Origin of the sequence: Marivirga salinae (genome assembly GCF_030503855.1) — a bacterium.
Classification (GTDB): Bacteria; Bacteroidota; Bacteroidia; order Cytophagales; family Cyclobacteriaceae; genus Marivirga; species Marivirga salinarum.
In genome coordinates, this window is record NZ_CP129971.1 from 756,499 (window position 1) to 814,169 (window position 57,671).

Genomic DNA, 57,671 nt, shown 5'->3' on the forward strand with positions numbered 1-57,671 from the left:
ATACGATAAACGGTATGAACCGTGATTGTAGAGACGCCATGCATGGCGTCTCTACCCCCATCCACAAACCAACCCACGCCCCCACGCACAATCCCAATAAATTCGGCCCACAATCCAAAAATTTGGGTTCCATTATGCGTGGATTTAAATCTGCGGTGACCGTTGGTGCACGATTGATTAATCCTGATTTTGGATGGCAGGAACGTTTTCATGATCATATTATCCGTGATAAACGATCATTTATTCGTATTTCGGAATACATTAAAAATAACCCCAAAAATTGGCGGGATGATCGGTTTTGGTAATAACCGTTTTTACCCCAACACAACCCCAACCCCAATCATCTCCAACAAATATGGATTATGATCAATGATTATAATATCATTGGTAAAGACGCGATGCATCGCGTCTCCACCATGCATCCCGTCTTTACCAACAATCTTATTCAGAATACCATACAACAAATCAATATCCGCATAATGCAAACCAGTGCTGGGTTCATCTAAAATATATAGGGTGTTTTTCGTTGGCTTTTGGAGCCAGTTCAACAATAACAGCCTTTGCTTTTCACCAGAAGAAAGGGACTGCACCGGCTGGTCTAAACGGAGGTGTGCCAAGCCGATTTTTTCAAGTTGATTAATCAATTGGAGGCTTTTTGAAGATGGCCTTTCCTCTGCTAACCAATCTTTTAATTCCATTAAATTCATTGCTAAAACATCTGCAATAGATGCCGACCGAACGCTATGCTCCAGAATTTGATTTTGATAACGTTGTCCTTTGCAAACTTCACATTTTTCAATCGAATTGGCGGCTACATCCAGACTAGTTTCCACATATCCTTTTCCTTTGCAATTTGGGCACTGACTACTTTTTGATTTATAGGAAAAGTCCTGAGCTTTTAGGCCTGTTTCTTTTGCAAAAACCTTGGTAACATCCTTTAGCAGATCTAAATAATCCACCAATAAAGTGGCAGCATATGTCCTGAGCTTTTTGGACTCAAAATAATGTACCTCTTTATATTTTTTAGGAAATTCAATGCTTTCACAGTTTACCGGTTTCCCTTGCTGAATACTTGGCATCAGGATATCTTTCACCAAAGTGGTTTTCCCTATACCTGATTTTCCTGAAATAGCGGTAATACCCTCAACCGGCACATTCAATTCATCTTTGACAAGCGTATGTTTCGATAATTTTCGGATAGCAATATATTCCTTTCCATCTGAAAGTTTAATTGGAATTGATTTAGTTTTCAAAAAAGGATGGCAATCGGGTTCTTTCAGGAAATCTTGAGGGCTTCCCTGATAGTTAATATATCCACCCAACTTTCCGGCTTTAGGCCCCAGTTGAACCAGCTGATCAGCCGCCAATATAATTTCTTTATTGTGCTCAATCACAATCACCGTATTGCCTTTTTTAATCAGGTGTTTTAGAATTTGGATCAAATCGGGGATATTGTCATTTGACAAACCTGCAGAAGGCTCATCTAGCAAATAAGTGATGCCCTTAAGTGGACTATTTAACTGTTTGATCAATGCTACTCGTTGATTTTCCCCACCAGAAAGTGTGGCCGATTTTCGGTTCAGCTGAAGATGATCAATATGCAATTGTTTTGCTCGCTTGATGGTGTTGATTAAATGCGGTTCTATTTTCTCAATAAGCTTTTGATCTACCTCATCAAGTGTACCATCAGCAGAAAGCCATTTTTCTAAGCTTTTAAAATCCATTGATTTGATTTGGTGAATGGACTTGCTTGCAATTTGAAAAGTTAATCTTTCTGGTTTTAATCCGCTTCCCTCACAATGGCTGCACTCAGCAGGAGCAAAAAGTGCGGTTAAATGTGCTATATTTTTATTCTTCCTGGTCTTATAATATTCGGATTTTAGATAGTGAAAAAGACCTTCCCATTTCATACTTACTGCCTGTGTTCCTTGATTGGTTTTGGTTTTATAATTCCAATTGGCTTTCCAATCTTTATCGCCCGCACCATGGAAGATTATATTTTTTTGTTGATTGCTAAGTTCTTTAAAAGCCGTTTCCAAGCTGAATCCATTTTCCAGCCCTACCTCTTTTAATATTGCCATATATTGACTGCCTGCCTGACCATAATAGGCCAGTGCTTTATTATGCTCAAATAATCCTATGGCAATGCTTTTTTCCTCATCCAAGACGATTTTACCCAAATCAGGAAGCAATTCTTCCCCATAACCATCACAAACGGCACATTTTCCCAGTTCATGATTATTGGAAAAATGACTGGCTGACAACTCTTCTCCTTCATATTGTGCCTTTCTGGAAAAGGCAAAGCGCAAGATTTTATCTATACCCGTTTGCTTGGCAATATCAGAACGCTCGGAATAGCTTCTCTCCTTTCGCGTGATGCAAATGGTTGGAGTCAAGCCTGCAATATGCTCTACTTCAAACTGGAAATTTACACCTACTCTAGATTGTTGATAAGCCGAAAACTGTTTGGTCATTTCCTGCAGTCCATAGCCATGAAGCGTGTCAATCACCAATGAGGATTTACCCGAACCCGAAATTCCGGTGACTACAGATAATTGATTTTTCGGGAAATCGATATCTAAATCTTTTAGATGGTGAGTTCTTGCACCTCTGATGGAAATTTGGTCGGTTTTCTGGTCTGCTAATTCTTTGAAATCCACCGGTTCCGCTTTCTGTGCATTATCCACCAGCGTATCACAATCTGATTGAAAAAGCGGATGATTTTCAAAGCAAATAATTCCTGCCGTTTGCTTTTTCAATTCATGCAATGCCGCAAGTAGTTGTTTGACGTTTTGCTGATGTAATCCAATACTAGGTTCTTCTAGTAAAAGAATTGTATTTTTTGATGGCTTGGCAAAATGCTTGGTCAATTTAATTCGCTGCGCCTCCCCACCGGATAAAGTGTTGGAAGGTTGTCCCAATTTGATATACCCGAGTCCCAATTGCAGCATTAAAGACAGAATGGAAGTGATTTGATTTTCTTCAGAGAAGAATTCATAAGCTTCTTCAATGCTCAAATTATATATATCTGCGATATTTTTTTCGTTCCAATGCACTCGTAATACCTCAGGCTTAAATCGCTTGCCATTACAAACTGGGCAGATCTGGTTGATCGAGCCCATGACATTCATGGAAAGCGTGATAACCCCGGCCCCTTCACAGCTTTCACATCTACCACTTTTGTTATTAAAAGAAAAGGCTCCTTTTGCCAATTTTAATGATTTTGCCTCAGGAGTTTTCGCTAGCAAATCCCGTATTTTATCCGCCAAACCTGTATAAGTAGAAGGATTGCTTCGGGGCGTTTTGCCAATTGGTTGATCGGATACTGTGAGGAGGTTTAATTCTTCCTTTTCACAAAAATTGTTTATGATTTTAAGAAATTGAGGCGTCTTTCTGCTGACTACAGACAGACCCTTTGGCTTGGCTTGAAATTTGTCTTCAGATTCAGTTCTAGGTAACTCGATAAATTTTGTTTTGGCTGCTTTCAGTTCTGATAATGTTGGACTTGAAATATCATTGGAATTTAAAAAGTCCTGAAGTTTTCCATTAAAAACTATTTCTCCACCATGTACACCCGCTTCCGGTCCTAATTCCACAACCCAATCCGCAGACTGGATAAAATTGAGGTCATGTTCCACTACCATCACCGTATTTCCTCGGCTAATCAATCGCTTTAGGATATGACGCAAATAGAGTTGGTATTCTTCTGATAACCCAATGGATGGCTCATCAAAAACATATAAAATACCTTGTAAGCTGCTATTTACTTGCTTGATTAATTTGATTCGTTGTGCATCACCGGAGGAAATATCAGTACTTGGTGTACTTAATTGGTATTCTCCCATTCCCAATCGAATCAAATCATGCAATTGAATACAAATCTTATCAACCAATACTTTTTCTCCTGCTGATAAGTCTTGATTTTTCAATTGAGCATATAGATTATGCAGTGGAATCTCCATCCATCCCTGAAAATTCAATCCTTTCCATTCATACTTCAGATGCTCTGGTTTAATTCGTGCTCCCATGCAATCAGGGCAAGTTTCAGAGCTGACAAATTTGAGGATATTTTTATTTCTATCTCTTTTCAAGATGTCTTTCATAACCGAAAGTATTCCTTGATAAAAGTGTTCTTCACGTGGTTTTGCTTTGAAGCCTTCCCATCTGAGTCGCGATTCTAAATCATGCTTCCCATAAAATACTTTGATGCGATCGCTTCCATTTAAAATCACATCTTTTTGCTCATCCGTGAGCTCTTTCCATGGAATGTCCACACTAAAACCATGCGCTTTACAGACTTTGTTTAATTCCTCCACTGTTACCTGAGAATACACAATGTAACCAGTGGGCAAGGTGGTGACGATGGCACCTTCCCTCAAGGTTTTGTTTTCATCTCCGATCAACTTATCGAGATCAATATATTCTGCCTGACCAATTCCATGACATTTCTCACAGGCTCCTTTAGGATGATTAAAAGAAAAGAGGGATTTGCTCATGGTCTCATTAGCGGAATAGCGCGCAAATAAAATTCTGAAGATAGCTGTCAATTCGGAGAGCGTACCAAAAGTAGCATTGATGGACTGAAAACGCTTCGATTGTTCCACCTTAATAACTGGGGGCAAATACTGAATGTCATCCACCTCCGCAGTGGGTATTAATTGCCCATTCTGTTGCCCATAGGCAGGAAGACTCTCCAAAAAATAGCGATATCCTTCATTGGCAATTACGCCCATCGCCAAAGAGGATTTCCCCGATCCCGACAAACCGGTCACCACAATCAATTGGTTTTCAGGAATTGATAAGTTTATGTTTTTGAGATTATTTTGATGGGCGTTTACTATCTTCATAAATGCGATCCTTTTTTAGAGCTTGCTTTTGTAGGGTAAACTTAAAAAGATTTTGATGTTTTAGCTTAAGCCATTAATTAATCTATTTAGACTTTAAACTAAACCCCCTCATCTAAATAGATTAGTTTTGATTATGTGAGACATATTGGGTAACTTAATTATTTTATAAAAAATAACGTTTAATTATAATTTAAGAACTAAATTGAGCAGTTAGGGATATCTAATTTTTTAATAGTGTCATTATAAATAGGTTGGTTTTTTAGATATATGAATCAAATACAACTGGCAAATATTATTTTACAACAGTCTAGCGAGCCTCATTGGATGGTCGATAGTAATTATCATTTGGTCTATGCCAACAATGCCTTTCAAAGCTTTACAATGAAGGGGGGAGAAAAGCAATTGAATAAAATTGTTTTCTTGGGAAACATCAGCAAGGATCATAAAAGATCATGGAGAACATGTTATGATCGTGCGCTTAATGGAGAAAGAGTTGTAATAGAGGAGCAATTCGAAAATAAAAAAATAAACGAAACTCACTATTACCAAATAACTTTCGAACCAATAACTAATGGAGAAAATAAATATTTTGCAGTAGCATGCCACGCAAAAGAGATTAGCTTAGCTGAGAGTAATTTGGTGGCTAAGGACAGGCATATTATCCCACAAAGAACTAAAGAAAAAGAATTAAATAATTTATTTGAAACGATCCCAGGTATTCTCTGCCTTACGGACTTTAGCGGTAGAATCCTAAAGATAAATAAAGCTGGCTGCAGCCTTTTAGGTTACAAAGAAGAAGATTTTTTACAAGAAAACTTAAGCAAGTTCATATATCCTGATGACTTAGACAATACGACAAAGGAATTAAGTCGTTTGGAGGCAGGGGAAACCATCGTTAAATTTGAAAATCGCTATCTTACTAAAAGAGGCGATATTACTTGGCTCAGCTGGTACTGCAATGCTGATTCGAATGAAGGGGTTATTACCGCCACGGCTAAGGACATTACTGAGGAGAAAAAATTAAAACAGCTCAATAAACAAGCAAGTAATCTTGCCAAGGTTGGGAGCTGGGAATACGACCTGATTAAAGATGACCTGTTTTGGTCAGATGAAGTGCATCGTTTGCACGAAACGGACCCAAGTACTTTCGTACCAAGTGTAGAACGCGCCATTGATTTTTATAAGGAAGAACATAAATCATTTGTTTCAGATGTGATCTTCAAAGCGATCAAAGAAGGGGGTTATTTGGATTATGAAGCTGCTATAATATCTAAGAGTAAGAAAGAAAAATGGATAAGGGTAATAGCAAGTCCGGAGTACGTTGAGGGAAAATGCGTGAAGTTTATCGGTAGTTTTCAGGATATAACTGACCTTAAAGAAGCTAACGTCAGACTACAAAGTTTATCAGACAATATCCCTGGAGTGGTTTTTCAATACCTGCTTTTACCAGATGGAACGGATGAGTTTAGGTATGTGAGTAAGGGTTCTAAAAGAATTTGGTCCTATACCCCTGAGGAAGTTATGAATGACCTTGATTTGGTTTGGGATCAAATCAAAGCAGGAGGTGATTTGGAGGCCGTTAAAAAAAGTATCGAAGAGTCAATTGAAAACATGACCCAATGGTCCATTCAATATAGAATTCTAAGACCAGATGGCGAAAAACGGATAATCCAAGGTTCAGGTATACCTAAATTTGGATCTGATGGAACCATTCTTTTCAATTCTGTAGCGCTAGATGTAACCGAGCAAGCAAAAAACGAAGAGCTATTGAAAGACCTTAATCAACAATTAAAAAAACACACCTTTGAATTAGAACACTCTAATGAAAAGTTAAGGGAAATAGCTTGGACGCAGTCGCATATTGTACGGACTCCCTTATCTAGAATATTAGGAATAATTAATCTGTTAGAAAATAAAGAGGATTTAAGCAAAGACTTATTGGCTTGGTTAGATCATTTGAAAAAGTCGACCCAAGAATTAGATGACATTGTAAAGAAAATAATTAAAGAAGCAAATGACTTTATCAAAGAGGAGCCTAATTAAATGGAAAAAGAATTATTTATAATCGATGACGACTCTATTTATAGAATGATCGTTTCATCAATGTTGGAAGATATACTACCTGAATTGCAAATTACAGAATGTGATAATGGTGAAATTGGTTTAGCTAAGTTAAAAGAAGTAGAGAATTCCAACAAAGAGATTATTGTTTTGCTTGATATAAATATGCCCATTTTAAATGGCTGGGAGTTTTTAGAAGAGATAAAAAATCAAAACTATTACAAACTATCGACTTTGAAAATATACTTGGTTTCATCATCCACCGATGAAAGTGACATATCAAAAAGTAAACAGTTCAATTATCTTTCTGGATTTTATCACAAACCATTAGAAATAGATGATCTTAGAAAGATCTTGGAATTGAATTGAGCAAAAAGGAAATGAAAGGTCGGAGGCCTTTGCAAATCATACCTTTTAGACTTAAAAGTATTCAGGAATCAAACCCCTTATCTTTTCCATTGTTTCCTCTACACCTAGCTCGCTCATTCCTCCTGCTGCATTAGCATGTCCACCTCCATTGAAGTGTTCAGAGGCAAGTATATTTACTGCGTTTTCTTCGCCTTTTGAACGGAAGGATATTTTCATGATTCCATCTCGTTCGGTAAATACAATAGCCGCTTTCATGCCTTGAATCGATAAGGCTTGATTAGCTAAATTATCGGTATCTCCTTTTTGGTACTGATATTCGCTTAGTTCTTCCTTGGATAAGGAAATAATCGCAACATTGTAGTCCTCTAGTATTTCCATTTTTTTGCTCATGGCATATCCTTGTAGCCTCAATTTAGTAGCGGTATTATTATCACTTAATGCTTCGTGAATCAAGTGCTGCTCTACCCCAGAGGCTAGCAGCTTTGCCAATACTTCATGTGTTCGTGGCGTGGTAGAAGGAAAGCGAAAACTCCCGGTATCGGTTAATATGCCCAAGTATAATGGGGTGCCGATGGATTGATCAAGTAAATCACCATGGCCTGATTCTTCTATGAGCTCTACAATCAGCTCTGCAGTGGAAGAGGCCGTTGTTTCCGAAACACTCAAAGTGGCCGGCAATTCCGGAGCCAGGTGATGGTCAATCATGATGGTTTTACAGTCTTTTGCCTCTAAAAGGGCTTGCATCTCTGAACCAATTCTATTAGATGCATTATAATCCAAACAAAAGATCAGATCGGCTGCCTCAAAGGCCTTAGTGACAGCTTCGGGCTGTTCCGTCATCACCAAAAAAGAGGAAGTATCCAGCCAGTGCAAAAACTTTGGCGCAGGATCCGGATGACAAACCGTTGCAGTTTTCCCAAGCTTTTCAATAAAGTGTAAAAGACCAAGAGAACTCCCGACTGAATCTCCATCAGGAGATTTGTGAGAAGTGATGATAATGTTGTTGGCAGCCTTTATTTCAGCTGCGATTTTTAAGTATATATTCATGTAAAAGATTTTTATAATCAGATTCCGACTGAAAAATAGTCTGCAAGTTATGGATTTTAATGGGCACCTCTTAGCTTTTACGAAAAGCCGCTAGACTTACTTGCGGTAAAATACTATTATTAGGCTTAGGCCTTGTAGCTAGTTGATTTCCAGGAATTGATAAATTAATATTTTTAAGATTATTTTGGTGGGTGTTTTTGATGTGCATTTGATTTAATTTGGTAAAGATCATGTGGCAGAGACGCAATGCATTGCGTCTTTACAGGCATTGTGTCTCTACAAATTTTTTACGAAATTACAATTTAAGAGGCCTTTCCACAAAAGAAGATGTTTTAATTAATTTTAAACCGAACTGAAATTTTCTTGCTTGATTCCATGGGAGTATCTCCTCTTTTAGCAGGTTCCCATTTTGGGCCTTCCATGATTAAACGGATTGCTTCTTCATCACAGCCATCTCCTAGTCCTCTTATAACTTCAACTTCCGTAATGCTACCGGTTGCACTGATACTTAATTTTAATCTGACCTTTCCTTCTGTACCTGCCTCTAGTGCTTTGGGAGGATATCTTAAATTATCTTTGAGATAATCACGGTAATCAGAAAAACCCATTCTAGGCCTTGCTCCACTGTAGGTATTGTCTTCTTCTTTCTCTTGGCCGATACTTGTAACGACTACTTCGCTTAATTGAGCTACATCAGTGTTTAGAAATATTTTATTTTCCGCTTCTTTACTCACAACAAATTCTTGCTGTTCCATGCCTATAAAATTCACAATGAGTACATCGTTTAAATTTGCTGCAATCTCAAAGGAACCATCTAGATCAGTGCTAGTGCCTATGGAAGTACCTTTGAGAATTACATTAGCTCCTGGAATAGCCTCTCCCGTTTCAGCATCTAGCACTTCTCCTGAAATCCTTTGGGAGACAGCAACTTTTCTCTTATCTCCTTGATCCGTTTGCTCATTGGTGGGAGCAATAGAAGATGCCAATTCATTGGCCTTTTTACTTCTTGCTACTGAAGATTTGTTTTGATCGGTCTCAATTTCTGCTACCTTTCCCGCCATCGAGTCTTTATTAAACTCTTGAAAGCTGTCTTCATAAGGAACAGCAGTTTCCGATACAATTAAATCCTCCTCAATACTAATCGATTCTTTTTGAGCAATGCGTTCAGCATCTTCGACTGTTTTGATAGGCAATTCTATTTCTTGTTTACTTTCAGAATCATTACTTTTAACCATTGCTTTTGGTAGATTCTCAGATTCCTTTTCTCTTGATTCATCTTGAACAGGGATGGGAGGGTTTGCTGGGTTTTCGTAATCATCAAATTTTATGGCCTCTTCCGATTTAATAGCCAAGGGAGTAAATGATTCATCTTGCTGAAAACACATAATAATGAGTACGCTGGAAATAATTAGCAATAAAAAGACGGCAGCAAAAGGCAATGCTTTTCTCCAAAAAGGTATTGTTCGTTGTTCTTGCTTAGGAGTAGTTCTAGCCTGCAAATTAGCTTTAAGGCTTGGCAAATCATGCAGTGCCTCTGGATTTTCCAAATAACCTTCCATGGCCTCTGCCTCAAAAGGGTGACTCAGCAAATATTTTTCAACTTGATGTTGTTCTTCAGGCCTTAAAGTGCCATTAACATAAGCTTGCATTTTTTCTATGCTAAATTCCCAATTAGGGTCAATATGGTTTTTATCTTTCTTCACTTTGTTCCATGCACTGTTTTAAATTACGTTTTGCATTTTGTATGTAGCTTTTCACTTTCTTTAATTCGTAAGAGGTACTATCCGTAATCTCCTGATAACTCTTTTTGTCTAAGTAAAACAATTCCACACATCGCTTTTGTTCTTTTTTTAATTGCGCGATACATGCAGTCAATCTTTCCAGATTGTCTTCCTTAACAGTGTAGTCTTCTTCATGATGCTTCCATTGCCCATTTTCCATAAGCTCAAGGTCTGAAAAATCAAAATTATCCGTTTTTTGCCGTTTTTGCTTTCTCAATTCCATTAAACAATGGTTTTTGGATAGCACGTAAAGCCAACTTTTAAAGTTTTCTACCCCGTGCTTGGGAATTTTTATCACTAACTCCTCAAAAATAGCCATCACAGCATCTTGGGCTGAATCTTTGTCTTTCAAATATTTTAGACAAACTCCGTAAACCAGATGCATATAAGGTTTATATAGTTTGCCCAACAGATCAAGATCTTGAGATTCTCGGAATTGTTCAAGCAATTGTTTTTCTTCTTGTATGTCGTTTTTATCTGTCACTCAATGATGCTGTGGAAGTTGCTAAGTTAATTTTTTATAACTCAATAAAATACAGAAATCTGGAATTCTCATTTTAAGTCAAAACTAAATTGCAAAATTTTATCCATGTACACGGGTTTGATTTATCGTCTTTTAAATGACTATTTGATTGCACATTGCCTCTAGTTTCTTTTCAAAAAATAAAAAACTGAAAATAATTTTATGGAATTTATGGAGTGGCTGCATCCTGACTACAAATATGTTTCACATAAAATTATCGATTATGAAAAAGTTAATGGATGCAATAAGAGTAAGTAGTCTGATTTTGATCAGTTCTGCTATGTTAGCCGCACAATCAATCACTATCAGCGGGAAAGTCACGGATTTCGATAGTGGCGAGGATTTACCTGGAGTAAATGTATTACTGAAAGGTAGCGCCATAGGGGTAACTACTGATTTAAATGGAGAATATTCCATCAAAGTGCCTTCTCTAAAGGGGGTATTAGTTTTTAGCTACATTGGAATGGAGAAAAAGGAAGTGCCAATTAAAGGGCGAAGTGTTATTGATGTGCAATTGCAAGCTGATGTTGCCCAATTATCTGAAGTGGTAGTCACTAGTAGTCCTGTTCGGAATTTTTTCTCACAAAGAAAAGCGGTAAGCTATGAGGCTGAGCAAGTTTATTTCATGGAAGATGCTGAATCATCCTATCATCAGCCTAACACCGAGGATTACGAAGGTCTTGACGAAAATACTTTTCAGGAAGCTACCCAAAATCCACTGTCCACTTTTTCCATAGATGTAGATGCCGCTTCTTACTCTAATATGAGAAGATTTATTAACAATGGTCAAAATCCACCTAAAGATGCAGTGAGGATAGAGGAAATGATTAACTACTTCAATTATGACTACAAACAACCAAGTGGTCAAGATCCATTTTCTATTAACACCGAAGTAGCGCCAGCCCCTTGGAATGAAAAACATCAACTTGTGCATATTGGATTGCAGGGTAAGGTAATTCCAACAGAAAATCTGCCTGCTTCCAATCTAGTTTTTCTCTTAGATGTGTCAGGTTCTATGTTTGCTCAAAATAAGCTGCCCTTACTGAAGTCAGGTCTTAAAATGTTGGTTGAACAGCTCCGAGAAGAGGATATGGTATCTATTGTGGTGTATGCTGGTGCCGCAGGATGTGTGCTTCCCCCTACTTCAGGCAAAGAAAAAAACAAAATCATTGAAGCGCTACAAAACTTACAGGCTGGTGGTTCTACTGCCGGTGGTGCAGGCATAGAACTGGCCTATAAAATCGCGAAAGAAAATTTCATGAAAGAAGGCAACAACCGAATCATTTTAGCCACTGATGGCGACTTTAATGTGGGGGCGAGTTCAAATGAAGCCATGGAAGATTTGATTGAAAAGAAAAGAAAAGAAGGCGTCTTTCTTACTGTTTTAGGCTTTGGAATGGGTAACTATAAGGATTCAAAAATGGAAATATTGGCTGATAAAGGAAATGGCAATTATGCTTATATCGACAATATTTTAGAAGCGAAAAAAGTGTTAGTAAACGAATTTGGAGGGACACTCTTCACCATTGCCAAAGATGTTAAAATTCAGGTAGAGTTCAATCCTGCAAACGTTACAGCCTATCGATTAATTGGCTACGAGAATAGAAAGCTTAATAATGAAGATTTTAATAATGATAAGAAAGATGCTGGTGAACTAGGCTCTGGTCATACTGTTACCGCTTTATATGAAATTATCCCAAAAGGTGTGGATAGTTATTTTAAACCTATTGATGATTTAAAATACCAACAAAATAAGCCTAAAATAGAAAAAGCCAGTTATGGTGATGAGCTACTTACCGTAAAATTCAGATACAAAGCTCCGAATGAAGAGGTCAGCCAGTTAATTGTTAAAACGGTAGAAAATACCATTAAAGCACTTGATAAAACGTCTGATAATTTTCGTTGGTCGGCTGCTGTAGCTATTTACGGGATGCTTTTGAAGGATTCTGATTATCTTGAAAAAGGTGATTATCAGTTAGTGGCAGATTTAGCAAAAAGTGCAAAAGGAGAAGATGAAAATGGTTATAGAATAGAATTCATCAAGCTGGTAGAATCGAGCAGTATGATGGCTAAAAATTAATTCTTAGTTGTTAATATTTTAAAATTTGTATTGGTTGCTATATATTGGGTGCATTGTAGAGACGCGATGAATTGTGGAGACGCCATGCATGGCGTCTCTGTAAACCCCCAATTTTTGCATTCCCCCTTATTGTTTTACTTTTGTGCACCACAAAACAAATTAGCACAACATCTATTTATATAACGAGTATTATACGGAAACGCCCAAAAACAAAAGAAGATAATGAACGATAGCAAAACCCTGAATTATATAGAAAATGTAGTAAAAAATGTACCCTCTGATTGGTTGAAACTCACCACCCATAGATTGGATATTTATAAGGAAGATTTAGCCAAAACAGAATTTTTGGAGCGTTTTGAAAAGCTATATGCTCAGGAGAATGCAGATTATTCTAAGCTCAGTGAGCTGCCTACTGCTTATGACTATATTCGATTAGGGCATCCTTTATCTTCCGTTTTGGAATGGACAATTGCTAAATTCAATAATCTTAAAGCGGATCAAGTCATCAGTTTTTCATCCCGAACAGTTCCCGTTTTGGCGGTATTACGAAAAAATCTGTTTGATAAAAAGAACACGCTAATTGCTTATACAGGTGAATTACCTGCTTATTTTGATTTGGAAACTGTAAAGTCTGTTTACAACTATAATTTTGAATTAAAGCAAGTTGAAGATATAGAAGACATTTCTGCATTTGACGGCAGTACTATTTTTATTTCACAAAAGGATGAAATAGGAAAAGTAACACTCAACGAAAATATTGACTTCTATCTTAGCATCCATAGCCAATTAGGAAGTATTTTATTGGTGAATGGAGAACAAAGTGAGGCTTACGTTTCTGCAATTCAGCATGTGAGAAGAAGAGAAACAATAAGCATGACACCTCAAAATTGTTATGCTGCTTTGCAATTATTGCAAGGACAAACACCAACCAAACAAGACACAACTAAATTCGAGGCTGATAAATCTTCTGTTTTAGAATCCATTAAAAAAATCACCGCTGCGGACACAAAAGCTTTACTAGGAAATTGTGGGCTTTCAGTTCAATATGCCATTATGATGGGCTTAGTGGAAGAAGCGATAGAAAAACATCCAGGAAAAGAAATTAAGATTATTGTACCGCCTAATTGCTATGGTGGAACAAACGACCAAGCCAGAAGAGTAGCGGCATGTATTCCTAATGTGGAAATCTTAGACCTTCCAGTAGATGGCGATAATGATATGGTGCAAAGTACTGATAAAGTATTAGATCGTGTAGCACAAGAAAGTGCTATCCCTTATATCATTGCAGAAATTCCAACAAACCCAAGAGTAGAGGTTCCGGATATGGAGAAATTAAGAGCGGCACTTAGTAAAGAGCGAAAAACTCCAACTGGCGAGAATGCCATTGATCCGGTTTTCATTTTAGACCAAACTTTTTGTCCAAACATACAATTTCTAAGTGAAGAAGGGATACTTTCTGAAATTCGTGTTATTTCTTATGTGAGTGGATCTAAGTTCCCAAGCGGTGGAAAATGTACGGCAGGTTATGTTTCATCCAATCAAAAAGCAGCCGACTTGATGGGAAATATAGAAAAGCATCTGATCCTTTGCGATAATGAGGCTACCGATTTGCAAACTGAAATATTAGCTGAACAATTGCCTTCCATGAACCAAAGAATTGCTGATGCTTATAAAAATACTAGGGAATTTGTAAATCACATCAAGGAAGTTTTACCAACAGCCAAAATCAATTTCGTTTCAGAAGAATTAGCAGAACAGGATTTTACTCCTTCAGTCTTTTCTTTAGATCTTCCTACCAAAGGGAATACAGATGAAGAAAGAGAAAACTATAAGAGAGCTTTAAATCTAAAATTGATCAATATGATGATTACTGAAATCCCTGAGGAAAGTAAATATTGTGTGAGTTATGGTCAGCTAAAAGGCTGTTACTGGACGATTCCTGCAACTTCCACACAAGGAACTACCAAAGAATCAGATAAGGATTATATTGCTAGGGTTTCAGTATCTCCTGATTTGGATTTGGAGCATCATAAGAAAGTATTCTCGGATTTTGTGGAGAGTATTTAAAATCGAGTGTGAATGCAACACTCCCCACAGACTCAAATTTCTTATGTGAAGTAAATTCGCTTTAAGATTTTTTCGCTTTAGCGAAAAACCTTTTGTTTTCTTTTGAATCTTTTGTGGTTAAAAAAGAATGTTTGTTAATATGTAACAACGTTATCAAATTTCCACCACAAAAGATACAATAGAACACAAAGAAAAATAACCTTGGTTATTTTTTTAGAATATAGCGAACGAAATGCTTCAAAGTTTAACTAAATATCATAGAGTCTTAAGAGGGGGGCGCGGACTTTCTATTGCATTTTAAATTGATGTATTTCAGTTATCAAAATTTTGCAATAGGTATAAAGAAGAACAGTAGTGAAATTTATTATTTGCTGCTTATCTAAATCTGTGCCTTTCCCCGCCAGTTGTTGGGTTAGGGGGCTTCTAAAACTGAAACTGCATTACTCGTTCCCGAACCACTAATATTTACCACTAAGCCTGTTTGGACATTTTTCAATTGTTTTGCCCAGGCTTTTGCATCAGTTGTTTGTAGAAGTAGGCATTCATTCCAACTACTGTTTCTCTGCGGGTTATTAAATCCTAAGAGGAATAGAGACTGGTAGAAAGCCATTTAGCCTAGTAAAAGTATAAATACTGAAATTTTAAAATCTAATACTAATTTAATAATCTATCTAAAAGCTTTCTGGTTTTCTGGAAGGAAGGCCTTGGTGCTTCAGGGTCAACGATCTTACCATCAGGATCTATCAAGATGAAACGCGGAATAGAATTGACTGCATAGGCATCCATAAATTCACTATCGAAGGACTTATCAGCAAAGAGTTGCAGTCCTCCAAGTTCTTTCTCCGCTACCATCTTTTTCCATTTATTTTTCGCACTCTCTTTATCAACAGAGATACTTACAAAAACCACATTCTTATCATGATAAAGTTCTTCCAATTTCTTCAGGTAGGGTATTTGTTTGATGCAAGGTCCGCACCAGGTAGCCCAAACATCGATGTATACGTATTTTCCTTTTAGATCGCTCAAACTAACGGTTTTGCCATCCACGGTTTGGTAATTGAATTCTGGAGAAATATCACCTTTAGTTAAGCCTTTAGCACTCATTACTTCTTGGTATCTTTTTTCTGCCGCATCAATAAAAGGTTGGTGCGTAGTAACTCGTTTGATAAGATCGAGATAATCTTTAGCGCGATCTTCACTGGAAGAGATCTTTGAATAAAACCCGTTTACCAAACTAATAAGTACAGCTTGTGAAGACACTTGGCTCAAAACAGCCAACATCCCATCTACATCAGGGGCAGCCGCAATACGATCGCTCCAAACTGAGTTCACCAAATAACGGTAATATGGCTGTTTCTTGTATTGCTCCTCATCTCCTAAATCTACAGAACTAATGGGCGCATAAAAATCATCTGATGGTGAAATCTCCTCCCCAAGGTAGAATTTGTAGCTGGTCTTATAATTCTGAATATTTAACAAGCGATTATACTCTAAAGCCCTTTTTTCTGCATTTCTAAAGAATTCTTGCACATCATAGGTTGCCAGCGAAGCCTCATGTTTGGTTTTAACATTTTTGAGGTTTTGAAGGTAATCCGTCTCAGACACCTTATAAAAAGCTTCCAGGTCTTTAGTGAGTTCTGCTTGGACTTTCGATTTATTAGCCAAGTAATTATTCCGATTCGCACCCTTTCCTTCAAAAGTGAGGGTGCTTTCAAAGTGATTAGCATCGAAGCTGATGTGTAATTCATCTTTAGGATAGAGATAAACATATGTTGAATTACGACCATAGTCAAGAGAATAATATCCATCATATTCTAACTTGAAAGACGTCCTGAAATGGCCTTTGTCATCTAGTTCTGCTGAGGCAATTTTTTGATTATTAAGGTCTGTGATAGCAATAGTGGTCGCAGATTGGTTTTGCACTGCACCAGTAATCACTACTTTACCAGATTTAGCCATTAGTGAAAAACTGATAATCAGGGCAAAAAATGTACAAATGATCTTTTTCATTGGGACGAAATTAAATAAACTTAAGAAAGATTTAGAAAGTTGGAGATTAAAAATCATGGCCATGTGTTTTATCTTTTGGGTGAAACTAAAAGGATTCCAAAACCGAAACCGCATTACTCGTTCCCGAACCACCAATATTTACCACTAAGCCTGTTTGGGCATCTTTTATTTGATGTCCCCAGGCTTGTTGCATCAATTGTTTGTAGATGTAAGCATGCATCCCAACTCCCGTTGCACCAATAGGGTGGCCCTTGGCTTTTAATCCGCCAGATACGTTTACAGGCAATGCTCCATCTTTATAGACTTTACCATTTTCCAAGGCTTCAAACTCACGTCCTGCAGGAGCAATTCCCATAGCACTGTATAATAAAAGCTCTGTTATGGTAAAGCAATCATGCACTTCTGCCAGACTAATATCTTCAATGGAAAGACCAGCTCCTTTTAAGGCTTTATCCACTGCAAAAGCTGCTCCTTCCAGAAAATAGTCGGATTTATTCTTCCCGAAACTATCCAAATAATCTGCTGCACTGTAGAAACTTTTGATGGCTACAGATTTTCTACTACTTAAACTGGCATCTTCCAGCACCAAAGCCGCAGATCCATCTGAAACCAATGAACAATCATGTAATCGAAGTGGCTGATATATCATCGGGTTTTTTTCATTAGGCAATGAAAGTATATCTTCTGCTGATTTAGCTTTTTGTAATTGAGCCAATGGGTTTTCCGCAGCATTGGTATAAGCTTTAGCAGAAATTTGAGCTAACCAAGGTCGGAGTTGTTCTTCTGAATAATTGTATTTTTTCATCCAGCCTTTAGCCAAATCCGCAAACATGCAGGGAGCTGTTACCGATTTACTTCCTTCTTCCGGCCAGTAAGTGGCAAGGGCTAGAGCTTCTGTGACTCCAGCAATATCCAAATCCGTCATTTTTTCTAAACCGACCACTAAAACACGCTTCATCATGCCTGATTTTATCGCCATAATCGCCATATGAATAGCAGAAGAACCAGATGAACAAGCTGTTTCAGTTCTGTACATCGGCTTGTGACGCAATTCAGGAATAGCATTCACGCCATATGAAGCAATATTTTCTTGCTGGTTGAAAGCTCCTCCACTGTAATTTCCAACAAACACGCCATCAATAGCTTTTGCTTCAATTTCTGCATCTTGCAAAGCACCTTTAGCCGCTTTTTCATAAAGTGTGTATAAAGTCTCGTCTTCTAATCTGCCAAATGAAGAATGATAAGCCCCGATTATATTTACTCCTAAATCCATTTCTTTTTCTTTTGTGTTAAGTTAATAAAAGTGAGGAATAAAAATTGACTGATTGAGTCAATATTAAATGGATTAATTCTGCAATCAGTCCGCTAGTTCTTATAAACTCAATCAGTGGGACATAATCACTTTAAACCAAGCAGTTTCAATTCACGTAAATTAATATTATATTTGTACGTAAAGATTTATATTATGGACAAAAAACTCACCTTAAGTTTGAATGATAAAATTATTGAGACCGCTAAAATTTATGCGAAGTCTAATAATACGAGTCTTTCTAAATTAATTGAAGCTTATTTAAGTACTTTGACAAAAAGTACTGCAAAAGAAAAGGAGATTACGCCTTTGGTTAAAAGCCTAAGTGGGGTTATTTCTTTAGAAGATGATTTTGACGTTAAAGATTCTTATGCTCAATATTTAATAGAGAAGTATAAATGACAAGCCTACTGATTGACACGAATATTATAATTGATTTATTGGCTAAAAGAAAAGAGTTTTACAATGATGCAGCAGAACTATTTTCTTTGTCTGATAGGAAAGAATTGAACCTAGCTATATCATCTTTGACATTCGCCAACACGAATTATATCCTCAGTAAATTAAAATCAGCAAAGGAAGCAAGAGCAATTCTTAGGAAGTTTAAGGTTTTGGTAGAGGTTGTTAGTTTAGATGATAAAATAACCGAGCTTGCTTTAAGTGATGAAAGCTTTCCTGATTTTGAAGATGGATTACAGTATTATTCTGCAATTGAAAATCAAGTAGATATAATTATCAGTAGAAATAAGAAAGATTTTAAAAATTCAAAATTGCCGGTTTTAACAGCAAAGGAATTTTTGGCAAGAGCTAATTTTTAATAATTACTTATATATTCATCATTAAAATCCCCCAATAAAATCCAATCCCCCACTCTTCCGTTAGGATATAGCTGAGGTTGTCACTAAAATTGTGCTTTAGAAATTAATTTGAAGAAAACAGGCAAAATCATATTATATATTCTGGGTGGCATTTTATTGCTATTGGTGACTTTCATCCTTTCGCTTAGGTTGCCGGTAGTACAGCAGAAAATCACCAATTACGCCACCAAATATGTAAGCGAAAAAACGCAGACCAAATTTGAAATCAAGCGGCTTTATATCACTTTCCTAGGTGCTGCGCAGATTGAAGGACTGTATGCAGAAGATACCAATCAAGACACTTTAATTTATGCCAATTCCATTTTAGCAGATGTTGCCTGGAAACCACTTTTAGATGGAAATGTAGATGTGAAAAACCTGGAGCTAAACGGCATCACAGGTAGAGTCCATAATAATTCAGCAGACAGCAGTTATAACTTTCAGTTTATAATTGATGCCTTTGCAAATGCTGATTCTACTAGCACTGAAAAAGAAACCGATACTACTTCCTCCACCACTATCAATGTACGCCAAATCCTGTTGGAAAATATTGATTTGAGCTTTCAGGATATTAATGTGGAAATGAATACCAATCTAAAGCTAGGAGAACTCGAGCTTTCCTTAAATACCTTTGATTTGGACAGCATGCATTTTGATATTGAAGAATTCATCCTGCAAAATGTGAAAGCAAACTATTCTCAAGGTTTAGCATTTCCACCTTCAGAAGAAGACTCTACAGAAAGCACTTTACCAAAAATTAATGTCCAAAAACTAAGCTTAAACGAAATTGATTTAAAATACGAAACCTTTTTTGACAGTCTGCAAATGTCTTCGCTTATCAATTTATTGGAGATCCGAAATGCAAAAGTGGATTTAGCCAAAAATAAAATTGAACTGGATAATTTCGATAATAAAATCAGCCATTTTAGAATGCGATTACCTATAGCTTCTGATTCCACTCAAGAAGAAGGTGAGGATAATCCTGCTCCTTTTGAATTTCCAGATTATAATATAAAGCTCAACACTTTCAATTTTGATTTGGCAAATTTGGAAATAAAATCAACGAGTAAAATTAAAGAAACTGAAGGGTTCAATCCTGATGATATGCAGTTTCAGGACATCAAACTCAATTTAAAAAATGCTAAATATATAACCGAAGATTTAGGCGTTGAAAATTTAATCTTCTCTGCTAGAGACAGCAAAAATTTTGAATTAAAAGAGTTAAGTGGAGCTATAAATTTTAATGCAACGTCAGCGGAATTTTACAATTTAAAAGTAGAAACCACTAACTCCATTTTACAAACCGATGCCATCATTGATTTCTCCTCTATAGATTCATTATTTGCCGGGAGCTTTTATAAATCAAAATTCAGGGTTGACTTAAAACTACCTACAACTCTTAATATAAAAGACGCTTTCTATTTTTCTCCTAAACTAAAAGAAGACAGCAGTTTATTGGCACTATCAAAACATACTGCTAAACTTTACGGAAAAATCAATGGAAATGACAAGGATATTAATCTTCAACAATTCCGTTTGCTGTATGGAAATAAAACTTCAGTGGCCTTAAATGCCAAGCTCAATAACTGGCAAGACGGAGAAAAGCTAATGGCTTCATTTGAAAACTTAGAGCTCAAAAGTAATGTGTCTGATTTCCGTTATTTCATGCCGAAGGATTATCCAGAATATTACCCTCACAAAGTTTATTTGTCGGGAAGTGGAAAGTATAATGCAGGAAATATTAAAGCTGATTTATCAGCCACCTTGGACGATATTAGCCTAGTAAAAGTAAAAGGAAATTTTAATTCTAATGAGCCGGAAAGCTATCAGGCAAACATTAAATTATCGGATTTGGAACTGGCTAAATGGTTACAAGACAGCCTAAGCTTCAATACTGCAGACCTCGACATCGTCATAAATGGTAAAGGTTTACAGCCTGAGAAAATGAACACTCAAGCAGCTATCAGCATTAGGAATTTTAGCTATATGGCAAACCCGTTCGATACCATCAATATGTCTGCCTCTTTAGTAAAGAGCCAGCTGGAATTCAGCACTAATTATTCAGATTCTATTGTGGATTTTAATTTAGATGCGTCTGGAAACATTGATTCCATTCATCAAAAAATTAATCTAAATGCTGATATCAAAATGCTTGATTTATTAGCGCTTAATATTTCTGATAGTGCCGTTTGGGCTTCTACCAAAGCTATTGTAAACTTTGAAATGGACAGCCTCCATCAATCTTTTCGTGCAAGGCTGACAGAAACCAATTTTACAAGTCCTAATAAAAGTATCTACTTTACACCTTTAGCTTTACAAGCTTATAATTCCGAAGATAGCGCGAGTGTTAAATTGACTTGGGAAAATATCGCTTTCGATCTCAATATGAATCACGCTTTTGATAAACTCGCTTTCGCAGATCTGGAAGCTTCAAAACTTCAGAAAGCTAAAATTTTTGAAGTGGATACCACTAATAAACCGATGCGTCTTTCCTTTTCCTTAAAGGCAGAAGAAAGTCATAACTTGTTGAATTTTCTTCCATTAGATATCAACTTCAAACCCATTAATGCAAAAGGAAATTACAATAGTTCAGAAGAGATAGTTGATTTCAAACTTAGTGTTCCGCAATTTCAATATCAGGATATCAATTTGGATAGCTTAAACTTAAGCATCAATAATTCAGAAGAGGAATTTCATGTAAACACCAACTTTCAACGAATTACCTCAGGAAGTTTAAGTATTTACCCTACTATTTTAAAAGCAGATATTACTCCAGAACGGGCACTATTTAATTTCTTTGCTGAAGATTCTCAAGCAGATAGTCTTTTCCATGTTGATGCCATTGCAGAAAGAAGACAAGACTCTTTATTTTGGTCACTTAAGCCCGATAATCTCATCTTAAATGCAAAAGATTGGAACATGCATCCTGAAAACAGAATATACTTTGACACGGCTACCCTACAGATTCAAAACATGATTTTTGAGCGAAATATGCAGCTTTTTGAAGTGAAAACTGCATTAGAAAATAACATTACTTCACTTCAGTTGAATTTTGAGAATTTTAGGCTTGAAAACTTCTTTGCCATCATCAATGCAGAAGAAAGCCCCGCCAAGGGAATTATAAAAGGCGGAATAAAACTGGATAACCTTCAGAATTTAATGGCCTTTTCAGCCTCTTTAAAAATTGACAGTTTAAATATTTTTAATGAAGAAGTGGGAAATTTAAGCCTCAATGCAGAACAGGAATCAGTGAATCGATATGGATTTAATATCTCTTCTAAGGGAGAAGTAAGCTTTAGAAGTAAAGGTTGGTTTGATAATAATCCTGAAGTACCTGAATTTGATTTTGAGCTGGATATGGACAGTGTTTCCCTTCCTTTTTTAACGAGTTTTTCTGATGGCTTGATAAAAGAGGCTAGTGGAAATTTGGCAGGCCATTTTAATTTTAGCGGAAATACAGAAGACTTCGTTTATGACGGTAGGCTTAATTTTCAAGAGGCTTCTCTTTTCTTCCCTTATCTCAATATGACCTATCAATTGCCTGATGAAGTGATTAATCTAAAGAATGAAGTGATTAAGCTCAATAATTTCACCTTGTTGGATGAACAGAACAGTAAAATGCAATTGAATGGGACGGTCACTACAAAAAATTTACTCAACCCTAAATTCGATTTACGACTGACAGCCGAAAATTTTCAATTGTTAAACTCCACTAAAGATGAAAGTGATTTATTCTTCGGTAAGGCATTTTTCAATGCTGATATTTCATGGAAAGGTAGTCTTGACCAACCAACTGTGCAAGCAAAAGTCGGCTTAAATGAAAAAACTGATTTGACCTATGTTATACCTGAAACGCGAATTGATGTAGTGGAACAAGAAGGTATTGTCACTTTTACAAAACCTTATGAAGCATCTGATACGATTGCTTCATCTGAAGGTGAATTAAAACGAAGTGCTGATATTGACGGAATGGAGTTGAATGCGATTATCAATACTGATAAGAATGCTAAATTTAAGGTGATCGTAGATGAAAAAAGAGGTGATTATTTAACGGTTTCTGGTGATACTGACTTGAATTTAACTATGAGGAAAAATGGAGCTATCAGCTTGAATGGAAACGTAGAAGTAAACAAAGGGTATTATCAATTAAGCTTGTATGATTTGGTAAAAAGAAGGTTTGAAATTCAGCAAGGTAGCAGAATTAGTTGGTCAGGAGATCCATATGAAGCTACTTTGGATATAACGGCTTTATATAAAACTGAAACCCCAGTGAATACTTTAATGGAAGATCAAATTTCCTCGGCTTCATCTCAGGTACAGACTCAGTACAGGCAAAAATTACCGTTTTATGTTCAATTGTTCGTGGGTGGAAATTTAAGCAAGCCGGAGATTTCCTTTGGTTTGGATATGCCTGAAGCAAGCCGTGGTGCATTGGGAGGAAATATTTACCAACAAGTTCAATCCATTAACACCAATGAAACTAGGCTGAATAAACAAGTATTTTCTTTATTAGTGTTGAATCAATTTTTCCCAAGCGGAAGTAGCAATGGTGGACCAAATTCTGAAGCTATTGCAAGAAATAGTGCAAGTCAGATTTTAAGTAATCAGTTGAATAAATTGAGCAGCCAATATGTGAAAGGGGTAAATCTAAATTTAGACTTAAATTCTTATGAAGATTACCAAAGCGGAACAGCACAGGACAGAACTCAACTAGAGATGAGCTTAAGCAAAAATTTATTTAATGATCGCTTTAGAGTTGAGGTAGGAAGTCAGGTAGATTTAGAAGGTCAGCAAAGAAGCCAGCAACAAGCCACTGACATCATTGGAAATATTATGGTTGAATATTTACTGACTGAAGACGGGCGCTATAAATTGAGGGGGTTCAGAAAAAGTGAATATGAAGGTTTTATAGATGGACAAGTAGTCATTACTGGAGTTTCCATTCAATTCAGTAAAGAATTTGAGAAGTTCAATGAACTTTGGCAAAAAACAGAGGAGGACGAGGAGTGAGAAAAATTTTCCTACATATCGCATTGTTAAGCATTCTGGGGGTGAGCCTATTTTCCTGCAGAACTACTAAAAATCTTGCAGAAGGTGAAAGATTATATACTGGCGGAGAGCTGAATATAAAAGATGCAGAAAGTTCTAAATATAAAAGAGAATTAATACTTGATTTGGAGGAGGTGAATAAACCCCAGCCCAATAAAAAGATTTTAGGAATGCGCATAGGCTTATGGGCACATCAAAAAGTTAAAAGTAACAAAGCAGGTTTCTATGCAAAATGGGTAAATAAAAAAATTGGAGAGGCACCGGTTTTATTGGAAAAAGTAAATACAAATAGTGTGAAAAAGCTGATGAAAAACCGGATGGAAAATTTAGGGTATTTCAACAGTAATACTAAACACGAAGTTATAGAAAATAAGAAAACTGGTTTTATTGAGTATGAAATAAGCCCTGGCAATCGTCTACATATTGATTCTATATTTTATAACAAAGTAGGAGAGTTTAAAGTGGACAGTCTCATTCAAGATTATTTGGATAATGAAACCCCAATCAAAAAAGGAGAGCCCTTTTCACTTGAAAAATTAAAAAAGACTAGGGACGACATATCTGACTTCCTTAAAAAAGACGGATACTATTATTTCACATCCAATAATTTGCTTTTTGAGGCTGATACGCTCAGCACCAAAGAACAAAATCAGGCAATAATGGAGCTAAGAATAAAAGATGATGCCTCAGAGCTAGCACTAGTACCTTTTGAAATTAAAGAGATTCATGTTTTCCCAAAATATTCACTTGATACTTCTGAAGGGATTAAAAGTGCAGATACTGTTGTTTTAAATGATGTGGAATTTATACAATCAGAGATATTTTTTCGACCTGATCGACTTTACCCGTATCTTTTTATACAAGAAGGAGAACATTACAGCCCCGAAAATGAAAGCTATACGAGTAAAAGATTAAATTCCTTAAAAACCTATCGATTTGTCAACATTCGGTATGTGGAAGATAGTCTTTTGCAAAATAGCAAAGGGCAATTAACGGCAAACATTTATTTGTCTCCCTTAAATAAACGCTCTTTTCGTTCTGAACTACAGATGGTAAGTAAGTCTAATAATTTTGTAGGTCCATCTTTAAATTTTGAATATTTAAATAGGAATTTATTCAAAGGAGGAGAGGCACTAAGGTTGTCAAGTAAGATTGGATACGAAGCTCAGCTCAACAGTGGAGGCGTCTCTACTGGCTTGAATAGTATTGAGACAGGAGTTGCAGCCGAATTGATAATCCCAAGAATTGTTACTCCATTTCCGATTAAGGATAAATTTCGTTATTCAATTCCCAAAACCAAATTCAAATTATCCTACGATTTGCTAAATCGGTCTCAGTGGTTTAATCTCAATTCCTTTCTAGCAGTATATGGTTTCGAATGGAATCCTAATATTTTTGTTACCCACAACCTAAACCCTATTTCCATCAACTATATTAATATCGGAAATGAGAGTGATGCCTTTAAAAAATTAAAAGCTGGAAATCCATTTTTAGCACGAAGTTTTGAACAACAATTTATTCCTGGCATGTCTTATAGTTTTCAATGGAGTCAGCTAGTGAGAAATATTAAAAGAAATCGATTCTATTTTTCCTTTAATGCTGAATTTGCAGGAAATGCGTTGGCTTTAGCACAAAATATTGGCGGTGTTTCTGGAGATGATAAAATGTTTTTGGGACAAAGCTATACACAATTTTCTCGCTTCGATTTTGACCTCAGAAATTATCAAAATATAGGAAAAGAAAGCCGATTGGTGAGTCGTGTTTTTGCCGGTATTGGTTTGCCCTATGGTAATTCAGTAAGTTTGCCTTATTCCAAACAATATTTTTCTGGCGGTCCCAATTCAGTTCGGGCCTTCCGTATTAGAAGCTTGGGCCCTGGCAATTATCACCCAGAAGATACCATAGATGGAACAAGCTTTTTTGATCAAGCGGGAGACATTAAAATAGAAGCCAATTTAGAATATCGTTTTCCAATTATTTCCTTTTTGAAAGGCGCAGTATTCACAGATGCAGGAAATGTATGGCTCAGGAATAAAGATAGTAGAAACGGTAAATTCACCTCTAACTGGATAAATGAAGTGGCTATAGGCTCTGGTATTGGACTAAGAGTAGATATTGAATTTTTTGTAATCCGTTTGGATGTAGCCACTCCACTTCGTAAGCCTACTGATAACGGTTTCCAATGGCAGGATAGTTTTGAAATAGGAAACAAAAGTTGGAGACAAGAAAATATCAACTGGAATTTTGGGATAGGGTATCCATTCTAGGTTGGCAAGTTGGCGAGTTTTCAAGTAGACAGGTTGAGATACGATTAGGTTCGTACCGCAGTTCAAACTGGAAGCTAGATATATTCACAATAGATATAAGGTTTAAATATATTGTGAGCTAACTTTGTACTCTATACTCAGCAGATTTACTTAAACCTAATACTTACGACTTAAAACTGAAAAAACATGCAAGCAATCATAATCAAAAATCCTGGCGGTCCGGAAGTTCTTCAATTAGAAGAAAGAGCGCGTCCTAAGATTCAAGCTGGTGAGGTTTTAATAGAAGTGAAAGCTGCCGGCATAAACAGACCGGATGTTTTTCAAAGAATGGGGGGTTATCCAGCTCCTGAAGGTGCTCCTGATGATATTCCCGGATTGGAAGTGGCAGGAATTATAAAGGAAGTTGGTCAGGAGGTGAAACAATGGAAAGTTGGAGATAAAGTTTGTGCTTTAGTGGCAGGTGGAGGCTATGCATCAGAAGTTGCGGCTCCTGCAGTACAATGTTTGCCGATTCCCAAAGGATTGAATTTTATAGAAGCGGCCTCACTTCCTGAAACTTTTTTCACGGTTTGGTCCAATGTTTTTGACAGGGGGAATTTTCAAAAAGGTGAAAACTTTTTGGTGCACGGTGGAACATCAGGCATAGGCGTGACGGCCATTCAAATGGTTAAAAGCATGGGTGGAAAAGTTTTTACTACAGCTGGAACCCAAGAAAAATGTGATTATGCAATTAAACTTGGAGCTGATTTAGCCATTAATTATAAAGAGCAAGATTTTGAAGAATATCTCAAAGAAAAAAAGGAAAGTGTAGATGTGATTTTGGATATGGTGGGGGGAGATTATACTGCGAAAAATATTAACATCTTAAATTCTGAAGGTAGATTGGTGATAATAAATGCCATGAAAAATGCTGAATCCACCATCAATATGAAAAAGGTGATGGTGAAAAGATTGACCATAACAGGCTCAACTTTAAGAGCTCGCTCCACTGAGTTTAAAGGAGCCATTGCTGAAAATCTCAAAAAGCATATCTGGCCTAAACTTGAGAAAGGCGAAATCAAACCTGTTGTTTATAAAACATTTCCTTTAGCCGAAGCTTCCAAAGCACATGAGCTTATGGAAAGCAGTGAGCATATTGGGAAGATAATTCTTAGTCTTGAATAGCCTTATAGCAATAGCTCGATTTGCATACATCGTTTAATCTTAATCTGGCAGCTTTACATTTTTAAAAGGTTTATGTAGCTTTTAACTTTAAAGCACGTTACTGCTACAATATGAAAGAAAGATTTATCACCACTTTTCAGTCCTATTGGGAAAATATCCTTGAGAAAACACCTGAAATTACGCTTGGCTTTGTGCTATTGCTATTCTTCATCTTTATTGGTGTATTTATCAGGAGATTGATAGAAAACCGTCTGAAGAAAAAAGTTCAGGATAGATTACTGCTTGTTTTTATCGGGAGGGCTGTTTTACTTATATTTTCAATCATAGGAATTGTGGTGTTCCTAAAACAAGTAGGCTTGGGAAGTGCGGCAGGTGGTTTACTAGCTGGCGCAGGGGTGTCTGCCTTAATTTTAGGTTTTGCTTTCAAAGATCTGGGAGAAAACTTCCTCGCAGGTTTCTTTTTAGCTTTTAGCAGACCTTTCAAAAGTGGTGATATCATTGAAATAAACTCCTTGCTTGGCAAAGTTAAAGAGATGACACTTCGGAATACGCACATCCGCACTTATGACGGTCGAGATATTTATATACCGAATGCTTTACTAATAAAAAACCCGCTCACCAATTACACTAAAGACGGGTTAATGCGGCATGATTTTGTAATAGGTATAGATTATGGTGAAGATGTGGCAGAAGTCACTAAGTCCATTTTAGAAACCCTAAATGCATTGCCTAATCTTGTACAAAAGGATGATCTTAAGCCCTTTGTTATTATCAATGATTTTGGTACAAGCACCATTAACCTCAGAATATTTTTCTGGATCAATACTTTCGATTTTTTAGGTTCCCTCACGGTTTTAAAAAGCTCAGTATTACAAACTGTAGTTAAAAAGTTGAAGACAGAGGGGGTTAATTTGCCTGCAGATATTGTTGAGCTAAAAATTTATCAGGATGGTCAGTCAATACCTATCAATATTAAAAACTTATCCTCTGTGGAGGAATTGAAAAGGAAGAAATTATGAAAAAATGGATAGGGAATTTGCAAAAGCTATATCTAAGAGTAATTAGTAGTATAGCATTTTATCCAACTTTGCTGTCGATATTATTTCTTGTTCTTTCATTAATTATTATTCAGGTAGAGTACTCAGAATATCTGATGGGGCTGAAAAAGAGTTTGTCTATTTCTTTAGTGCATAATTCTGACAATGCCAGACTAATTCTTGGAACCATAGTCGGTAGCATCATTTCTTTAATGGTTTTTAGTTTTTCGATGGTAATGGTAGTCTTGAACAGAGCAACTGCCACTTTATCTCCAAGAGTACTTCCAGGTCTGATTTCCAACCGTTTTCACCAAATGGTTTTGGGAGTGTATTTGGGCACTATCATTTTTAGTTTATTATTGATTGTTAATATTGATGCTCCTGATAGAGAATTTGAAGTACCTTCTTTGGGAATCCTCATCAGCATGATCTTGTCATTTATTTGCCTTGGTCTTTTCGTTTATTTTATCCATTCCATTTCTGAAAAAATTCAGGTCGATAATATTTTGAATGATCTTAAGCAGAGTACTTATAAAACCATCAAGGAATCGGACATTGAGAAAAATGATGATGAGAAGAAAAATTCTTCTGCAGAGCAAAAGCCTAGTTTCGATAATTGGTACAAACAAAAAGCTTCAAAATCAGGCTTTTTAAAAAGGATCTCATACCAAAGCTTAATGGATTTTTGTATAAAACATGAAGTGAAGGTAAAAATGGAAATTAAAACTGGCACCTACTTGGTAGAGCATTATCCTTTTGCGCTTACCGACAAAGAATTAGATGACGAGCAAAATGAAGACCTTTTAGCTTGCTTCACACTTTATACAGAAGAACACATAAGTGATCATTTTTCATTTGGTTTTGGACAAATATCAGAAATAGCGGTGAAAGCTTTGAGCCCTGGAATAAACGATCCGGGAACTGCAATAAGAGCAATTGATTTATTGGCGGAATTATTTATTCAACTGATGTTAATAAAGCAACGAGAATTTATAAAAGATAAGGAGGAGAATGTATGCGTTTACTTAATGCCCATTACGTTCGAAGATATTTTGTTTCAAAACTTTACTCCGGTTAGAAATTATGGACAAAACGATGTGCAAGTTATGCTACAGCTTTTAGGAAGTCTAGAGAAAATGCTCGAAGTTGATAATGAGAAGAAAGTATATTATAAAGAAATCTATGATTTTACCTTTAGCATCATTAATTCTTGTGAAGGTAAATTCGAAAACAAACTAGACCGAGAGCAGCTTAATAAAATGATTTATAAAATCAATTTGAAGTTTCCTACTCAGCAGCAATTTAAGCTTTTAGTGTAGCATTAGTAGATGGCTGATTTGCCACCACCCACCAGAGCAGCTCGTCCCCACAAGCAGTTTACAGAATGGCGCTAAGCTTTCCTAGGTGCATTTGTGTCTTCACAAATGCGAGCAGCGGTAAGAGAAGATGTATGCCTTTACTTTAAGATATTGGTAGCGCCTGTTTGTTTTTATATATTCAGGTAGGTTCGCTCGAGCTAATACTTCCAAGATTTTTAAACTTATTATTAAATAAGTTTAAGTGGAAAAGCCATAAAAAACAAAAAGCCTCCCATTTCTGGAAAGCTTTTGTGCCAGGAGCGGGACTTGAACCCGCACGAACTAATGTTCACAAGATTTTAAGTCTTGCGTGTCTACCAATTTCACCATCCCGGCTAGAATGATTTGTATGTGTCAAAAAAATAAGTGAGCAATAAAGCTCACTTACAATATGTTTTGAGCGGGAGACGAGGTTCGAACTCGCGACCTCAACCTTGGCAAGGTTGCGCTCTACCAGCTGAGCTACTCTCGCTTTTCCCCTTATGGGAATGCAAATTTAACAGGCAGTTTTTAAAATACAATAGCAATTCAAGAAAATTTTTAAAATTATGCTACTTGTTTTTTTAATTGCTCTTTTAATTCTTTTGCTTCCTGCTTATTTCTAGATTGTTTGATGTGTTTTGGCACTGGTTTTAAGTCCCAAATTAAGCCAATCATAGACATAAACTTCAATCCATAATATGTTAAATCAACTTCCCACCAATAAAAGCCTTGTCTGGCTGATGTTTCATAATAATGGTGGTTATTATGCCATCCTTCTCCTAAAGTCAATAATGCCAACCAAACACTATTTCTAGATTCATCCCCAGTTTCATATCGCTGATTTCCAAATTTGTGCATAATGCTGTTGATGGAAAAAGTAGCATGATATAAAATAATGGTGCTTAAAAAGAAACCGATAAATAAAGTAGAAAAACCAGCAGAAGTAAACATAGCTAAAACACTTCCTCCATTTACTAATCCGCCCAAAGCCATTACGGTTAAAGCCAATACCACAGGAGGAACTAAATAATTTTTATTCAACCATCTTAATTCTGGATATTTGCTATAATCAGAGATGACCTTGAAATCAGTATTTTTAAAGTCTGATCCAATAATCCAACCTACATGTGAATACCAAAATCCAAAATGCAACATACTGTGCGGATCTTTTAAGGTATCACTGTTTCTGTGGTGATGACGGTGATGGGAAGCCCACCACAAGGCACCTTTCTGTGCAGAGGTTTGCGCAAAAAATGCGATCAAAAACTGAAACCAACGAGAGGTATTATAACTTCTATGGGCAAAATATCTGTGATATCCGCCAGTGACCCAAAACATTCGCCAAACATATAGAAATGCACAAACGGTCCAATCGAACCATGTAGCTCCTGTCCAAATAGCACCAAGGGGCAATAAGTGGACTATAGCAAAGCTAATTTCTTTTTTCCAAGTGCCTTTTTTTCGGATTTTTAAGTTCTCTTTTACTGCAACTGCCATTTTAAATAATGTGTAATTAAATATATGTTGGTACAAAGATAGGATTATTCCCTTTTTAATCTTGAAAATTGAAAACGAATCAAATAAAAAAATAGTTCTGAATGTGCTGAAGTTCTTCAAATTTATTTTTCAGTATGGCGAGTGGGGACTAAGCGCCAATAGAAATTTAAAGAAATGAATGTACTTTGTTGATTTAGTGTGTTTCCATAACCAGCATAGGCTTCAAGCATTAGATCAGTATTAAAATAGTACCCCAATCCTATGTTAGCGTAATTATTCCAAGCTTCTCTCCCATATTGCCCATAAAACTCTAAAATAATATCAAGTGGATAAGGGATAGTAAACGTAAGCCCTGATAAATACATTAAGTTGGCTTGAGGATTTCCATTTGCCCAATTAAGGCCTAAATTATTTTCCCATGCTAAAAAACTATCAATATTATGTTCTGATATAGTAAAAACCTGAAAACTTCCCAGCGTTCTACCTACTTCATCCTTTGAAAAGCCAACATTTGATTGCAAAGAAAAGTTTTTACCTAACTTCTTCTTAAATCCAGCAGTCACATTTGATAATCCATTAGACCTTCTCATTTGGTCAGACACAAAAATTTGCTCTCTGGCATAGTTGTAACTAATCGAAAAATCTAAATTATGGAGAATACCATATTTTACTAAAGCATATTGAGAAAGTTGTTGGTCAACTAGGCTAATACGGTTAATCTGTCTTTCAAAATTCACTCCATACTCTAACTGAATCACATCTTTCCCAACAAAATTCTTTCCTCCCGAAAAAACTAGCGGCTGAATATCTTGTGCGGTAACCGCCATTTTAAAACAAATTAGGAAGAAAAAAACAACATTAGCTTTCATGTTTGGCAATCTTTATTTCTTCTCCTCAGGTCTAAATCGAGTAATGATTCTATAAGAAACTCCTGCTGTTACAAAATGGCTTTTATAAGGATAGTTTTCTCCCCAACCAGCGTTCAAATCAATTAACATGTCTTTATTAACATTATACCCTAAACCAATATCAAAAAAATTGTTAATTCCGGTCCTTATAAAATCACCATAACTTTCTGCTATGAGAGATATTTTATTCGTTAGAGCCAAAGAATAGCTAAAGACATAAAACCCTCTAGGTTTATTATCATTCCCATTCCAAAATGCACCCAAGTTGGTAGTTAAGCTTGCGTTTTCTCCTAATTTAGTATTGTACATTACTCTAAATCTTGGGGCTATATAATTTATTTGATAATCCTTTCCTCTCAATTTGGTTTCAATTCCAACTTGAAAAGCCATGTTTTCATTAATTTTTGTCCTAGCTCTGATCAAACTAGTATTAAATCCTTTTCTTAAAATTGATCCAGCACTTTCACTAATGTATTCGGTAGAATTAATGTGATTAATAACTGCACTAACTTCAAAGCGCTCACGAATTCCAAAGCGAACCACTAGATTTTCAGATATATTATCTGTAGACCAATTAGAAGAGTCTCGGATATCTTTAACATTATCAAATTGTAAACCAGCTTGAAATTGTAAGATCCCTTTACCTACAGTACCCGCTCCATTGGCAGCACCGGGTCTGGCTGTGGCAATAGTTTCACTATATTGACCATATATTGAAATACATGGAAAGCTAATAAGAATTATTAGTAAATATCTCTTCATTTTACTGTAAGAAAAAGCTGTTTTTTATCTTGAACAGATTCGGTGTTTTGTAATGATTGTTGGAATTTTTCGTCTGGTTGAGATATAATAGAAGATGCTTTTTTCAATAAGTTGCTGAAGTCTTTGACAGTAGAACGCACTTCATATTTGTCTATGGCAGTACTTATTTCAGTATTCATAACTGGGTATAATTCTTCCATCACAAATTCATAAATTTCATCTTGCTCATTCATCACTACTATTTTTTCCCCAAACAATGTTTTTTTAATTGAGGTATGTCTTTCTGTAAGTGAAGAGAATTTAGCACCCATTATATTTAAAGCCCTTTGTTTTTCTAATGCCAATTCTGTTTCGAATAAGTCGTGGGAATATGCCCAAACTTCATTATTAAAATCTTGAGAAACAGCTAATAATGAATCATACCAATTCAACTCATTGGCTAGATTTCCAAATGAGCTGGTTTCAGATTCTAAAGAAGTATACTTTTTTTCATAATCTTTTACATAATTATAGCTGGCCATTAAACTATCAAAATCGATGCTAAGTGAATCAGTTAAAATTCTAATGTTGTTTATTAAGTTAAGATTTTCAGGATGTGTGGTTTTTGCAACAAGTAATTCTCTGAATATTTGCTTTTCTTTTATCTTTAATTTCTGATAGGTACCGGCATCCAAGCTATTAATTTTATTCCCTTCAATGTCAAACTCTGTTATTTCACTAAGATTCCCCCTTTCATCATAAACTTCAAATACACCTACTTTTTTACCGTTTGAAGTATACCCTTCAGATTTCAATTTTTCATTTGAGTAATAACTTTGGTATTTGTATACTGAAGATAAATTCTGAAGTGATTTTGTTAGTTCTGACTTATCGTTTACTAATTCGGTTCTTTCAATAAAATTTCCATTCTCACCAAACACAAGCAATAAATTCTCTTTTCCATTTAAATAATTTATTTGTTCTTTCAGCTCACCAATAGTATTGAAATATTTCCAAGAGCCAATTTTGGTATTTCCTTTTAGTTGACCATTTTCCTTAATATTTCCATTTGCGAAGAAAGTTGACAATTCTATCAAACCATTAGATAAATTTTTGCGCTCCTCAATTAAAACACCATTGTTATATAGTTTCTTAGCAATTTCATTTCCGCTCTTATCATAAATTGAAATGGATGCTAGTTTTCCATTATTAAAATTTTTCCATTCCCCTACTTTAGCTATATTCCAATTCCCTTGAATATCTCCAGAAATATTTGCTGGCCCCTCGGACGTCTTCTTTAGATTAGCATTATAGTTCGTAACCAATGGAAGACTTCCATATTCTTTAAAATTAATGACTTGTGACAATTTTCCAGCATTGAAAATCTCCGCTTTTCCAACTGGATAAGCAGGAATTTCTTGTCCTTTATAATTTAAAGACAAATCCACATTAGGAGATTGATTGTTTTTTGAAAAGATTATTTTCTTAGCTATTATGTCTTTTGATTCATAGAGAACAAACTCTTTTTCTAATCTATTTTGATCGAAAACCGCGGTAAATTTTACATTCCCTGTATTGCAATCATAAACTATAAGCTCTTTATGATATTTAATTTGACCATTTTCAATATATCTAAAGCCTAAGGCAGCAATTTGGTTTTGTAATTCTTCCTGAGAAAGCTCCCCGCTGTATTTTGATAAATTGACTTCATCAATGCAGAGTTCTCTCAATTTATCAAGGTTTTGTGCTTTTAATTGAAACAATACTAAAAACACAAGTAAGAACAGATATAAATTTTTCATAACTATTTGTTAAAATTTTTTAAGCTGATTTATTGGAATCTGGCTTAGTCAAGTAAGAATTTTCAGATACCTTATGAATGATTCTTTCTAAATCGTTAGCTGATTTTTTTAAATGATTTAATATTAATTTGCTGTCTTTGCTTACATTTTCAAAATCTAGTAGATTAAGCAATCCTAACATTGAGGCTAATGGGGCTCTAACTTCATGAGCATTTATATAAGCTATATCATCCAGTTTCTTTTCTGATATTCGTATTCTCTTTTCTAAATTAACTTCTTCTGTGATATCTTTAGAATTTAATATAACCCCCATAATGTTTTCTGTAGAGTCTGAAACAGGTTTTAACTCCATATCGGTTATTTTTTCATATCCACTTAAGTTTTTGAATGAGCGACAAAACTTTTGTTTATGTCCATTTTTCGCTTTTTCAAATAGTGCTTCAAAGGTTTTTGAAAATGTGCCCCCGAAATAATGAGGTAAGTATTCATTTAGTCTTAATTCTTTGTGTGTATACCAAGACATAAATTCATAGGCAGTGGCATTAAATTCGATAACACTTCCGTCTAAACTAATTAGAATATTACCTTCATCTACATCATTGAATATGGCTTTCATCCAACTTTCTGTGGTTTCCTGCTCTGTGATCATACTTTGCTGAGATTTACCAACGGTAGCCATCAAATTAAACCCTATAAAAATTCCATCTTCATCTCGAGAGGGAATAATATTTGTGTGAAACCAAGCTGAGTCTCCATCCACAGTGGAAAAAGCAAAATTCCCATTCCATGATTTTTGTTGGCGCAACAAATAACTTAACTCATCATTAATATATTCTGGAAGCTCACTACACAAATGTTGGAAAAGGTTCAACTTACCTAAATCTTCTCTATCAATTCCTGTCACTTTTAAAAAAGTATCATTTGCTGAAAGCACATCAAAATCTTCACTTAGAGATATGAGCACAACGTTTTTAGACAAAAAGTCAATAGGGTCTTTTTTCATTTGTCGAGCTTGTTGAATATTTATAACTTTTTCCATAAGAATCATTAAACACAATAAACATTCAATTGTTTAAGTATTTATCCTGACATTCCATACGCAATTTTACTTAGGTCAAATCATGTAGGTACATTAAATACAAGTTTAAGTCAAAATAGTTGTTAAAACATCTAATATTTATTTTGGGGGAATGTGATAAATTGAAAAAGAAAGCAGTTTAAAAAATATATATTCAATAAAACCTTCTTTTTAATCAGTAAATTCTGTAAAAAAGCTCGTTTTCTAAATTTTTTGATATTTAATTTGGCATAATTGATATGTAAGCTTTAAGGTAATTTGATTGTTAATAAATTCAATTGGCTAATTAATTAGGCTCTTAGGAGTAATTTAAATTAACAGGTTCACCCTCTTGATCGGAATCATCAAATGTTTATTGTCTATCTGTGAAATGTGTAACTATTAGTCTGAATTCTGTAAAATAACTACCAGAAATTCCCATCACCTTTGTTTTGATTAAATGCCTCATTTGAGCATTAAATATTAAACAAAAACAGACATAAAAATTTATCTAATTGCCGTAATTATAGCCTTAATGGCTACTTCCGCACTACAAGCCCAACATATGAACATTGGTGTTAAAGGTGGATTTAACTTTTATAATGTTGTAAATGAAAATAATAGTGATAGCGAGTCACTTCCCGGCTTCAATGTAGGCTTAATCGGCCATTTTCATTTAAGCGATCAGTTCGCATTACAACCTGAATTGGTTTTTTCTACTCAGGGTTCCAAACTCTCAAATAATGGTGATGAGTCTCATTTAAATCTAAATTATTTAAACATACCCATATTAATTCAATATATGTTCGATAATGGTTTTCGAATTTTTGCTGGTCCCCAAGCAGGTATTTTGTTAAATGCTAAATCCTATACAAATAATACTGAAATTGATAGAACTAATGATTTTAACAACATGGAGATAGGGGCTAGTTTAGGTATGAGTTATATTAACCCTAATTCAAATTTTGGTATTGATGCACGCTATAATGTAGGCTTATCAGATATTTACGAAAACGATGCACAAGTAGCTTATAACCGAGGGATACAAATAGGCTTATTTTACCTTTTCAAACACAAATAATCAAGCCTATAAACTAATAATTTTGAAGGACTCCTTTTGGAAGTCCTTCTTTTTTTAAACTCTATTAATAAAATATAATATGAAAGCACCTTCAGCACCAAAAAAATTAACCTGGATACTCGGCCTTTCGGCAGGACTTTTAGGAATAATCGGCCATTATTTTAATGCAGACATTTTGACTCAATATAACTACGAGCTACTTCTGAGTGGCTTTATTGTATTAGCAATAGGCACGACATTTAGAGAAATTTAAATCAAACTCTATTATGTTAAAAACGATTTGTTTTTTCATCTCTTTTTTGATGATTAGCTCTCTTGCAGCGCAGGACAAAATAAAAGATAAGAATGTATCCAAAAATATGGAAATATCGGATGCAGAACTCATCATAAGATTTCAAAAACTAATTTCTGAAGATCATCAAAGGCTCATTCAAATGAAAAGTCGAAGCAAACAGCTTGAGCAAGAGATAGCCGGACTTACAAATCAATTTGAAAAGCTTGATTCTCAATTGGGTGTAGATGACTTCACCAATCAAAATGAAAAATTAAAACAAGTTTTAAGCTCACTTGATCTTCATCTTAGAAGTAATCAGATCATCTTGCAGCAAATCAATCTCGTTCAAAACAAAATTGAAAAGCAGAGGGAATTAATGGATTACATCACGACTGGTCAGGTTCCAATAAGTGAAGATTCTGTTATAAAAATGCTCTCTATTGCTGATACGGCTGTGCAAGTAGGAGCAAATTCTGAGACACAAAACAGAAAAGAACTCGCAGCCCTTCAGGACTTAAGAGTGCTTAAAGCAGAATTGACACATTCTAGAAATAATCTTTTTTTGGTAGATCAATTGATTAGAAATCATAATGATGATTTAGAATTAACAAAAATATTAACTAACGCAACAGCTGGCTTAAAACAACTTTTAGAAAAACAGACTCCAGAACCTGCCGTTAGGCGACATTTACATGAGGCCTCCAGAAGGTATACTCAGGATACATTGCTTTTGACTGCATTGAAGGCTAGAATACAAACACTGGAAGCATATAGACCTCCGATAGTTGAAGCAGTAAGCAAAGCCGAAGAAGAAGTTGACAGTGCAAAATCTGAACTGGAATTTCTCCAGAGCTCAATCGCCCCACATAGAGTGGTTTATTGGCTAAAGACCAATCTCCCTTCAATGGCAATTATCATTCTTGCTTTTTTTGTGATTTGGATTTTGAGTAGATGGGCCATTACTCTCATTCTCAACAAGTTCATAAAAAGTAGAAAAAATGCAGAAAGTGCTGATCGATTAGAAACTTTAAAGCTAGCTTCTGGAAGCATTATTACAATTCTAGTGGTGTTAATTGGATTTCTTGTGCTTTTGTCACAGATCGGGGTAGATCTTACCGTGGTTTTGGGAGGAGCAGCAGTTCTTTCCTTGGTGATTGCTTTAGGAGCACAAAGTTTGGTGAAAGACTATCTCTCTGGTTTTATTATTTTACTTGAAAACCAATACAGAGCGGGCAATGTTGTTAAAATTAATGATACTACAGGGGTGGTTGAAAATATGAGCTTAAGACTTACTGTTCTGAGAGATCTTGAAGGCATTACACACTTTATTCCTCATGGACACATTAATGATGTCAGTAATTTGACCCACCATTGGTCACGTGTTATGCTTGAGATTGGAGTCTCTTACAATGAAAATGTAGATAAGGTTATGACCGTTCTATTAGAGCTTGGTGCTGAAATGAAAGAGGACAAAGAATTTGGTCCACTTATCATTGGGGATATGGAAATGTTGGGCGTGGATAAATTTTGTGAATCTGCTGTTGTTATAAAGTTTTTGATAAAAACATGGCCACTAAAACAGTGGATTGTGAAACGAGAGTTGTTGAGAAGGATTAAAAATCATTTTGATGAACTCGGTATTGAAATACCATATCCACATTTAACGGTTTATCATCGGCAGTCTGAACAGCAATTGGAAAAAATAGCCGACAATACGCAAGAAAAGTAAAAAGAAAGCTAACACTATTTTAATTGAACAAAAGAGGATGCATAAAGCACCCTCTTTTTTTATGCCTTTTGTTAATCCTATTTTATTCGAATCCATTCTATTAAAGCAGTGAAATATGTAAGCTTTCGTATCTCTTGTGTAAAGATTAAGACTAACGCTATTCTCACCTTTGTGGAAGTTAATTTTACTTTAAGAAGAAATGAATAAATAATAATACCCCACCCTTGAAAGACTTGCCATGAAGGCGAGTTTTAAATTAAAATTTAAAAAAACAATTTAAACATATTCAAAAATGAATACGAGAAAAAAATGGTTTACTGCATCATTCCTTGCTCTAATTATGACGGCATTTATGATCAGTTGCGTGGATGAAAATGTGGAGCAGATTGGGATTTGTCCTGAAATAGTCTCCACCGATCCTGAAAATCTGGAAAATAGTGTAAATCTGGACCAGATGATAACAATTACCTTTAATGGCCCAATGGACCCAGCAACGATTTCAGAAGATGCCTTTACTTTAGAAAGTGGAAGCAATATAAATGGTCGTGTTATTGGCAATGTTGAGGTTTTTGGTACTACCTCTTATAATGAGGAAAATTATACCATGAGCTTTACTCCAGACAATTCATTGCTTGCTGAAACAAATTATACAGCAACTGTTGGAACCACTGTGAAAGATAAAGTGGGAAATGCTTTACCTATTAACTATGTATGGCAGTTTAACACTGGAAAGACTCCGGTTGTAATAGCAACTAATCCTGTGGATCAAGCTACAAATGTACCGTTAAATCAGGTGATCACTGTAAAATTCAATCAGGAAATGGATGCTGCAACAATTACTGCATCTTCTTTTATAGTAAGTGATGGAACAGAATCAATTTCTGGTCAAGTAGCTTATTCTGATAGTACTGCAAGCTTTACACCTGATGCTGAACTTACTGCTAACTTATTATATACTGCAACTATTACTACAACAGCTGGTAATACAGATGCAATATCATTAGTAGGCAACTATTCATGGGAATTTACTGCTGGAACAAAACCTGAAGTGATTGAAACCAATCCTTTAAATGAGGCAACAAATGTGGCTATTAATGCAGTGATAACTGCTGATTTTAGTCAGAATATGAACCCTTTAACGATTAATGCTTCGTCTTTTACTATTAGTGATGGCACAGACTTAATATCTGGTCAGATAGATTATTCTGGCGTTACTGCTAGTTTTATTCCTGAAAATGATTTGGTAGCCGGTGCAACTTATATGGCAACTATCACCAATGAAGCAAGTAGCGCTGACGGTGTTTCATTAGAAAGCAACTATACTTGGGAATTTACAACCGAAGATGCTGGTCTGTCTATAGTGGAAACAAATCCAATAGACCAATCTACAGATGTACCTCTTGAAGAAGAAATCACAGCCGAGTTCAGTGAGGAAATAGATCCTTTAACTATAACTTCCTCTTCATTTACAGTAAGTGATGGAACCAATTTAGTTTCTGGTCTAATTGAATATACTGGTGCTATAGCAAGCTTTATTCCTGATAATAATTTGATGTCAGGTACAACTTATACCGTTACCATTACAACAGATGTTGTAAGTAATACTGGTCTTTCTCTTGAAAATAATTTTGAATGGACTTTCAGTACTGTTGCTCCTGCAGGCCCAAGTGGGGTTGACTTACAATCAATCGCCACATACGGAATATTTGCTGGCGTAGGTATTAGTAATAATTCTGGTTTTAGTGAAATCCGTAATATGAATGTTGGGATAACTCCTGGAGTGCGTTCATCGATCACAGGTTTCCCTCCTGCAATAGTTGTAAATGGTGCGATTCATGCTTCGGATGATACTGAGCCTGCTGGTATTGCGGCTACATTACAACAAGCCAAAGATGACCTAGTTGAAGTTTATCTTTTTGTTGAAGGTGCGACTTCCCCTGCTCCAGCTACAGTAGCTGGTGACTTAGGTGGAACAACACTTGCTCCTGGTATTTATAAGTCAACCTCTACATTATTAATTCAATCTGGTGATCTCACTTTAGATGCTCAAGGAGATGTAAATGCGGTTTGGATTTTCCAAGTAGCCTCTGACTTTACTACAGTGGGTGGAGCTGGTGGAAACGTGATCCTTAGTGGAGGAGCACAATCCAAAAATGTTTACTGGCAAACTGGTAGTTCGGCAACAATTGGAGACGGTACTACTTTCAAAGGAAATATCTTGGCTCTTACATCAATTACAATGAATTCTGGAGCAGTTGCCGAAGGCAGAATGCTCGCTAGAAACGGGTCAGTTGTCATGACAGATACCAACATCATTGAAAAACCATAATCTTAAAAAAAGAATGTTAACTAAAATAAATTTAAAAGAGGGATCACGCAATGCGTGGTCTCTTTATAATCTGGTCATCAAAAGTGTGCTTTTTTGCTTCGTGATGATTACAGGAGCTTACTTGCCCCTTCAAGCGCAGGTTAAAGAATATACTAAACCTTCTTTATGGTTTGGTGTAGCTGGTGGTGGAAACTTCAACTTTTATAGAGGTACTACCCAAGAATTGAATGCGGATTTAACAACTCCAACTGCTTTTCGTCATGGTAATGGATTAGGATTATTTCTTGCTCCATCAATAGAATATTATAAACCAGGCTCAAAATTTGGGGTAATCTTTCAAGCAGGTTATGATAGTCGTAAAGGTACATTTGATCAGGTGGTTACGCCTTGTGATTGCCCAGCAGATTTAAAAACTAATCTAGGCTATATTACAGTAGAACCAAGTTTACGTTTTGCACCATTTAAATCAGGTTTTTATCTGTTTGGCGGTCCAAGATTGGCCTACAATTTATCAAAAGACTTCACCTATCAGCAAGGTGTAAATCCTAATTTTCCTAGTGAAGCAACTCCGGCTGCTGAAGAAGGCGAGTTTAGTGATGTTAAAAGTATGTTGCTCTCCATGCAAATTGGCGCTGGATATGATATAGAACTATCATCGCAAAATCGTCAAACACAATTTGTGCTTTCACCATTTGCTTCTTTTCATCCGTATTTTGGACAAAACCCAAGATCAATTGAAACATGGAACAATACGACTCTTAGAGCAGGTATCGTTTTAAAAATAGGCCGCGGTAAAGAAATTGATTCACCAAAAGAGGTCGCTTCAATAGTTCCGCTTGCTCCAGAGACCAACTTTTCAGTGGTTTCTCCGGAAAACATCCCGGTTGAGCGTAGGGTAAGAGAAACATTTCCTGTTCTTAATTATGTGTTCTTTGACTTAGGATCAACTGAAATACCTAAGCGTTATGTGATATTGAACAAAGATCAGGTTAAAAACTTTAAAGAAGACCAATTAGAGGTTTTTACGCCTAAGAATTTATCAGGTCGTTCAGCAAGACAAATGGTTGCTTACTATAATGTGTTGAATATACTTGGTGATCGTATGGGAAAGAATCCTTCTGCTGATATTACTTTAGTGGGTTCATCTGAAAAGGGTCCAGAAGACGCCAAAGAAATGGCAAATTCTATTAAGGATTACTTGGTAAACATTTTCGTAATCGACCCTTCAAGAATTAGTGTTGAAGGACGTACTAAAGCAGAAAATCCATCTGAGCAAATTGGTGGTGATAAAGAATTGAAGCTTCTTCGTCAAGAGGATCGTAGAGTTTCTATTGAAAGTAGTTCTCCTGCTTTACTTATGGAATTCCAAAGTGGTTCTAATGTGATGCTGAAACCAGTTGTTATTGAGGCTACTCAAGAAGCTCCAATTGACAGTTATATCACGTTCAACAATGGTGGTTCTGATAACGCATTCAAATCTTGGTATGTTGACGTGAAAGAAGAAGGAACTGGAAAAATGCAAAAATTCGGTCCATATACAAGAGAATCTGTAAGCATTCCTGGTAAATCAATTTTGGGAACTCAAGCTGAAGGCGATTATGTGGTGACGATGGTTGCTGAAACAAAAAATGGAGAAATTGTACGTAAAGATCAAAACGTTCACATGGTACTTTGGACACCAGATACAGACGAACAAGGTAAAAGATACAGCGTAGTTTATGGATTTAATGATTCAAGATCTACTGCAATGTATGAGAAATACCTTACTGAAATCGTAACTCCACAAATCCCTAAAGGGGGAACTGTAAGTATCCATGGATATACTGATGTTATCGGAAATGCAAACAATAACCTAGAGTTGTCAACTGCAAGAGCTGAAGATGTTAAGAAAATCATCTCAGCGGCATTAGCAAAATCTAAAAGGTCAGATGTCACTTTTAAAGTTTATGGCTTTGGTGAGAACCAAGACTTATCACAGTTTGAAAACAAACTTCCCGAAGAGCGTTTTTACAACAGAACTGTAATTATTGACATCTTTTCGAAATAAAGATCTTCATTAATAGGTTAAAAGAGGCTGCCATTTTGGTAGTCTTTTTTTTTGCTTAAATTTATTTGTGGCAAGTTTTTGCTCTTGGAAAACCAATATAAGGAGAGGGACTATACTCTGGAATGCGTTACAATTTCATTAAATTAAGACATATTTCTACAATTTAAATTTTTCGCATTAGCGAAAATCCATTTGTTTTCTATAGTTTCTTTTGTGGTTCAAAAGTAATATTTGTTAATTTTTACTATCGGTAGCACATTCCCACCACAAAAGAGTCAAAAGAACACAAAAGAAAATAACCTAGGTTATTTTTCAGCATTACAATAAAGAGGTATTTAAAAACTAAAAAGATTTCAGTTACTTTGGAATATGTAGAACCCCTGAATATATAGTAAAGCTTAACCATGCATAAAGGCATGGTCATCTAGTTTTAACTCCTTATTTCAATTTACTCTTCAATTCATTCAACTTCAGCAAAGCCTCCACTGGTGACATGGAATTGATGTCCAGCTTATCCAATAAATCTTTAATTTCAGTAAGCACAGGATCTGCTTCAAACATATTGAGTTGATAATTATTTTTGGGAACCTCATGCATTTTGCGGTTGGCTTTGTCCCTAATTTTATCCTTCTCCAAATGATGCATGATTTCATTGGCTCTCAACACCACAGGATTGGGCATCCCCGCTAAATGTGCCACATGAATACCAAAACTATGCTCACTTCCTCCTTTTTTCAGCTTTCGCAAAAAGATGATTTCTCCATCAATTTCCTTTACCGAAACATTATAATTTTTGATTCTTGGGAAATCATGGGGTAACTGATTCAACTCATGATAATGAGTCGCAAAAAGGGTTTTCGCTTTTGATTTCGGGTGATTATGTAAAAATTCGGCTATACTCCAGGCGATAGAAACGCCATCATAAGTACTGGTTCCTCGCCCGATTTCATCCATTAGTACCAAACTTCTGTCTGAAAGATTATTTAAAATGCTGGCGGTTTCCGTCATCTCCACCATAAAGGTTGATTCTCCTTTTGATAAATTATCGGAAGCACCAACTCTGGTGAAAACTTTATCCACTAACCCAATATCCGCTGATTTTGCTGGAACATAACATCCCATTTGTGCCATTAAAACAATTAAAGCAGTTTGCCTCAACAAAGCAGATTTACCCGCCATGTTAGGCCCGGTAATAATCATGATTTGCTGGCTCTCATTATCCAGGAACACATCATTCGGAATGTACTCTTCTCCATGAGGCAATTGCTGTTCGATTACCGGGTGTCGCCCTAATTTAATATCTAAAACGGTGCTTTCAGAAATCTGTGGTTTTACATAATCATTGGAGCGAGCTATTTCTGCAAAGCTGAGCAAGCAATCTACTTGCGCAATTATTCTTGCATTTTGCTGAATAGGGCTCACAAAATCCATGGCGTTTTGCAGTAGCGATTGAAATATTCTTTGCTCAATCACCACCATTTTATCTTCCGCTCCTAAGATTTTTTCCTCATATTCTTTCAGCTCCTCGGTGATGTATCTTTCCGCATTCACTAATGTCTGCTTTCGAATCCACTCCTGAGGTACTTTGTCCTTATGGGAATTGGTCACTTCTAAATAATAGCCAAACACTTTATTATAGGCTACTTTCAGAGAAGTAATACCCGTTTTCTCCATTTCTCGCTTTTGCAGTTGAAGCAAATAATCTTTTCCAGAGAAAGCAATTTTCTTTAATTCATCTAAATCATGATCTACTCCTTCTTTAATCAGGTTTCCTTGATTAGTATGCAAAGGAGCATCTTCCATGAGTTGTTCATCAATCAATTCATATAAATATTCACAAGGATTGATTTGATTGGATAGTTTTTTCAAGGCGGACTCCCCGGATTCTTCTAAAGCTTTTTTCAAAGGAGACATCAAACCCAAAGCCTTTTTCAATTGATTCAACTCTCTTGGGTTCACTCTGCCGACCGCCACTTTGGAAATCAATCTTTCCACATCTCCCATGGATTTCAAGGAAGTTCTTAGGCTTTCGGTCAAGTCATTATTTTTATGAAAAGCCTCCACGATTTGTAAGCGTTCTTCAATGACGGCTTTATCCTTCACAGGCAAAACCATCCACTTTTTTATTTGGCGGGAACCCATTGGGGTCAAGGTTTTATCCAGAATTTGAATAAGCGGAATTCCGCCTTCTTGCTGAGGATATACCAACTCCAGATTTCGGATGGTGAATTTATCCATCCATACATATTTCTCTTCTTCTATTCTTGAGATAGAGGCAATATGCTCAATTTTTTTGTGCTCTGTTTCTTCTAAATAATGAAGAATTGCACCGGCAGCAATAATTCCTTCTTCAAGAGATTCTATCCCAAAACCTTTTAAAGAATTGGTTTTGAATTGCTTGGTGAGTTTTTCGTAGGCAAAATCATAAGCATAAATCCAATCTTCCAGATGATGGATGTTATAATCATCAGAGAATTTTTGTGAGAATACATCTCTGGCTGATTTGGAATAAATAATTTCCGATGGCTGAAAACCTTGCAATAATTTATCAATATAGGAGGCATTTCCGGATGCAGTCATAAATTCGCCCGTGGAAATATCAAGGAAAGCGATTCCTAAAGCATTTTTTGAAAAGTGAATGGATGCCAGGTAATTGTTTCTTCCTGTTTCTAATACATTATCATCAAAACTAACACCTGGCGTGACCAATTCCGTAACCCCTCTTTTTACAATTCCCTTTACGGATTTGGGGTCTTCCAACTGATCACAAATGGCCACTCTATGTCCAGCACGAACCAATTTTGGCAAGTAATTATCCATTGCATGATGCGGAAAACCAGCCAATTCAATATGGGAAGCGGAGCCATTTGCTCTTTTGGTCAGGATAATATTGAGGACTTTACTCGCCTTCACGGCATCTTCCCCAAAAGTTTCATAAAAATCGCCCACACGAAACAGCAAAAGCGCACCAGGATATTTGGCTTTTATCTGATTATATTGTTTCATTAAAGGGGTTTCCTTTGCTTCTTGAGTCTTCGCCATGCTTTTAGGGAAATGTTCTTAGTTTTGCACTTCAAAGATGATAAAATATGAGGAAATTAGCCAATGAAGAATTAAATCGATTGGAAATTGATGAATTCAAAAAGGTCAAGAAAAACCCAATCGTTTTGGTGCTGGACAACGTCAGGAGCATGAATAATGTCGGTTCTGCCTTCAGAACAGGAGATGCATTTTTAATTGAAAAAATTTATTTGTGCGGCATTACAGCCCAGCCCCCTCATAGAGAAATCAATAAAACTGCTTTGGGCGCTACAGATACAGTGGAATGGAAGCATTTTGAAAACACACTTGATGCGGTGGAAGATTTAAAAAAAGATGGTTATCAGGTTTTAAGTGTTGAACAAGCAGAAAACAGTTTAAGCTTAGAAAATTTCACTCCTAAAACTGATGAAAAATATGCTTTCATTTTCGGAAATGAGGTATATGGAGTTGAGCAGGAAGTGGTCGATAAGAGTGATCATTGTTTGGAGATCCCGCAATTTGGCACCAAGCATTCTTTGAATATTTCTGTAAGTATTGGGGTGGTGCTTTGGCATTCGGTATTGAAAGGCCCGCTGGCCCCCTAACCCCCAAAGGGGGGAAACGCACGGATTGAGAATGGTAGTAAATAATAAATTTCATCAATCTTTTTTAGGTGTATCAATTGACACCCCTATAATCCCCTGAAGGGGATAGTTCTCTCGGATTTACTTTAGAATACTCATCCCCACCTTAAATAGAATGTGCCGCAGGCACTAGTATTCGTCACCAACGGGACGCTGGCGACAGGGTCAGTTTTTCATATCCTTCTATCGGGGCTCTTCTGCTAGCGTCCCGCTAGTGGAAATTACTTCCTCCTCCGGAGGATTTGTTGTATACTTTACAAGAGACATGAGTGTTATAGTTAACAAAAAGACAAATTTTCCTTTGCGAAACCTTAAAGGTTTACCGATAATTCGGTACAAGTAAGCGGCTTTGCGAGATTTTAGCCGTATCTTTGCAGCTTTAATTAAATAGCTTAAACATTGGCATACCAGTACTTAACCAAAGAAAATATACAAGGATTTATTCAATCTGCTTTGGCAGAAGATATCAGAGAAGGGGATCATTCTTCACTGGCATCTATTCCAGCTGGAACGCAAAATACTGCTCAATTAATTATTAAAGGAGATGGTATTTTGGCAGGCATGGAAATGGCTGAGCATATTTTTAAAGCAGTAGATGAAAATTTGAAAATTGAATTTTTCAAAAAGGATGGTGATAAAGTTAAAGCTGGAGAAATTGGCTTGAAAGTGCATGGCTCTGCTGTTTCTATTTTGAGTGCCGAACGATTGGTTTTGAATTGCTTGCAACGCATGAGTGGAATTGCCACCTATACGCACAATCTAAATGAATTAATTAGACATACTTCCGCTAAACTTTTGGATACTCGTAAGACTACTCCAAATTTTCGAATTGCAGAAAAATGGGCGGTGGCCATTGGTGGCGGACAAAATCATCGCTTCGGATTATTTGATATGGTAATGCTGAAAGACAACCATAATGATTTTGCCGGTGGAATTACGAAAGCGGTTCAATCTACTCGAGAATATTTAAAGCAAAATAATTTATCGCTTAGAATAGAAGTAGAAACCCGCAATTTGGATGAGGTGAAAGAAGCTTTAGCTGTTGGCGGGGTGGATGTGATTATGTTGGATAATATGGAGGTCCCAGAAATGAAAGCTGCCGTTGAGTTAATTAACGGAAAATGTGAAACGGAGGCATCAGGAGGAATTACGGAAGAGACCATAAAACCCATCGCAGAAACGGGCGTGGACTATATTTCAGTAGGAGCTTTAACGCATTCTTATAAAAGTTTGGACATGAGTTTGAAAGCTGTTTCCTGAAACCATAAAAATCGAATATATTTGCAATCCGTTTGGGGGAGCCCAAATTAATAAACAGATTTTACACAATTAATATTTTGCAGCAATGCTTGTTAAAACAAAAAAATATAAGCTGGATAACGGCACTTACATCAAAACAGGATTGAAGAATATCGTCAAAGAACAGTGGTGGGTATTTTTAATTGCCTTGGCTATTTGTTCAGGTTATGCCTGGATTCCCAACATTTGGTGGTTTATAGGTTCTTTTATCGCTTTACTATTATATTTCCTTTTTTGGCTCATTCAATTTGCCGGGGTAACGCAACTGGATCAATATAAAATTCTTTTTGAGCGATTATCTTATGAAATCAGTTCGCAGCAAATTTTAATAAAATTAAATGCTAAGCAAGGCATGCCCATTAAGTGGGATCAAATTAAAAATGCCAAAGTAGGGAAAAAAGCTTTTACATTAGTGCTTTCCAAAGCACAGTTTGTGTACCTTCCGTATAAGGTATTTAAAACAGAGAATGAAAAGAAATTTGTGGAAACCATATTGAAAAGGAAGGAATTGATTAAATAGATTCTACTAAGCAATTACAGATAAGTTTTAGTAATTCGCTGGATTTCAGAATCAAACAATTGACTTTTTTGTAATAAAAATTAGAATCTTATAATCATGACCGCAATAAAAAAACTTGCCATATTAGCTTCCGGATCAGGGAGCAATGCAGAAAAAATCATCCAGTATTTCAAGAGCAATAAAGAAATTGAAATCGTAGGGATTTTAACTAACAATGAAAATGCAGGCGTGACAGCCAGAGCGGAAAAAGCAGGTATTGCTTATCATGTATTTTCCAAATCGGAATTTGAAGATGGCGCCCCGGTTTTGGATTTTCTAAAATCCCATGAAGTAGATGTGGTGGTTTTGGCAGGTTTCCTTTTAAAAATTTCTCCTAAAATAACATCTCAATATCCTGATAGAATTATCAATATTCATCCGGCTCTTTTACCAAAATATGGTGGAAAAGGAATGTACGGACATTATGTGCATGAAGCAGTGATCAACAATCAGGAAACTGAAAGTGGCATCACCATTCATTTGGTGAATGATGAGTATGATGAAGGGGAAATTATCTTCCAGGCGAAATGCAGCATCCATCCGCAAATGGGTTCTAAGCAACTCAGCGCGAAAGTGCAGCAGTTGGAGCACCAACATTATCCTAAAGTTATTGAGGATTTTGTGGGGAAGCTTGATTAAAGCTTAATCAAATCTTTCAATAGCATTATTAAGAAATTATCTAAAACCCATTTTCAATCATCAAAATCGAGGTTTTTCGGGCTTTCTGGTTTATTGTCTGATGTGGATTTTACATTTGGCGACTCAATAACTTCAAATTTAATATCATCAATCCAAATAATCCCCGTGCCATTGATCAAAAAGCCGTAACTCAATCTCCCGCTCTCCGGTGGCACAGGGAGGATTATTTCATGTTTTTTCCAATCCGTATCGCCAACAATAGGTCTGTCTGACATATTATCAAACCTCAGTCTTTTTCTCTCGTTTTTTGAATCAACTCTTAACCACATGCCAGCGCGATTAAAGACATCTTCAGATTTAATATAAGCAGACATTTTTACCTTTTTTCCTAAATATTTACTTGCATCAGCGGATTGCATGATCGTTCCAAAGCCTTCGATATTCTCTTCTTTTGATTCAAGAAATGCACTACTTTCGCCAGTCACATACTCCGATTTGTCTACCCCAATTGAATAGCTATAGGGCTTGCTTCCTCTTAAAACCCATCCTTCGATATTTTGAGCTTTACGTTCATTTTCTTTGGTATAAAAATATCCTACTACCACTAAAAGTATAAGGACTAAAAACACAGATAATTTTTTCATAGTACTTGATCTTAATTTTTCTTGCATAGAACTTGGAAGTTTTGGGAGTCGACTTTTTGAAGTTGAGTACTTTCTGGAAGCATCATCAAATGAATGATTTGGATCAAAACCTAAATTTGATAGAATTACTTTAACAGTATGGCTTCGTGGAGTTACTTCTGCTGATTCAGTTCTTTGAATCGTTCTTAAACTTAGATTACAGATCTCAGCAAGCTCACCTTGAGTTAGCCCTTTGTTTAGTCTTAACTCTAAAATTTTTTTTCCTAATTCTGGTTGGTTCATGATTTGTCGATTCCGTGCAAGAATATGACTATCTTATATAAACTGCAATAAATCAATATGTCATTGATATGTCATTAATGCGTCAAGTAGTCAGATACTAAAATTAAAAGGTTTTTGAAGTTTAAAATTAATGATTTAAAGGTGATATCTCACCTCAAATAATTCATCCAAAATATTAAACTTAAATATATCCATATCCCAGTAAAGAAAAAATGAACTAGAGTTTCAAAGGGTTTTCCTTTCCATAATTTGGAAGAATATCCGAAAAACTGAGTTAAGAGGCGTAAGCTCCAAAAAATGGCAAGCCCAAGTGAAACAGTCTTGCCTAGCTTTGTTTCTACTAGATCTGAAGATGAAGTCAGACAAAGTAAGCCCATTAAGAAAACCACAAGTGCGATGAAAAAGGTATGAACCGTCATCATCTGTCTGTTTATTAAAGACAATGGCTTTAAATCTTCTTTCCATTTGAAATATTTTGGAAAAATTAGGTGAACGAATGCCAGAGCCACAAGTAAAATTCCGATAATCTGAAAATGGATTTGCATAGCATTAAGGACGACAAGTAAATATAGACATGAATGGGGTGAACTTGCTTTCTTCAAAGGAAGAAAAACCTGCTTCTTTAAATGCTTTTTCCCATGCTTTTCTTGAGAAAAAGTGAGTAACGCCAATGGTAAATGCCAAAAAATTGGGGAAATCTCTTAAGTGCTCAACTGTAATAACCTCTCCATTTGGCTTGCAAATTCTGTGGCATTCCTTCAAAAAGGCTACTTTTTCTTTATGCGATCGGATTTCATGAGCTGCAGAAAGTAAAAAAATAAGATCTGCCGATTGATCATCTAAAGGAATTTCGTCAGACTTTATTTGAAGTGTATCAGGATATACCATGCTGACTTTTCTTGCTCTAACTATTGCAGGTTCTGTGTGTTGCTTTGCATTGTAGAAATCAAAAACTTTTAAAGTGGCCTCTGGGAAATTGTTTTTGAGTATAAAACTCGTTTCATCAAAACCTGCATTGATGTTTACTATTTGTCTTGGTTTTTGATCTGTTAAATCGAGTTTTTTCAACCATTTGAAATCGTAATAACCTGAAAAATCATAAACGTATGCAGAAACAACCAATGGCATAATAAGTCCATAAAGAAAAGTAGCCACTACTATCCAAATCCAAAAATCTGGGACTTTAAAAAACATCAACCCAGCTAGAGTTGTGGCTAAAACAATTAATCCTATGACATAAAAATGACGGTTAAAGCTTAAAATATTGAGAACGCCCTGAAATTTTCGTCTTTTTATTTCCATTGCTCTACTTTTCCTTTTTTCCAGTAATAGGGAATATTGCTCACAACAAAAGCATTCGCAAGATGGATATCTTTAAATCCTTTTTCCTCAATAAAGCCTACTTCTGCTTTTTGAATTTCTAGCGGTTGTGGTTTCCAGTTCTGTCTGACACCTTCAATAATTAAGACTTCTTTTTTCTCCTCATTATAAGTAAAGGTAAAGGGCAATGGACCGGCAAATCGTCTGGCTTCTTTCCAATCGCTAAAAGGTGAGTTTGCAGGTAATTTAATATCCTGATTGGTGGAATTAACCACAACATCTAAACCGGATTTTTTAGAGTGAATGGTAAGTTGGTCATCCTCCTTTTTATAGCTGATATCTGTAGTGGTGTAATTGTAATGCGTAAAAATATTTCCGAAGAACGCCATCTTCTTTTTATTGGTTTCAGATTTCAAAATATATAAGCCTCTTAATCGCTTTCCTCTTTTATCGGTATAGCGCACAAACACTCGAAAACCAATTAGAAAGAAATCGTTACCCAAAAATTTAGGAATTCCTTTAGGCCTTAAGCCTTTTGTATTCACCATGGCTACCGCAACAAAAGCCCATTTGTCATCAAAAGTATCCAGCTCTAAGCATTCCGGGATCAAGTCCTGCAATTCTTCTTTAGCAATTGCATAAGACAGCACAATGGAGTTTTCGAAATAGGTTTCAACTGCAAAAGGATGGTTTTTTAGAAAATTCATGATGTGGTCTGCGGATTTAACTTTTTGTTCAATACAAATTCGTTATAATAAACAATACCTATAAATAGAAAAGCAAAAATTATATTAAACCTTCTCCAAAGTAAAAGCTCAGGGACAAGTATAAATTCTATAAGATTCATAGTTGCTACGATGATTATTTGAGCAATGGCATTCAACTTCGATTTGAATTTAGTTATAACCCAAATTGTCATTATTATTTCAGAAATTCCTATTAAAATGGTAAACAATCTTGAATTTTCATCACCCAAGATTCTTGCAACTATTTGCTCATGCCTTGGAACAAAATTGAGGACTTTGCAAACAAGTCCGTTTATTAGCCAGACTAAGGCTATTAAGAAGGTTAAGGTTTTATGGAGGGTTTTGGGGATCAAGCTGTTACTATCTAGGAAGCCACATTGTAGTAACTTCTTCATTGACAAAGCTAAATTTACAAATTGTTATACACAATCCATTGAATTAGAGTTTTAAATAATTCGTTTTTGTTGTAGTTTAATTGTATTATTAATACTTGGCATTAAACTTAATTTAAATTACTAAAGCATGCTTTCTATCCGCCATTTCCTCTACACACTTTCCTCTATACTGTTGTTAAGTATAGCTACTGGATGTTCCGACTCAAACAAAGACTCTAATGATTCAGATACCTTCATATTTGGTAAGAATGTTCTCGTTTTTGACGATTCTATGGATTTGGATAGTATAAAAATGACGCTTGAAGCCTTACACGAGCAACAAAAATATAATGAGTTTGGCTCAGAACGTTATGCTCTATTATTCAAACCCGGAACCTATGATTTAGATGTGACGGTCGATTATTATGTTCAGGCACTTGGTTTAGGAAGATATCCTGAGGATGTTACCATCAATGGAGCAGTACAATCCACCTCATCTACAAATGACAATAAGGTGACCACTATGTTTTGGCGTGGTGCCGAGAATTTCAAAGTAGTCCCGAAGGATGGCGAAATGATTTATTGGGCGGTTTCACAAGCCGCTCCTTACCGAAGAATGCATGTTTCAGGGGATATAAATTTTGATAAAGGAAGTTGGGCAAGTGGTGGTGTTCTTGCCAATTCTATTGTGGAAGGCAGGGCTGGTTTAACCACAGGACAGCAGTGGATGACAAGAAATTCAAGCATTGGTTCATGGGAAGGTGGAAACTGGAACAGGGTGTTTGTTGGAGTGAAAGGTGCTCCGAATGATAAATGGCCTGCTCAACCCACAACCGTAATTGACAAAACACCAATAATTCGTGAAAAACCGTTTTTGACTTATACAGAATCGGGTGATTATGCGGTATTTGTTCCTGCTTTGCTTCGAGATACTTCTGGTCCTTCATGGATAAATCGTGATGAGAAGGGTGAGCTAATACCCATAGCTGATTTTCACATCGCTTTTCCCGATAAAGATAATTCCACTTCCATTAATAAAGCCTTAGCTGATGGTAAGCATATTTTGTTTACACCAGGAATCTACGAACTAGATGAAACCCTTAGCATCACAAATCCTAATACTGTAATCTTTGGCCTTGGATTACCGACACTTATTCCTCAAAATGGAGTGATTGCGGTGGCTACTCATGATGTCCATGGAGTAAAATTAGCAGGTTTTATGGTAGATGCGGGTCCTGAACTATCTCCAAGCCTGATTCAAATTGGAACAGAGGATTCTGATGAGGATTTTTCTGATAATCCCATTTCTCTTCATGATATCTATTGCCGAGTTGGGGGTGCGGTAGTTGGTCAAGCCGAAGCCACCGTGACTATCAATAGCAATTATGTAATTGGCGATCATTTTTGGTTATGGCGAGCCGATCACGGTATTGGAACTGAATGGATGGATGGACAAAATAAGCACGGCCTTGTTGTAAATGGGGATCATGTCACAATCTACGGCTTGTTTAATGAGCACTTCCAAGGATATCAAACGCTCTGGAATGGAGAATACGGCAGAACTTATTTTTACCAATCTGAAATTCCCTATTCGCCACCCAGCTTAGAGGTTTGGAATGTTAATGGAAAGCCTGGCTATGCTTCTTATAAAGTTGCGGATAGCGTTGAAAATCACAATGCCTATGGCTTGGGAATTTATAGCTTTTTTCGTGGTGAGCCAACTATTTCTAATAATGTCAGATTAGAAAATGCAATGGAAGTCCCTGACAATTCAGGCATAGTAATCACACATATCTCAACCTTCGCTGGACTCAATGGAGGTATCAATCATTCCATTAATGGATTGGGCGAATCCACCGAAGTGGGCGAACTAAAACTTTATGATGGATTTAAAGGGAAAGAATAGTGTGGGGTTTTCTTTATCAAGTTATTATGCCTAGCATTCCGCTGTCAACATTTCAGATATATTTTTATTATCAAATATAAAAACTTCAAAATTAAAACCTTAGTAAATCTAGAACTTCTCTATAAGCTATGAAATTTGATTTTAAAAAAAACGTTTCAGGTAATCCCTGAAACGCTCTTTAATATTTAGCTTAAAACAACTATGCTTAGTCAGGCTTTAAAAAGAATAACCAATCCCGATTGAAGGCACGGTGAAAGAAGGTTTCTTTCCAAATATTAAATCCATACCATAAATCACAGCATTTCCTATGGCCATTTCCACTAAATCATCAGAAGCAAAGCCTAAAAGAGTAGTAGAGTTAAAACCTACTTGAAAAAACATACCATGCGAAGGTTTTTGGAAACGGTAATGCATACCAAATGTACTTGTTGGGATACCATAATTCCTTGTCTCTTCTTGTCTGTTTGAATACCATTGTCCATAGTAACCAGCCCAGCCAAAGCCCATTACAAACAAATGACTTTTCCTACCAACCAACATATTAAATTCAAAGCTGGCATTCGCAAGTTTTAATTCATTATACTGTGGAAACTGAAAATAAAATCCACCAATTTTAGCCGCAACATTTATAAGTCCGTTTTTTGTAATAATTCGCTCATAATTAAAAGAAGCAGGAATAGAAGGGCCTAAAACATTAAGGTATAAAGTGTTTCTACTAAATTTTTCGCCCTTAATTCTCATCTCCTCATTCGATGCTTGAGCCTTTGTAGATGTTGTAGTTTGAGGCCTTGTAATTGTTGACGTTTCCTTAGTTGTTTTTGGCTTTACAGATATTTTTGTCTGAGCTTGTACCTGTGTAGCCAAAAAACCAAGCACCAAAACGATAGTAAATAATTTCTTCATAGCACTAAATTATGGATTTAGATTTGTCAGTTTATCAAATTGAGTGCCAATTATTCTTTTTTTAAGTGGCGGACTGAATAATATAATGTTGCCAATCAAATATTATGATGGTTTGATCGTTTAATTAAATTAAACAAATTTGATATAAATATTTTAATATTTATTTAATTATTTTGTTTTTTGAACTGATTTCCACAAAATATTTGATAAATTTTTCTCCAGTTAAATAAAAAAAGCACTTCAGACAATCTGAAGTGCTTTGTAAATAGGTCTTGTAATTTATCCCGTTTATTTCAATCCGGCTCTTTCTAGCAGTGCCTCTATTTTAGGCTCCCTTCCCCTGAATCTTTTGTATAATTCCATTGGGTGTTCACTTCCTCCTTTTGAAAGGATGTTGTCTTTAAAAGATTGTGCGACTTCTTTATTGAAGATGCCTTTTTCCTTAAATAAAGAGAACGCATCTGCATCCAATACTTCTGCCCATTTGTAGCTATAGTAACCTGAGGCATAGCCACCAGAAAAAATGTGGCCAAATTGGGTGCTCATTAATGTGCCTTTCACTTTCGGGAATAATTTTGTGGGTGCCATGGCTTTTTCTTCAAAGTCGGCTACATTTTCAATATTTTTAGCTTCTTCTCTGTCCAAACTGAAATACCCCATATCCAAAAGTGCTAAACTAACTTGCCTCACGGTGGCGTAGGCTTCATGATAAGTGCTGCTGGCTTTTATTTTTTCAACATATTCCTGCGGAATCTTTTCGCCTGTTTCAAAATGCTTCGCAAATAAATCGAGGCATTCCTTTTCATAACACCAATTTTCAAAAATCTGGGAAGGCAGTTCCACGAAATCCCAATAAACATTGGCTCCGGACAAGCTGCCGTAGCGGCTGTTTCCTAACATGGCATGCAAGGCATGACCAAATTCATGGAATAGAGTCGTTACTTCATTGAAAGTCAATAAGCTCGGATTGCCCGGTGAAGATGGCGTGAAATTACAGACATTGGAAACCAAGGGTCTGAATTCTTCTCCGTTTTTTCGGTATTGATCCCGATAAGTGGTCATCCATGCGCCTCCTCTTTTTCCTTCTCTCGGGTGAAAATCTGCATAGAAAATGGCCACATGTTCACCTGAAGTGGTGCTTACTTCATAGGTGGTTACATCTTCATGGTAAACTGGAATATTTTTAACTTCTTTAAATCGAATATCATATAATTTTTCAGCCGATTGGAAAACGCCATCTAGCACATTTTCCAATTTGAAATAAGGTCTTAGCAATTCATCGTCAATAGCATATTTTTTCTTTTTCAGCTTTTCAGAATAATAACCCCAATCCCAACGCTGTAAATCAATATCTTCTCCCAGTTCTTTTACGAATGATTTTATTTCGGCTACCTCTTCTTTCGCTTTTGGTAGAGCTTGTTTCAAGAGGTCATCCAAAAATTTCTGTACTTTATCCTTACTTTCCGCCATTCTTTCTTCCAACACATAATCTGCATAAGAATCATAGCCTAAAAGACTGACTTTCTCACTTCTCAGATTTACGATTTCCTGAATAATGACTTTATTATTGCGCTCATCATTTTTATTGGCTTTGGACATAAATGCCTTATAAAGCTCTTCCCTCAATGAGCGATTATCTGCATTTTCCATAAATGGAACAAAGCTTGGAGCTTGCAAAGTGAAAACCCATTTTCCTTCTTTGCCTTTTGCTTTAGCTATATTCGCAGCTTGTCGAATAGCAGAATCGGGCAATCCGCTCAAATCTTTTTCATCTGATATCACCAATTCATAATCATTGGTCTCTGCCAGTACATTTTCACCAAAAGTAAGGCTCTGCTGTGAAAGCTTTTTGGTGATTTCCTTAAATCGGGCTTTATCTTTTTCATTCAGATCAGCTCCGTTTCGGATAAAGGCTTTATAGGTTTTGGTCAACAACATTGCTTGCTCATTGTCGAGCTCCAACTGATCTTTTTGATTATAAACAGTTTTTACACGTTCAAATAAATCAGCATTTTGCCAGATGTCATTTCCAAATTCTGATAAGATGGGAGAAGCCTCTCT

The 57,671-nt window shown here is 36.0% G+C and carries 40 protein-coding genes and 2 tRNA genes (2 of these 42 only partly in view); 21 read left to right on the top strand and 21 right to left on the bottom strand.

From position 1 onward, the window contains the following. Nucleotides 1–305, top strand: the end of a protein-coding gene (locus tag QYS49_RS03270; RefSeq protein ID WP_308350209.1) for a transposase. 484 nt of this gene lie to the left of the window's left edge; the window shows 305 of its 789 coding nt (coding positions 485–789); its start codon lies beyond the left edge, outside the window; it ends in the stop codon at nucleotides 303–305. Nucleotides 306–314: 9 nt separating this feature from the next. Here QYS49_RS03270 and QYS49_RS03275 read toward each other — a convergent pair whose 3' ends face one another. Then, nucleotides 315–4,847, bottom strand: a complete 4,533-nt coding sequence (locus QYS49_RS03275) for an ATP-binding cassette domain-containing protein (RefSeq protein ID WP_308350210.1) — start codon at nucleotides 4,845–4,847, stop codon at nucleotides 315–317. Nucleotides 4,848–5,114: 267 nt separating this feature from the next. Here QYS49_RS03275 and QYS49_RS03280 point away from each other — a divergent pair, with 267 nt between their 5' ends. Next, complete coding sequence (locus tag QYS49_RS03280) at nucleotides 5,115–6,890, top strand: PAS domain-containing protein (protein ID WP_308350211.1); 1,776 nt, start codon at nucleotides 5,115–5,117, stop codon at nucleotides 6,888–6,890. After that, nucleotides 6,891–7,277, top strand: a complete 387-nt coding sequence (locus QYS49_RS03285) for a response regulator (protein ID WP_308350212.1) — start codon at nucleotides 6,891–6,893, stop codon at nucleotides 7,275–7,277. A 51-nt stretch (nucleotides 7,278–7,328) separates the two neighbouring features. Here QYS49_RS03285 and QYS49_RS03290 read toward each other — a convergent pair whose 3' ends face one another. The 3 genes from QYS49_RS03290 to QYS49_RS03300 form a co-directional block, all read right to left on the bottom strand. Next, the gene (locus tag QYS49_RS03290; RefSeq protein WP_308350213.1) at nucleotides 7,329–8,324 is read right to left on the bottom strand and encodes a DHH family phosphoesterase; all 996 of its coding nucleotides are present in this window, start codon (nucleotides 8,322–8,324) and stop codon (nucleotides 7,329–7,331) included. 332 nt (nucleotides 8,325–8,656) lie between these two features. Next, complete coding sequence (locus tag QYS49_RS03295; protein WP_308350214.1) at nucleotides 8,657–10,027, bottom strand: TonB family protein; 1,371 nt, start codon at nucleotides 10,025–10,027, stop codon at nucleotides 8,657–8,659. After that, nucleotides 10,014–10,589: an RNA polymerase sigma factor gene (locus tag QYS49_RS03300; protein ID WP_308350215.1), complete on the bottom strand. Its 576-nt coding sequence runs from the start codon at nucleotides 10,587–10,589 to the stop codon at nucleotides 10,014–10,016. The genes QYS49_RS03295 and QYS49_RS03300 overlap by 14 nt, the downstream gene beginning before the upstream one ends. Nucleotides 10,590–10,851: 262 nt before the next feature. On the opposite strand from QYS49_RS03300, the gene QYS49_RS03305 reads away from it, so the two are divergent. Both QYS49_RS03305 and QYS49_RS03310 read left to right on the top strand, forming a co-directional pair. Next, on the top strand, nucleotides 10,852–12,708 hold the full coding sequence (locus tag QYS49_RS03305) for a vWA domain-containing protein (protein ID WP_308350216.1): 1,857 nt from the start codon (nucleotides 10,852–10,854) through the stop codon (nucleotides 12,706–12,708). 222 nt (nucleotides 12,709–12,930) lie between these two features. Then, a complete protein-coding gene (locus tag QYS49_RS03310; protein WP_308350217.1) occupies nucleotides 12,931–14,775 on the top strand; it encodes a PLP-dependent aminotransferase family protein in 1,845 nt (614 codons plus the stop codon). 412 nt (nucleotides 14,776–15,187) lie between these two features. Here QYS49_RS03310 and QYS49_RS03315 read toward each other — a convergent pair whose 3' ends face one another. From QYS49_RS03315 to QYS49_RS03325, 3 genes are all read right to left on the bottom strand, one after another. Beyond that, on the bottom strand, nucleotides 15,188–15,385 hold the full coding sequence (locus QYS49_RS03315) for a hypothetical protein (RefSeq protein WP_308350218.1): 198 nt from the start codon (nucleotides 15,383–15,385) through the stop codon (nucleotides 15,188–15,190). A 44-nt stretch (nucleotides 15,386–15,429) separates the two neighbouring features. After that, nucleotides 15,430–16,785: a TlpA family protein disulfide reductase gene (locus QYS49_RS03320; RefSeq protein ID WP_308350219.1), complete on the bottom strand. Its 1,356-nt coding sequence runs from the start codon at nucleotides 16,783–16,785 to the stop codon at nucleotides 15,430–15,432. Nucleotides 16,786–16,870: 85 nt separating this feature from the next. Further along, on the bottom strand, nucleotides 16,871–18,058 hold the full coding sequence (locus QYS49_RS03325; RefSeq protein ID WP_308350220.1) for a thiolase C-terminal domain-containing protein: 1,188 nt from the start codon (nucleotides 18,056–18,058) through the stop codon (nucleotides 16,871–16,873). 192 nt (nucleotides 18,059–18,250) lie between these two features. Between QYS49_RS03325 and QYS49_RS03330 the strand changes: the two genes are divergently transcribed. From QYS49_RS03330 to QYS49_RS03360, 7 genes are all read left to right on the top strand, one after another. Then, a complete protein-coding gene (locus QYS49_RS03330) occupies nucleotides 18,251–18,496 on the top strand; it encodes a DUF6364 family protein (RefSeq protein WP_308350221.1) in 246 nt (81 codons plus the stop codon). Continuing rightward, nucleotides 18,493–18,912, top strand: coding sequence for a type II toxin-antitoxin system VapC family toxin (locus QYS49_RS03335; protein WP_308350222.1), 420 nt, complete (start codon nucleotides 18,493–18,495; stop codon nucleotides 18,910–18,912). Before QYS49_RS03330 ends, QYS49_RS03335 begins: the two co-directional genes overlap by 4 nt. A gap of 108 nt (nucleotides 18,913–19,020) precedes the next feature. Further along, nucleotides 19,021–23,961, top strand: coding sequence for a translocation/assembly module TamB domain-containing protein (locus QYS49_RS03340; protein ID WP_308350223.1), 4,941 nt, complete (start codon nucleotides 19,021–19,023; stop codon nucleotides 23,959–23,961). Continuing rightward, on the top strand, nucleotides 23,931–26,267 hold the full coding sequence (gene tamL, locus QYS49_RS03345; RefSeq protein WP_308350224.1) for a translocation and assembly module lipoprotein TamL: 2,337 nt from the start codon (nucleotides 23,931–23,933) through the stop codon (nucleotides 26,265–26,267). The genes QYS49_RS03340 and tamL overlap by 31 nt, the downstream gene beginning before the upstream one ends. 186 nt (nucleotides 26,268–26,453) lie before the next feature. Beyond that, the gene (locus QYS49_RS03350) at nucleotides 26,454–27,431 is read left to right on the top strand and encodes an NAD(P)H-quinone oxidoreductase (protein ID WP_308350225.1); all 978 of its coding nucleotides are present in this window, start codon (nucleotides 26,454–26,456) and stop codon (nucleotides 27,429–27,431) included. Between the two features lie 110 nt (nucleotides 27,432–27,541). Next, nucleotides 27,542–28,450 (top strand): mechanosensitive ion channel family protein, encoded by a 909-nt coding sequence (locus QYS49_RS03355; RefSeq protein ID WP_308350226.1) that lies wholly within the window; start codon nucleotides 27,542–27,544, stop codon nucleotides 28,448–28,450. Continuing rightward, nucleotides 28,447–29,787: a DUF2254 domain-containing protein gene (locus QYS49_RS03360; RefSeq protein ID WP_308350227.1), complete on the top strand. Its 1,341-nt coding sequence runs from the start codon at nucleotides 28,447–28,449 to the stop codon at nucleotides 29,785–29,787. Before QYS49_RS03355 ends, QYS49_RS03360 begins: the two co-directional genes overlap by 4 nt. A 291-nt stretch (nucleotides 29,788–30,078) precedes the next feature. Here QYS49_RS03360 and QYS49_RS03365 read toward each other — a convergent pair. From QYS49_RS03365 to QYS49_RS03395, 7 genes are all read right to left on the bottom strand, one after another. Further along, nucleotides 30,079–30,162, bottom strand: a tRNA-Leu gene (locus QYS49_RS03365). A gap of 63 nt (nucleotides 30,163–30,225) precedes the next feature. Further along, nucleotides 30,226–30,298: transfer RNA gene (locus QYS49_RS03370), tRNA-Gly, on the bottom strand. A 74-nt stretch (nucleotides 30,299–30,372) separates the two neighbouring features. Continuing rightward, nucleotides 30,373–31,305, bottom strand: a complete 933-nt coding sequence (locus QYS49_RS03375; protein ID WP_308350228.1) for an acyl-CoA desaturase — start codon at nucleotides 31,303–31,305, stop codon at nucleotides 30,373–30,375. Between the two features lie 122 nt (nucleotides 31,306–31,427). Next, nucleotides 31,428–32,132 (bottom strand): hypothetical protein, encoded by a 705-nt coding sequence (locus QYS49_RS03380; protein ID WP_308350229.1) that lies wholly within the window; start codon nucleotides 32,130–32,132, stop codon nucleotides 31,428–31,430. 54 nt (nucleotides 32,133–32,186) lie between these two features. Further along, nucleotides 32,187–32,975, bottom strand: coding sequence for a transporter (locus QYS49_RS03385; RefSeq protein ID WP_308350230.1), 789 nt, complete (start codon nucleotides 32,973–32,975; stop codon nucleotides 32,187–32,189). Beyond that, the gene (locus tag QYS49_RS03390) at nucleotides 32,972–34,756 is read right to left on the bottom strand and encodes a toxin-antitoxin system YwqK family antitoxin (protein WP_308350231.1); all 1,785 of its coding nucleotides are present in this window, start codon (nucleotides 34,754–34,756) and stop codon (nucleotides 32,972–32,974) included. Before QYS49_RS03390 ends, QYS49_RS03385 begins: the two co-directional genes overlap by 4 nt. A gap of 19 nt (nucleotides 34,757–34,775) precedes the next feature. Continuing rightward, on the bottom strand, nucleotides 34,776–35,795 hold the full coding sequence (locus QYS49_RS03395) for a PAS domain-containing protein (protein WP_308350232.1): 1,020 nt from the start codon (nucleotides 35,793–35,795) through the stop codon (nucleotides 34,776–34,778). 544 nt (nucleotides 35,796–36,339) lie between these two features. Here QYS49_RS03395 and QYS49_RS03400 point away from each other — a divergent pair. From QYS49_RS03400 to QYS49_RS03415, 4 genes are all read left to right on the top strand, one after another. Continuing rightward, a complete protein-coding gene (locus QYS49_RS03400; RefSeq protein ID WP_308351567.1) occupies nucleotides 36,340–36,894 on the top strand; it encodes a porin family protein in 555 nt (184 codons plus the stop codon). Between the two features lie 302 nt (nucleotides 36,895–37,196). Next, entirely contained in the window at nucleotides 37,197–38,897 is a 1,701-nt protein-coding gene (locus tag QYS49_RS03405; protein WP_308350233.1) for a mechanosensitive ion channel family protein, read from the top strand. Between the two features lie 292 nt (nucleotides 38,898–39,189). Then, on the top strand, nucleotides 39,190–41,226 hold the full coding sequence (locus QYS49_RS03410; protein WP_308350234.1) for an Ig-like domain-containing protein: 2,037 nt from the start codon (nucleotides 39,190–39,192) through the stop codon (nucleotides 41,224–41,226). A 13-nt stretch (nucleotides 41,227–41,239) separates the two neighbouring features. Continuing rightward, entirely contained in the window at nucleotides 41,240–43,273 is a 2,034-nt protein-coding gene (locus tag QYS49_RS03415; RefSeq protein ID WP_308350235.1) for an outer membrane beta-barrel protein, read from the top strand. Nucleotides 43,274–43,711: 438 nt separating this feature from the next. Here QYS49_RS03415 and mutS read toward each other — a convergent pair whose 3' ends face one another. After that, on the bottom strand, nucleotides 43,712–46,315 hold the full coding sequence (gene mutS / locus QYS49_RS03420) for a DNA mismatch repair protein MutS (protein WP_308350236.1): 2,604 nt from the start codon (nucleotides 46,313–46,315) through the stop codon (nucleotides 43,712–43,714). A 47-nt stretch (nucleotides 46,316–46,362) separates the two neighbouring features. Here mutS and QYS49_RS03425 point away from each other — a divergent pair, with 47 nt between their 5' ends. The 4 genes from QYS49_RS03425 (at nucleotide 46,363) to purN (ending at nucleotide 49,435) form a co-directional block, all read left to right on the top strand. Next, nucleotides 46,363–46,899, top strand: coding sequence for an RNA methyltransferase (locus QYS49_RS03425; protein ID WP_308350237.1), 537 nt, complete (start codon nucleotides 46,363–46,365; stop codon nucleotides 46,897–46,899). Nucleotides 46,900–47,337: 438 nt separating this feature from the next. Then, nucleotides 47,338–48,198, top strand: a complete 861-nt coding sequence (gene nadC, locus QYS49_RS03430) for a carboxylating nicotinate-nucleotide diphosphorylase (RefSeq protein ID WP_308350238.1) — start codon at nucleotides 47,338–47,340, stop codon at nucleotides 48,196–48,198. A gap of 85 nt (nucleotides 48,199–48,283) precedes the next feature. Continuing rightward, complete coding sequence (locus tag QYS49_RS03435) at nucleotides 48,284–48,757, top strand: YcxB family protein (RefSeq protein WP_013454478.1); 474 nt, start codon at nucleotides 48,284–48,286, stop codon at nucleotides 48,755–48,757. A gap of 96 nt (nucleotides 48,758–48,853) precedes the next feature. Beyond that, complete coding sequence (purN, locus tag QYS49_RS03440; protein ID WP_308350239.1) at nucleotides 48,854–49,435, top strand: phosphoribosylglycinamide formyltransferase; 582 nt, start codon at nucleotides 48,854–48,856, stop codon at nucleotides 49,433–49,435. 53 nt (nucleotides 49,436–49,488) lie between these two features. Here the strand turns inward: purN and QYS49_RS03445 are convergent, their stop codons facing one another. The 4 genes from QYS49_RS03445 to QYS49_RS03460 form a co-directional block, all read right to left on the bottom strand. Further along, complete coding sequence (locus QYS49_RS03445; protein ID WP_308350240.1) at nucleotides 49,489–50,361, bottom strand: helix-turn-helix domain-containing protein; 873 nt, start codon at nucleotides 50,359–50,361, stop codon at nucleotides 49,489–49,491. A gap of 549 nt (nucleotides 50,362–50,910) precedes the next feature. Then, nucleotides 50,911–51,663, bottom strand: a complete 753-nt coding sequence (locus QYS49_RS03450) for a class I SAM-dependent methyltransferase (protein WP_308350241.1) — start codon at nucleotides 51,661–51,663, stop codon at nucleotides 50,911–50,913. Continuing rightward, on the bottom strand, nucleotides 51,654–52,388 hold the full coding sequence (locus tag QYS49_RS03455; protein ID WP_308350242.1) for a DUF2071 domain-containing protein: 735 nt from the start codon (nucleotides 52,386–52,388) through the stop codon (nucleotides 51,654–51,656). The genes QYS49_RS03450 and QYS49_RS03455 overlap by 10 nt, the downstream gene beginning before the upstream one ends. Beyond that, nucleotides 52,385–52,822 carry a DoxX-like family protein gene (locus QYS49_RS03460; RefSeq protein ID WP_308350243.1) on the bottom strand — a complete coding sequence of 146 codons (438 nt, stop codon included), beginning with the start codon at nucleotides 52,820–52,822 and terminating at the stop codon, nucleotides 52,385–52,387. Before QYS49_RS03460 ends, QYS49_RS03455 begins: the two co-directional genes overlap by 4 nt. A 127-nt stretch (nucleotides 52,823–52,949) precedes the next feature. On the opposite strand from QYS49_RS03460, the gene QYS49_RS03465 reads away from it, so the two are divergent. After that, nucleotides 52,950–54,707, top strand: a complete 1,758-nt coding sequence (locus QYS49_RS03465; protein WP_308350244.1) for a pectate lyase-like domain-containing protein — start codon at nucleotides 52,950–52,952, stop codon at nucleotides 54,705–54,707. Between the two features lie 216 nt (nucleotides 54,708–54,923). Here the strand turns inward: QYS49_RS03465 and QYS49_RS03470 are convergent, their stop codons facing one another. Further along, nucleotides 54,924–55,610 (bottom strand): hypothetical protein, encoded by a 687-nt coding sequence (locus tag QYS49_RS03470; RefSeq protein ID WP_308350245.1) that lies wholly within the window; start codon nucleotides 55,608–55,610, stop codon nucleotides 54,924–54,926. A 288-nt stretch (nucleotides 55,611–55,898) separates the two neighbouring features. Then, nucleotides 55,899–57,671: the 3' portion of a M3 family metallopeptidase gene (locus QYS49_RS03475; protein WP_308350246.1), read on the bottom strand. Its footprint extends 270 nt past the window's final position; the window shows 1,773 of its 2,043 coding nt (coding positions 271–2,043); the start codon falls outside the window, past its right edge; the stop codon is at nucleotides 55,899–55,901.

Coding starts and splice junctions, on each gene's coding strand:
- QYS49_RS03275 (WP_308350210.1), bottom strand. CDS start 4,847: ATGAAGATAGTAAACGCCCATCAAAATAATCTCAAAAACATAAACTTA.
- QYS49_RS03280 (WP_308350211.1), top strand. CDS start 5,115: ATGAATCAAATACAACTGGCAAATATTATTTTACAACAGTCTAGCGAG.
- QYS49_RS03285 (WP_308350212.1), top strand. CDS start 6,891: ATGGAAAAAGAATTATTTATAATCGATGACGACTCTATTTATAGAATG.
- QYS49_RS03290 (WP_308350213.1), bottom strand. CDS start 8,324: ATGAATATATACTTAAAAATCGCAGCTGAAATAAAGGCTGCCAACAAC.
- QYS49_RS03305 (WP_308350216.1), top strand. CDS start 10,852: ATGAAAAAGTTAATGGATGCAATAAGAGTAAGTAGTCTGATTTTGATC.
- QYS49_RS03310 (WP_308350217.1), top strand. CDS start 12,931: ATGAACGATAGCAAAACCCTGAATTATATAGAAAATGTAGTAAAAAAT.
- QYS49_RS03315 (WP_308350218.1), bottom strand. CDS start 15,385: ATGGCTTTCTACCAGTCTCTATTCCTCTTAGGATTTAATAACCCGCAG.
- QYS49_RS03320 (WP_308350219.1), bottom strand. CDS start 16,785: ATGAAAAAGATCATTTGTACATTTTTTGCCCTGATTATCAGTTTTTCA.
- QYS49_RS03325 (WP_308350220.1), bottom strand. CDS start 18,058: ATGGATTTAGGAGTAAATATAATCGGGGCTTATCATTCTTCATTTGGC.
- QYS49_RS03330 (WP_308350221.1), top strand. CDS start 18,251: ATGGACAAAAAACTCACCTTAAGTTTGAATGATAAAATTATTGAGACC.
- QYS49_RS03335 (WP_308350222.1), top strand. CDS start 18,493: ATGACAAGCCTACTGATTGACACGAATATTATAATTGATTTATTGGCT.
- QYS49_RS03350 (WP_308350225.1), top strand. CDS start 26,454: ATGCAAGCAATCATAATCAAAAATCCTGGCGGTCCGGAAGTTCTTCAA.
- QYS49_RS03355 (WP_308350226.1), top strand. CDS start 27,542: ATGAAAGAAAGATTTATCACCACTTTTCAGTCCTATTGGGAAAATATC.
- QYS49_RS03360 (WP_308350227.1), top strand. CDS start 28,447: ATGAAAAAATGGATAGGGAATTTGCAAAAGCTATATCTAAGAGTAATT.
- QYS49_RS03375 (WP_308350228.1), bottom strand. CDS start 31,305: ATGGCAGTTGCAGTAAAAGAGAACTTAAAAATCCGAAAAAAAGGCACT.
- QYS49_RS03380 (WP_308350229.1), bottom strand. CDS start 32,132: ATGGCGGTTACCGCACAAGATATTCAGCCGCTAGTTTTTTCGGGAGGA.
- QYS49_RS03385 (WP_308350230.1), bottom strand. CDS start 32,975: ATGAAGAGATATTTACTAATAATTCTTATTAGCTTTCCATGTATTTCA.
- QYS49_RS03390 (WP_308350231.1), bottom strand. CDS start 34,756: ATGAAAAATTTATATCTGTTCTTACTTGTGTTTTTAGTATTGTTTCAA.
- QYS49_RS03395 (WP_308350232.1), bottom strand. CDS start 35,795: ATGGAAAAAGTTATAAATATTCAACAAGCTCGACAAATGAAAAAAGAC.
- QYS49_RS03405 (WP_308350233.1), top strand. CDS start 37,197: ATGATTAGCTCTCTTGCAGCGCAGGACAAAATAAAAGATAAGAATGTA.
- QYS49_RS03410 (WP_308350234.1), top strand. CDS start 39,190: ATGAATACGAGAAAAAAATGGTTTACTGCATCATTCCTTGCTCTAATT.
- QYS49_RS03415 (WP_308350235.1), top strand. CDS start 41,240: ATGTTAACTAAAATAAATTTAAAAGAGGGATCACGCAATGCGTGGTCT.
- mutS (WP_308350236.1), bottom strand. CDS start 46,315: ATGGCGAAGACTCAAGAAGCAAAGGAAACCCCTTTAATGAAACAATAT.
- QYS49_RS03425 (WP_308350237.1), top strand. CDS start 46,363: ATGAGGAAATTAGCCAATGAAGAATTAAATCGATTGGAAATTGATGAA.
- QYS49_RS03435 (WP_013454478.1), top strand. CDS start 48,284: ATGCTTGTTAAAACAAAAAAATATAAGCTGGATAACGGCACTTACATC.
- purN (WP_308350239.1), top strand. CDS start 48,854: ATGACCGCAATAAAAAAACTTGCCATATTAGCTTCCGGATCAGGGAGC.
- QYS49_RS03445 (WP_308350240.1), bottom strand. CDS start 50,361: ATGAACCAACCAGAATTAGGAAAAAAAATTTTAGAGTTAAGACTAAAC.
- QYS49_RS03450 (WP_308350241.1), bottom strand. CDS start 51,663: ATGGAAATAAAAAGACGAAAATTTCAGGGCGTTCTCAATATTTTAAGC.
- QYS49_RS03455 (WP_308350242.1), bottom strand. CDS start 52,388: ATGAATTTTCTAAAAAACCATCCTTTTGCAGTTGAAACCTATTTCGAA.
- QYS49_RS03460 (WP_308350243.1), bottom strand. CDS start 52,822: ATGAAGAAGTTACTACAATGTGGCTTCCTAGATAGTAACAGCTTGATC.
- QYS49_RS03465 (WP_308350244.1), top strand. CDS start 52,950: ATGCTTTCTATCCGCCATTTCCTCTACACACTTTCCTCTATACTGTTG.
- QYS49_RS03470 (WP_308350245.1), bottom strand. CDS start 55,610: ATGAAGAAATTATTTACTATCGTTTTGGTGCTTGGTTTTTTGGCTACA.